54 protein-coding genes, 2 tRNA genes and 3 pseudogenes (2 of these 59 running past the window's edge) are annotated in these 56,137 nt (G+C 63.5%); 27 read left to right on the top strand and 32 right to left on the bottom strand.

The genetic code is table 11. The features are described from left to right. A protein-coding gene (locus KY465_RS15930; RefSeq protein ID WP_219203087.1) for a sodium-translocating pyrophosphatase crosses the window boundary here: on the top strand, nt 1–269 show its 3' portion. It extends 1,876 nt beyond the left edge of the window; the window shows 269 of its 2,145 coding nt (coding positions 1,877–2,145); the start codon falls outside the window, past its left edge; its stop codon occupies nt 267–269. Nucleotides 270–380: 111 nt separating this feature from the next. Here the strand turns inward: KY465_RS15930 and KY465_RS15935 are convergent, their stop codons facing one another. Beyond that, nucleotides 381–881, bottom strand: coding sequence for an outer membrane protein assembly factor BamE (locus KY465_RS15935; protein WP_219203088.1), 501 nt, complete (start codon nt 879–881; stop codon nt 381–383). 117 nt (nt 882–998) lie between these two features. Between KY465_RS15935 and KY465_RS15940 the strand changes: the two genes are divergently transcribed. The 7 genes and pseudogenes from KY465_RS15940 to KY465_RS18865 form a co-directional block, all read left to right on the top strand. Then, on the top strand, nt 999–1,556 hold the full coding sequence (locus KY465_RS15940) for a ubiquinol-cytochrome C chaperone family protein (RefSeq protein ID WP_219203089.1): 558 nt from the start codon (nt 999–1,001) through the stop codon (nt 1,554–1,556). After that, nucleotides 1,556–2,146, top strand: coding sequence for a YceD family protein (locus KY465_RS15945; RefSeq protein WP_219203090.1), 591 nt, complete (start codon nt 1,556–1,558; stop codon nt 2,144–2,146). Before KY465_RS15940 ends, KY465_RS15945 begins: the two co-directional genes overlap by 1 nt. 360 nt (nt 2,147–2,506) lie before the next feature. Further along, on the top strand, nt 2,507–3,574 hold the full coding sequence (plsX, locus tag KY465_RS15950; RefSeq protein ID WP_219203091.1) for a phosphate acyltransferase PlsX: 1,068 nt from the start codon (nt 2,507–2,509) through the stop codon (nt 3,572–3,574). Between the two features lies 1 nt (nt 3,575). Continuing rightward, on the top strand, nt 3,576–4,547 hold the full coding sequence (locus KY465_RS15955) for a beta-ketoacyl-ACP synthase III (protein WP_219203092.1): 972 nt from the start codon (nt 3,576–3,578) through the stop codon (nt 4,545–4,547). A gap of 288 nt (nt 4,548–4,835) precedes the next feature. After that, nucleotides 4,836–5,153: pseudogene (locus tag KY465_RS15960) on the top strand (integration host factor subunit alpha); the annotation flags it as partial. 304 nt (nt 5,154–5,457) lie between these two features. Next, nucleotides 5,458–5,872, top strand: a pseudogene (locus tag KY465_RS15965) (MerR family transcriptional regulator); the annotation flags it as partial. A 68-nt stretch (nt 5,873–5,940) separates the two neighbouring features. Then, nucleotides 5,941–6,021 (top strand): annotated as a pseudogene (locus KY465_RS18865) (MerR family transcriptional regulator); the annotation flags it as partial. Between the two features lie 66 nt (nt 6,022–6,087). On the opposite strand, the gene KY465_RS15970 reads toward KY465_RS18865, so the two are convergent. Next, nucleotides 6,088–6,291 carry a hypothetical protein gene (locus tag KY465_RS15970; protein ID WP_219203094.1) on the bottom strand — a complete coding sequence of 68 codons (204 nt, stop codon included), beginning with the start codon at nt 6,289–6,291 and terminating at the stop codon, nt 6,088–6,090. Beyond that, nucleotides 6,291–7,286 carry a LysR family transcriptional regulator gene (locus KY465_RS15975; protein ID WP_219203095.1) on the bottom strand — a complete coding sequence of 332 codons (996 nt, stop codon included), beginning with the start codon at nt 7,284–7,286 and terminating at the stop codon, nt 6,291–6,293. The genes KY465_RS15970 and KY465_RS15975 overlap by 1 nt, the downstream gene beginning before the upstream one ends. Nucleotides 7,287–7,373: 87 nt before the next feature. Between KY465_RS15975 and KY465_RS15980 the strand changes: the two genes are divergently transcribed. The 4 genes from KY465_RS15980 to KY465_RS15995 all read left to right on the top strand — a co-directional run bounded on the left by KY465_RS15980 (nt 7,374) and on the right by KY465_RS15995 (nt 9,862). Further along, the gene (locus KY465_RS15980) at nt 7,374–8,636 is read left to right on the top strand and encodes a GNAT family N-acetyltransferase (protein WP_219203096.1); all 1,263 of its coding nucleotides are present in this window, start codon (nt 7,374–7,376) and stop codon (nt 8,634–8,636) included. 27 nt (nt 8,637–8,663) lie between these two features. Then, nucleotides 8,664–8,933, top strand: a complete 270-nt coding sequence (locus KY465_RS15985; RefSeq protein ID WP_219203097.1) for a hypothetical protein — start codon at nt 8,664–8,666, stop codon at nt 8,931–8,933. A 401-nt stretch (nt 8,934–9,334) separates the two neighbouring features. Further along, a complete protein-coding gene (locus KY465_RS15990; protein ID WP_219203098.1) occupies nt 9,335–9,619 on the top strand; it encodes a hypothetical protein in 285 nt (94 codons plus the stop codon). A gap of 166 nt (nt 9,620–9,785) precedes the next feature. Continuing rightward, nucleotides 9,786–9,862 (top strand) — tRNA-Pro (locus tag KY465_RS15995). A 91-nt stretch (nt 9,863–9,953) separates the two neighbouring features. On the opposite strand, the gene KY465_RS16000 is transcribed toward KY465_RS15995, so the two are convergent. From KY465_RS16000 to KY465_RS16015, 4 genes are all read right to left on the bottom strand, one after another. After that, nucleotides 9,954–11,165: an O-antigen ligase family protein gene (locus KY465_RS16000; protein WP_219203317.1), complete on the bottom strand. Its 1,212-nt coding sequence runs from the start codon at nt 11,163–11,165 to the stop codon at nt 9,954–9,956. Nucleotides 11,166–11,296: 131 nt separating this feature from the next. Then, nucleotides 11,297–12,853: an undecaprenyl-phosphate glucose phosphotransferase gene (locus KY465_RS16005; RefSeq protein WP_219203099.1), complete on the bottom strand. Its 1,557-nt coding sequence runs from the start codon at nt 12,851–12,853 to the stop codon at nt 11,297–11,299. A gap of 43 nt (nt 12,854–12,896) precedes the next feature. Then, nucleotides 12,897–14,078: a glycosyltransferase gene (locus KY465_RS16010; RefSeq protein ID WP_219203100.1), complete on the bottom strand. Its 1,182-nt coding sequence runs from the start codon at nt 14,076–14,078 to the stop codon at nt 12,897–12,899. A 3-nt stretch (nt 14,079–14,081) separates the two neighbouring features. Continuing rightward, a complete protein-coding gene (locus KY465_RS16015; RefSeq protein WP_255561780.1) occupies nt 14,082–14,612 on the bottom strand; it encodes a polysaccharide biosynthesis/export family protein in 531 nt (176 codons plus the stop codon). A gap of 275 nt (nt 14,613–14,887) precedes the next feature. Here KY465_RS16015 and KY465_RS16020 point away from each other — a divergent pair, with 275 nt between their 5' ends. Beyond that, nucleotides 14,888–17,191 carry a GumC family protein gene (locus tag KY465_RS16020; RefSeq protein ID WP_219203102.1) on the top strand — a complete coding sequence of 768 codons (2,304 nt, stop codon included), beginning with the start codon at nt 14,888–14,890 and terminating at the stop codon, nt 17,189–17,191. A 7-nt stretch (nt 17,192–17,198) separates the two neighbouring features. Here KY465_RS16020 and KY465_RS16025 read toward each other — a convergent pair whose 3' ends face one another. Both KY465_RS16025 and KY465_RS16030 read right to left on the bottom strand, forming a co-directional pair. After that, nucleotides 17,199–18,440 (bottom strand): GNAT family N-acetyltransferase, encoded by a 1,242-nt coding sequence (locus tag KY465_RS16025; RefSeq protein WP_219203103.1) that lies wholly within the window; start codon nt 18,438–18,440, stop codon nt 17,199–17,201. Nucleotides 18,441–18,612: 172 nt separating this feature from the next. Beyond that, the gene (locus KY465_RS16030; protein ID WP_219203104.1) at nt 18,613–18,834 is read right to left on the bottom strand and encodes a DUF2842 domain-containing protein; all 222 of its coding nucleotides are present in this window, start codon (nt 18,832–18,834) and stop codon (nt 18,613–18,615) included. Between the two features lie 168 nt (nt 18,835–19,002). On the opposite strand from KY465_RS16030, the gene KY465_RS16035 reads away from it, so the two are divergent. Both KY465_RS16035 and KY465_RS16040 read left to right on the top strand, forming a co-directional pair. After that, a complete protein-coding gene (locus KY465_RS16035) occupies nt 19,003–20,169 on the top strand; it encodes a COX15/CtaA family protein (RefSeq protein WP_219203105.1) in 1,167 nt (388 codons plus the stop codon). A 154-nt stretch (nt 20,170–20,323) separates the two neighbouring features. After that, nucleotides 20,324–20,614, top strand: coding sequence for a YrhK family protein (locus tag KY465_RS16040; protein WP_219203106.1), 291 nt, complete (start codon nt 20,324–20,326; stop codon nt 20,612–20,614). A 23-nt stretch (nt 20,615–20,637) separates the two neighbouring features. Here KY465_RS16040 and argC read toward each other — a convergent pair whose 3' ends face one another. Further along, nucleotides 20,638–21,570, bottom strand: a complete 933-nt coding sequence (gene argC / locus KY465_RS16045) for an N-acetyl-gamma-glutamyl-phosphate reductase (protein WP_219203107.1) — start codon at nt 21,568–21,570, stop codon at nt 20,638–20,640. Nucleotides 21,571–21,674: 104 nt separating this feature from the next. Then, nucleotides 21,675–22,628 carry an agmatinase gene (speB, locus tag KY465_RS16050; protein WP_219203108.1) on the bottom strand — a complete coding sequence of 318 codons (954 nt, stop codon included), beginning with the start codon at nt 22,626–22,628 and terminating at the stop codon, nt 21,675–21,677. Between the two features lie 238 nt (nt 22,629–22,866). On the opposite strand from speB, the gene KY465_RS16055 reads away from it, so the two are divergent. Further along, nucleotides 22,867–23,964: an acyltransferase family protein gene (locus tag KY465_RS16055; RefSeq protein WP_219203109.1), complete on the top strand. Its 1,098-nt coding sequence runs from the start codon at nt 22,867–22,869 to the stop codon at nt 23,962–23,964. Between the two features lie 11 nt (nt 23,965–23,975). Here KY465_RS16055 and KY465_RS16060 read toward each other — a convergent pair whose 3' ends face one another. The 4 genes from KY465_RS16060 to KY465_RS16075 all read right to left on the bottom strand — a co-directional run bounded on the left by KY465_RS16060 (nt 23,976) and on the right by KY465_RS16075 (nt 26,333). Further along, nucleotides 23,976–24,599 carry an FMN-binding negative transcriptional regulator gene (locus tag KY465_RS16060; RefSeq protein ID WP_219203110.1) on the bottom strand — a complete coding sequence of 208 codons (624 nt, stop codon included), beginning with the start codon at nt 24,597–24,599 and terminating at the stop codon, nt 23,976–23,978. 105 nt (nt 24,600–24,704) lie between these two features. Further along, a complete protein-coding gene (rpsI, locus tag KY465_RS16065; protein WP_219203111.1) occupies nt 24,705–25,190 on the bottom strand; it encodes a 30S ribosomal protein S9 in 486 nt (161 codons plus the stop codon). A 2-nt stretch (nt 25,191–25,192) separates the two neighbouring features. Continuing rightward, nucleotides 25,193–25,657: a 50S ribosomal protein L13 gene (gene rplM, locus KY465_RS16070; protein WP_219203112.1), complete on the bottom strand. Its 465-nt coding sequence runs from the start codon at nt 25,655–25,657 to the stop codon at nt 25,193–25,195. 244 nt (nt 25,658–25,901) lie between these two features. Continuing rightward, complete coding sequence (locus KY465_RS16075; RefSeq protein WP_219203113.1) at nt 25,902–26,333, bottom strand: PaaI family thioesterase; 432 nt, start codon at nt 26,331–26,333, stop codon at nt 25,902–25,904. 119 nt (nt 26,334–26,452) lie between these two features. On the opposite strand from KY465_RS16075, the gene KY465_RS16080 reads away from it, so the two are divergent. Further along, nucleotides 26,453–27,274: an enoyl-CoA hydratase gene (locus tag KY465_RS16080; RefSeq protein ID WP_219203114.1), complete on the top strand. Its 822-nt coding sequence runs from the start codon at nt 26,453–26,455 to the stop codon at nt 27,272–27,274. A 31-nt stretch (nt 27,275–27,305) separates the two neighbouring features. Then, a complete protein-coding gene (locus KY465_RS16085) occupies nt 27,306–27,740 on the top strand; it encodes a VOC family protein (protein WP_219203115.1) in 435 nt (144 codons plus the stop codon). A gap of 15 nt (nt 27,741–27,755) precedes the next feature. Here the strand turns inward: KY465_RS16085 and KY465_RS16090 are convergent, their stop codons facing one another. Then, entirely contained in the window at nt 27,756–28,121 is a 366-nt protein-coding gene (locus KY465_RS16090; protein WP_255561751.1) for a hypothetical protein, read from the bottom strand. A 114-nt stretch (nt 28,122–28,235) separates the two neighbouring features. Between KY465_RS16090 and KY465_RS16095 the strand changes: the two genes are divergently transcribed. Together KY465_RS16095 and KY465_RS16100 are read left to right on the top strand one after the other, a co-directional pair. After that, complete coding sequence (locus KY465_RS16095) at nt 28,236–28,772, top strand: CoA-binding protein (RefSeq protein WP_219203116.1); 537 nt, start codon at nt 28,236–28,238, stop codon at nt 28,770–28,772. A gap of 169 nt (nt 28,773–28,941) precedes the next feature. Next, nucleotides 28,942–30,225, top strand: a complete 1,284-nt coding sequence (locus KY465_RS16100; protein WP_219203117.1) for an O-acetylhomoserine aminocarboxypropyltransferase — start codon at nt 28,942–28,944, stop codon at nt 30,223–30,225. A gap of 186 nt (nt 30,226–30,411) precedes the next feature. On the opposite strand, the gene KY465_RS16105 is transcribed toward KY465_RS16100, so the two are convergent. From KY465_RS16105 to KY465_RS16170, 14 genes are all read right to left on the bottom strand, one after another. After that, on the bottom strand, nt 30,412–31,977 hold the full coding sequence (locus tag KY465_RS16105; protein ID WP_219203118.1) for a sensor histidine kinase: 1,566 nt from the start codon (nt 31,975–31,977) through the stop codon (nt 30,412–30,414). A gap of 49 nt (nt 31,978–32,026) precedes the next feature. After that, nucleotides 32,027–32,170, bottom strand: a complete 144-nt coding sequence (locus KY465_RS16110; RefSeq protein WP_219203119.1) for a hypothetical protein — start codon at nt 32,168–32,170, stop codon at nt 32,027–32,029. Nucleotides 32,171–32,234: 64 nt separating this feature from the next. Continuing rightward, nucleotides 32,235–32,927 (bottom strand): RES family NAD+ phosphorylase, encoded by a 693-nt coding sequence (locus KY465_RS16115; RefSeq protein WP_219203120.1) that lies wholly within the window; start codon nt 32,925–32,927, stop codon nt 32,235–32,237. Beyond that, nucleotides 32,924–33,313 carry an antitoxin Xre-like helix-turn-helix domain-containing protein gene (locus KY465_RS16120; protein WP_219203121.1) on the bottom strand — a complete coding sequence of 130 codons (390 nt, stop codon included), beginning with the start codon at nt 33,311–33,313 and terminating at the stop codon, nt 32,924–32,926. The genes KY465_RS16115 and KY465_RS16120 overlap by 4 nt, the downstream gene beginning before the upstream one ends. Before the next feature lie 304 nt (nt 33,314–33,617). Next, nucleotides 33,618–34,094, bottom strand: a complete 477-nt coding sequence (locus KY465_RS16125; protein ID WP_219203122.1) for a hypothetical protein — start codon at nt 34,092–34,094, stop codon at nt 33,618–33,620. A 926-nt stretch (nt 34,095–35,020) separates the two neighbouring features. Beyond that, entirely contained in the window at nt 35,021–35,551 is a 531-nt protein-coding gene (locus KY465_RS16130) for a Mov34/MPN/PAD-1 family protein (RefSeq protein ID WP_346432655.1), read from the bottom strand. Further along, nucleotides 35,506–37,305 carry a ThiF family adenylyltransferase gene (locus KY465_RS16135; protein WP_219203124.1) on the bottom strand — a complete coding sequence of 600 codons (1,800 nt, stop codon included), beginning with the start codon at nt 37,303–37,305 and terminating at the stop codon, nt 35,506–35,508. Before KY465_RS16135 ends, KY465_RS16130 begins: the two co-directional genes overlap by 46 nt. After that, on the bottom strand, nt 37,298–38,356 hold the full coding sequence (locus KY465_RS16140; protein WP_219203125.1) for a cyclic GMP-AMP synthase DncV-like nucleotidyltransferase: 1,059 nt from the start codon (nt 38,354–38,356) through the stop codon (nt 37,298–37,300). Before KY465_RS16140 ends, KY465_RS16135 begins: the two co-directional genes overlap by 8 nt. 21 nt (nt 38,357–38,377) lie before the next feature. Next, complete coding sequence (locus KY465_RS16145; RefSeq protein WP_219203126.1) at nt 38,378–39,511, bottom strand: CBASS cGAMP-activated phospholipase; 1,134 nt, start codon at nt 39,509–39,511, stop codon at nt 38,378–38,380. A gap of 126 nt (nt 39,512–39,637) precedes the next feature. Next, a complete protein-coding gene (locus tag KY465_RS16150) occupies nt 39,638–43,450 on the bottom strand; it encodes a vitamin B12-dependent ribonucleotide reductase (protein WP_219203127.1) in 3,813 nt (1,270 codons plus the stop codon). Between the two features lie 633 nt (nt 43,451–44,083). Then, nucleotides 44,084–44,599, bottom strand: coding sequence for an NUDIX hydrolase (locus KY465_RS16155; RefSeq protein WP_219203128.1), 516 nt, complete (start codon nt 44,597–44,599; stop codon nt 44,084–44,086). A gap of 116 nt (nt 44,600–44,715) precedes the next feature. Further along, nucleotides 44,716–45,213: a xanthine phosphoribosyltransferase gene (gpt, locus tag KY465_RS16160; protein WP_219203129.1), complete on the bottom strand. Its 498-nt coding sequence runs from the start codon at nt 45,211–45,213 to the stop codon at nt 44,716–44,718. A gap of 133 nt (nt 45,214–45,346) precedes the next feature. After that, complete coding sequence (locus tag KY465_RS16165; protein WP_219203130.1) at nt 45,347–46,189, bottom strand: universal stress protein; 843 nt, start codon at nt 46,187–46,189, stop codon at nt 45,347–45,349. Between the two features lie 66 nt (nt 46,190–46,255). Continuing rightward, on the bottom strand, nt 46,256–47,053 hold the full coding sequence (locus tag KY465_RS16170; protein ID WP_219203131.1) for a competence/damage-inducible protein A: 798 nt from the start codon (nt 47,051–47,053) through the stop codon (nt 46,256–46,258). Between the two features lie 381 nt (nt 47,054–47,434). On the opposite strand from KY465_RS16170, the gene KY465_RS16175 reads away from it, so the two are divergent. The 6 genes from KY465_RS16175 (at nt 47,435) to KY465_RS16200 (ending at nt 52,741) form a co-directional block, all read left to right on the top strand. Next, nucleotides 47,435–47,520: transfer RNA gene (locus KY465_RS16175), tRNA-Leu, on the top strand. A gap of 652 nt (nt 47,521–48,172) precedes the next feature. Then, a complete protein-coding gene (locus tag KY465_RS16180; RefSeq protein WP_219203132.1) occupies nt 48,173–49,333 on the top strand; it encodes an ABC transporter substrate-binding protein in 1,161 nt (386 codons plus the stop codon). A gap of 87 nt (nt 49,334–49,420) precedes the next feature. Then, complete coding sequence (locus tag KY465_RS16185) at nt 49,421–50,290, top strand: branched-chain amino acid ABC transporter permease (protein ID WP_219203133.1); 870 nt, start codon at nt 49,421–49,423, stop codon at nt 50,288–50,290. Between the two features lies 1 nt (nt 50,291). Then, the gene (locus tag KY465_RS16190) at nt 50,292–51,266 is read left to right on the top strand and encodes a branched-chain amino acid ABC transporter permease (protein WP_255561752.1); all 975 of its coding nucleotides are present in this window, start codon (nt 50,292–50,294) and stop codon (nt 51,264–51,266) included. Beyond that, nucleotides 51,256–51,999 carry an ABC transporter ATP-binding protein gene (locus KY465_RS16195; RefSeq protein ID WP_255561753.1) on the top strand — a complete coding sequence of 248 codons (744 nt, stop codon included), beginning with the start codon at nt 51,256–51,258 and terminating at the stop codon, nt 51,997–51,999. Before KY465_RS16190 ends, KY465_RS16195 begins: the two co-directional genes overlap by 11 nt. Continuing rightward, nucleotides 51,992–52,741, top strand: a complete 750-nt coding sequence (locus KY465_RS16200) for an ABC transporter ATP-binding protein (RefSeq protein ID WP_255561754.1) — start codon at nt 51,992–51,994, stop codon at nt 52,739–52,741. Before KY465_RS16195 ends, KY465_RS16200 begins: the two co-directional genes overlap by 8 nt. A 21-nt stretch (nt 52,742–52,762) precedes the next feature. Here the strand turns inward: KY465_RS16200 and KY465_RS16205 are convergent, their stop codons facing one another. Continuing rightward, nucleotides 52,763–54,217, bottom strand: a complete 1,455-nt coding sequence (locus KY465_RS16205) for a TrkH family potassium uptake protein (RefSeq protein ID WP_346432656.1) — start codon at nt 54,215–54,217, stop codon at nt 52,763–52,765. Between the two features lie 73 nt (nt 54,218–54,290). On the opposite strand from KY465_RS16205, the gene ilvA reads away from it, so the two are divergent. Then, a complete protein-coding gene (gene ilvA / locus KY465_RS16210; protein ID WP_219203135.1) occupies nt 54,291–55,568 on the top strand; it encodes a threonine ammonia-lyase IlvA in 1,278 nt (425 codons plus the stop codon). Here the strand turns inward: ilvA and KY465_RS16215 are convergent. Continuing rightward, on the bottom strand, nt 55,565–56,137 hold the 3' end of the coding sequence (locus KY465_RS16215) for a multidrug effflux MFS transporter (protein ID WP_219203136.1). The gene runs 729 nt beyond the window's last position; only the last 573 of its 1,302 coding nucleotides appear in the window; the start codon falls outside the window, past its right edge; its stop codon occupies nt 55,565–55,567. The two genes, ilvA and KY465_RS16215, sit on opposite strands and share 4 nt — an antisense overlap.

Here is a 56,137-nt window from a genome sequence, read left to right on the forward strand (position 1 = left end):
GCGTCATCGTCAACGGCCTGTTCGTCGCCATCTCGATGACCTCCGGCGGCGGGGCCTGGGACAACGCCAAGAAGTCCTTCGAGGACGGCTTTGTCGACAAGGACGGCGTCAAGCACGTCAAGGGCTCGGATGCGCACATGGCCTCGGTGACCGGCGACACGGTCGGCGATCCCTACAAGGACACCGCCGGTCCGGCAGTCAACCCGGCCATCAAGATCACCAACATCGTCGCGCTTTTGCTGCTGGCGGTTCTCGCCCACTCGGCCTGAGCGTGATCAATCCGCCGCCGGCGCGACAGCGCCGGCGGCCTTAACAGCAAGAAACCCCCGCGAGGTCTCTCGCGGGGGTTTTCATATGAAGCCGACTGAGGGGCTCTGACGCTAGGTTCCCAGCAGCGATTTCGCCACCGAGCTGCCGACATTCGAGCTGGCGCCGGTCAGCAATTGCAGCAGGAAGGTCTCGTCCTGGCCGCCGGTTGGCGTCGTGCGCGAAATCGTGTCGAAGGCACGCCCGTCCTTCAACGTGTAATGGGCGATGTTGGTCACCGTCCCCTCATCGTCGAAATAGACCGCCAGCACATCCTGGGACACCAGCTTCGGCTTCAGGAACATCGCTGCCCGCTCGCGCTTCTGCGAGATGTAATAGAAGACCTCATTGTCGAAAGTGGCGGTGGTTGAGGGCGTCCCCAGCGACAACAGCACCTGGTCACGGCTCGATCCGACGGGGGTGAGCTCCAGCGCCTGCTGGTCGATCACATAACCCTGGTTGAGCACTTCTTTCGTCATGCAGCCCGATGCGCCAAGCACCGACAAGGCCAGCACGGCGGTGGTCAGCCGGAAAGTTCTCCCGGTTGCCTTGAAAACACTTCTCGTCAACGACATCTCCCTCGGACGCGCAGGCTGCGGTTGCCTTTTGCGCTTCATTCGGTAAACCAGCTTCCGTCCCGATGCAACCGCGATCGGATCCCTGCCTTACCGAACCGCATTGAAGGCAATTTGATGATTTTTTCGCTTTTCGAACGAAAAAAGGCCAATTCGGCTCTGGTCACCCGCCAATATGAGGCGATCACCGAGAGTGCGCGTCAGCCGGTGTTCTATCGTGACATGAATGTGCCCGATACGGTGATGGGCCGGTTTGAAATGATCACCCTGCACATGGTGCTCTATTTCCGCCACAGCCGCGACGCCGGTCCGACAGCGCGCCTGGTCGCCCAGGAGATCATCGAGGCCTTCTTCGAGGACATCGACCATTCGATGCGCGAGCTCGGCATCGGCGATGCCGGTGTGCCCAAGCGCATGAAGAAGATCGGCCGCATGTTCTACGGCCGCGCCGACAGCTACGAGGCGGCTCTGGCCGCTGATGACCGCGAGGCGCTGGCCGCTGCCCTGGCGCGCAATATTCATCCCGCAACACCACCGCCGACCGCGCCCTCGATGCAGGCGCTGGCCGAGCATGCCTTCCGCGTGGATCGCGCTCTCGCGAATGTCGCGCAAGCCGAGTATGAAGGCGGCACGGTGCACTTTCCGCCGGCTCCGGTTTTAACGGAGGAAAGATGATGACGCGCACCGACAATGATGGCACCGCCGATCCGGCCTTCTCTTTCACGGTCAATGTCGGCCGCATTGCCGCCAACCCCGTACAGCTGACCTTTGCGGCAGAGGGCAGTGAGCTGCGCCGACTGGCCACCGTCTGGGGTGTCGATGAGGTCGAAGCCTTCTCCGGTACCGCAGCTGTCAGCCGCTGGAAGCGCGACGGTGTGCGCGTCAAGGGCCGGGTCGAGGCTACCGTTGTGCAGCCCTGCGTCGTCAGCCTCGAACCGGTGCGCCAGGACATCAGCGAGGCGTTCGAGACGCTGTTCGTGCCGGAAAATTCGCGTCTGGCGCGCATCGAACTGGAGAGCGGCGAGATGGTCATCGATGCCGAGGGCCCCGACTTGCCGGAAACCTTTGGCGGCGACCGGATCGACATCGGCGCCGTGGCCGCGGAGTACGCCGCCCTTGCCATCGATCCGTATCCGCGCCGCGATGACGCCGCCTTTCAGGGCCATATCGAATCCGATCCCGATCGGGACGAGAAAATTTCCCCCTTCGCGGTGCTGAAATCGGCGACCAGGGAAGACCCGACCGGGGAGAACGGGTCGGATTGACCTGGCGCGGACGGGGCCCGTCCCTTCGCGATTGCAGGTGCGGCCCGCCAGGCAGCGCGATCGGCAACCGCAATGCCGCGAATGCGATCGACCCGGCGCCTGTTGCCACATGCTCGCCACAGCCGGCCCCCACAAAGCGGTTGTGCGCTGGCGGAAAAGCGGTATTTTCACCCCCGATTTGCGGCGGACCGCGGTTCGGCCCGTGGCGCGGTGCAGATGCGAGCTCCGGCGGCGCTGAAAGGCGGCGTTGCGCGGCGACCAGCAGCGATCACCGGTGCCGATCAATCAGCCCGTGCTGGTAGCGACAAGAGTGTCAGCGGGGGGCAAGAGCGTGAGTGCGGCAGAGAAAAAGGACAGCGCGTGGTAAGCATATCGGTGGATCTGATGGGGGGCGATCATGGCCCTGAAGTCACCATTCCCGGCGTCGCGCTGTCGTTGGAGCGTCATCCCGATACCCGTTTCGTCCTGCACGGCATCGCGGCCGAGTGCGAGCCTATACTCGCCCGCCACCCGGCGCTGCAAAAGGCCTCCACTTTCATCCCGGCCGAGATCGCGGTGCAGATGGATGCCAAGCCGAGCCAGGCGCTGCGCCAGGGACGTTACCGCTCTTCGATGTGGTGCGCCATCGAATCGGTCAAGACCGGCAATGCCGATGTCTGCGTGTCGGCCGGCAACACCGGGGCGCTGATGGCCATGGCGATGTTCTGCCTGCGCACCATGGCCAATATCGAACGCCCGGCCATTGCCGCGATATGGCCGACCATGCGCGGCGAGAGCATCGTCCTTGACGTCGGAGCGACCGTTGGCGCCGATGCCCAGCAATTGATCGATTTCTCGATGATGGGCGCTGCCATGTCGCGCGCCCTGTTCCAGATCCAGAGGCCAACCGTCGGCCTTCTGAATATCGGCGTCGAGGAGGTCAAGGGCAATGAAGAGGTCAAGGAGGCCGGTCGTCTGTTGCGCGACGCCAATCTTCCGGGCCTGAAATACCATGGCAATGTCGAGGGCAATGATCTCGGACGCGGCACGGTCGATGTCGTGGTCACCGAGGGCTTTGTCGGCAACATCGCCCTGAAGACCGCCGAGGGCACAGCGCGCCAGATCGCGCAATATCTGCGCGCCGCCATGTCGCGCACGCTGCTGGCCAAGATCGGTTACTTCTTCGCCAAGGGCGCCTTTGATCTGCTGCGCGAGAAAATGGATCCCGGCAAGGTCAATGGCGGCGTTTTTCTCGGCCTCAACGGCATCGTGATCAAGAGCCATGGCGGCGCCGATGCCGATGGTTTTGCCAATGCCATCGATGTCGGTTACGACATGGCGCGCAACGGGCTCAAGGCGCGTATCGAACAGGACCTTAATTTGTATCATTCCCGTCGTCCGTCCGACCTTTCAGGGCCGAAGGCCGGCGTCGACGAGCAGGGCCAATAGCATGATCAGATCAGTAGTTTGCGGTTTCGGAGCCGCGTTGCCCAAGCGGGCGATGGCAAATGCCGAAATCGAGGGGATTGTCGAAACCAGCGATGAATGGATCGTGCAGCGCACCGGCATCCGCCAGCGCCACATTGCCGACGAGACCGAGACGACGGCCTCGCTCGGCGAGGCGGCCGCGCGCCAGGCGCTTGACAATGCCGGCCTGACAGTCGCCGACATCGACATGATCATCCTGGCCACATCGACCCCGGACAACACCTTTCCGGCGACCGCGGTCAACATTCAGAGCCGCCTCGGCATGCATCACGGTTTCGCCTTCGATCTGCAGGCGGTCTGCTCCGGCTTCGTCTTCGCGGTGACCACAGCCGACAACTACATCAAGACCGGGCTCGCCAGGCGCGTGCTGGTGATCGGCGCCGAGACCTTTTCACGCATTCTCGACTGGACTGACCGCACCACCTGCGTCTTGTTCGGCGACGGCGCCGGCGCCATTATCCTCGAAGCGCAGCAGGGCGAGGGCACCACCGCCGATCGCGGCATTCTCACCGCCCATCTGCGCTCCGACGGCAGTCACATGGAAAAGCTCTATGTCGATGGCGGCCCGTCCTCGACCGGCACGGTCGGCCAATTGCGCATGCAGGGACGCGAGGTCTTCAAACACGCTGTCGGCATGATCACCGATGTCATCGAGGCCGCCTATGAGGCCACGGGTCTGACCTCACAGGACATCGACTGGTTCGTGCCGCATCAGGCCAACCGGCGCATCATTGAAGCCTCGGCGAAAAAGCTCGGCATCGCTCCGGAAAAAGTGATCCTGACGGTCGATCGGCATGGCAACACTTCGGCGGCTTCCATTCCGCTGGCGCTGCATCATGCCGCGTCCGAGGGACGCATCCAGAAAGGCGACATGGTCCTGCTTGAAGCCATGGGCGGCGGCTTCACCTGGGGGTCTGTTCTCCTGCGCTGGTAGGCGATTGCCCTCCAAGCCGCCCCTTGGTCACCGACCGGGCCATCGAGCCGGTCATTGACCCGGCCATCAACCGGCCATCAACCGGTTGCGAAAAGCAATCTTCCGGCCCGCCGCAGGTAAACTGTATCGCTTTTGGCCAGGCCGCGGTTTCTATTAGGAAATCTGAAACCTTGTCGCTGCCCGTTTGTCCGCAATACTTCAAGGGCTTGCTTGACCTTGGGGGACATGGCCCATACAGTTGCGCCACCGGCCTGACGAATGGGGAAGTGGGCCGCGTGGCAGGGACAAATGAGCGGCAAAACTGTAACACGTGCAGATCTGGCGGAGGCTGTCTTTCGGAAAGTCGGCCTGTCGCGAACCGAATCGGCGGATCTGGTCGAGATGGTCATCGACGAGATCTGCGGCGCCATTGTTCGCGGCGATTCCGTCAAGTTGTCCTCCTTTGCCACATTTCAGGTGCGCGACAAGAAGGAACGCATTGGCCGCAACCCGAAAACCGGTGAGGAAGTGCCGATTTCGCCGCGCCGGGTGATGACCTTCAAGGCTTCGAACGTTCTGAAAAACCGGGTCTTGGCCGGCCATCGCAAGGCCATCGGCAAGACCTCGGCCAACGCGGCCCGCAATTCCGAATCTTCGGCCGACACGGGCAGCGAAGGCGCGGCGGCTGTGGCGGGCATGAACAGGCCGGGCGGCAAGGCCGGTACCGGCGCCTGACATTTCCTGAAAGAATTGCCGCGCCCCGCCCAAGACAACAGACCAAGACAGCGGTGCATGGCGCTTGCCGGACCCGCGCCAAAGCTTGATCTTTCCTGTCGAGATGCTTGAATAAGCCGCTATTGCGTAGCGGCGTCTTGATTCGCTGCAGCATGCGCGAAACCGTTGACGGAAAGCCGTCCCAGCAGAAGGCAGGATGACGATGGACAAGAGCGCTGACGCCTTTCGCACCATCTCCGAAGTTGCCGACGACCTCGACCTGCCGCAACATGTGCTGCGTTTCTGGGAAACCCGTTTCAATCAGATCAAGCCGATGAAGCGCGGCGGCGGGCGGCGCTATTACCGCCCCGACGATGTCGATCTGCTGAAAGGCATCCGCCACCTGCTCTACGATCAGGGCTATACGATCAAGGGCGTGCAGAAGCTTCTCAAGCAAAACGGCAACAAGTTCGTCATCGCCATCGGATCCGGCGATGTCCAGGCCTTCGAGGCTCTTGCCAAGGGCCTGCCGGATGATGTCGCCGGCGCTGCCGGTCCCGGTTCGGGCGATGAGGACACGCTCGTCGGACAGGCGCGCCCGCCGGCCAGCCGCCGGTTTTTCGGTCGCAGCGGCGGGGAATCCGGCGCGTCGTCCGGCAGCGCAGCGCAAGCGAGCAACGCCCCCGCTTCGTCAACCGCCTCGGCGGAAGACCGCGCCTTGTTGCAGGAAGCGCTCTATGACCTTCTCGAGTGCAAGCGGCTGCTCGATCAGGTGCGCTGACGCGTCAGCTTCTTTGCGGTTTGCAATTGAAAGCAGCCATCCGAAGCAGCGCCGCCGTCCGGCGCGCTATTGCAGGACACGGGCGCGCGCCCGGCGCGCCTCGCTGAGCGCTTCTTCCAGATAGCCTTCGACCTCCGCCAGACCCTTTTCCCGCGCCAGCGCCAGGGCCATGTCGAGCTGCATCATCACCATTGCGAGCCTTTGCTCATCGGTCTGCGATGTATGGCAGATCACCTCGATTGCTTGCGTTCGGTGCGGGTTGCGGGTCATCAGGCGGCCGTGAACCCTTCGAAATAATTGCGCAAATCCTCACGCGAGAACTCTTCGTCGATCTGCGCCGGCGTCATCAGCTGCTCGCCGAACCATGGATACTGCGCCGGCGAGAACGCCTCTGTCAGGAAATCGATGAACTGCCGGTGCCGGGCAGAGCGCAACAGTTCCGGATGCGTGGCGAGCCATATTTCGGTGCGGAAATGGATGCCGAAATCGATGTACTCGACATCGCCGCCGATCGCCCGCGCATAATTCGGCATCATGCCGATTCCGGCGCCCTTCGACACCGCCCAGTAATGCGCCGAGGAGAAGTTCGTTTTCAGCCGCACCATCCGGTTGGCAAGCTCGGCATTGAAGATCTTGTCGAGCCCGTAATCGTTCAACTGGTCGGTTTCCTGCTCGACCACCCGGTGATTGGGCAGATCGCTCAGGGTTTTCGGCGCCCCGTAGCGGGCGATGTATCCGGGACTGGCGAACGGCACGAGATGCAGATAGCCAAGCCGCTTCGTCACGAGATCCGGCTTGTGCGGCTTGACCAACTGGATCGAAATGTCGGCCTCGAGCCGCATCACGTCGACCGATCGCATCGCGCATTGCAGTTCGATGCGGTTCTTCCATTGGCTCTCATCGAGATAATCGGTGATCTTTGGGGTCAGCCAGAAGGTTCCCAGACCCTCGGTGACCGCCAGCCGCACCGGCCCGTTGGCATCCTGCTGCGCGGTTTGCGCCACTTTCAGCATGTCGGTCATTGACCGCTCGACATCGCCGGCAGCCATCACCACGCGCCGACCTTCCGGCGTGAGCCGGACACCTTCCGCCTTGCGATAAAACAGCTTGTAGCCCAGCAGATCCTCGAGCCGGGTGATGATGCGGCGCACCGTGTTGATGGCCTGGCCGCTCTCCTCTGCCGCCTTGCGGAAACTCGAGGTGCGCGCCACCACCAGCAATGTGCGCACGCTGTTCCATTCGACGTTCTTAAACAGGTGTTCCATCAGTGGAACGCTCCGATGTCATTTTGGCTAAAGCCAGTCTTCATAGCTGCCTGCTAAATACCACTCACAATTTAGAGAGGTGCAGAAATGCAAGCTGTTCAAGAAAATAGCCTATCACACTCAATTGCAAGTCGGCAAAGCGCAACCCGCGATCGCAATGAGACTTCTCCCCCGGTTCCTGCCGCTGCCGCACCCGGCGAGGAAACGGCCGGTTCGGAGCGCTCGCGGCTGCACCGCGCCGCCTCGATGGTCTCCGTCACCAACCGCGTGCGCGCCGAGGACATTCCGCGCCTGCTCGAGGCTGCCGGCAATGTCATCGGCCAGCTCGCCAGCACCGAAACCGTGCTGCGCATCGCCGACATCAATCCCGATTCGATCCATGTCTTCTCCCGCCGCGGTCGGGCCCGCGCCGAGGGCTTCGTCTCGACGCTGCTTTTGAACCGCAAGGGCCGCACGGCGCTGCTCGACGGCACGCTCAACCTGCTCGATCCGCAGAGCGAATATCTCGTCCGTCAGCATGAGAGCCCCGACGTCATCTATGTCTGGGCCAGCTACACGCCGGGCCTGCTTGCCGCCGGCATTGAGCGGGTGTTTGACCGCTATGACAGCCCGCACTACGCCCGCGCCGACATCATTTCCACCTCATTCACCCTGCGCGGCCATCGCGCCATGGTCAATCGCGGCTTCGAGAAGGGCATCGAGCATGACGGCCGCATTCTCGATCAGTTCTACATTCTGCCGCGTTCGCCGCAGACCGTGAAGACGCGCAGCCCGCGCTATGCCACCTATCATCCTGAACTGCAGCCGACCGGTATCCGCGTCGTCAACGGCTTTGATGACATGATGCGCATGGCGGCGGTGCGCTCGGCGGTGTTCATCGGCGAACAGGCCTGCCCCTATGATGAGGAGTTCGACGGCAACGATCTGGCCGCCACGCATCTGTTGGCATTTGTCGACAACGAGCCGGCAGGCTGCATGCGCATCCGTTTCTTCGGCGACTTCGCCAAGATGGAGCGCCTTGCGGTGCGCAAGCAGTTCCGCCACACCCGCACCGCCTTCGATCTGGTTCGTGCCAGCGTCGATATCTGCCGGGACAAGGGCTATCGCCGCCTTTATGGGCACGCCCGCGAGGACTACCTGCATTTCTGGCAGCACTTCGGATTTCACGTCAAGGAGAACGGCGCGCCGTTCAGCTTCTCGGACCATGCCTTCGTCGAGATGCTCGAGGACATCGAGCCCTCCCGCAACGCCGTCAAGCTGGCCGATGGTCCCTACCGGATCATCCGCCCCGAGGGCGCCTGGCATGTGCCGGGACCATTGGAGCGCTCTGCCGAACGTGGCGCGGCCTGAGAGGGCGGACTGGGGGTAGGGATGAGAATGGACGACACGGCCTGCGCCGATTCCTTTGCGTGGATGATCCGAACCTTGGCGACCTGCCGCAGCGAAGCGGACAAGTTGCATCTCGAGGATCTCAGCCGCCTGCTGAACATGGCGATCTACCAGACCGCCCTGGAGTGGGAGGACGCCGAACCCAATGACCGCAATGACCATCTCGAACAGCTTTTGCGGTTGAAATTGAAACTCGCCTATTCGGAGCCCGACAGCAACGTCGTCGTTCTGAATTCGAAAACCGCTGGGGAAGTCTGAAAACCCGCGGTTCGCCGGGCGGGCGCATGGGTTGACGCCACCGTCCTGCGGCGCGCCCGTCCGGCACTCTTTTCCCGGCAGCATTCTCCCGGCGGCAGTTTTAGGTGGCACTCCTTCCGATGCCGCCGACCCGGCGGCCTGAGCGGGACGAGGGGCCCCGGACCACCAGATTGCCGGTGGCTGTCCCGCAAATCCTGCCCTGCATTCCACCTATTTTCAAGGCTCCGCCAAACCCAATAGAATGCCATAGTTATACATAAATACACATAGTAATTACTTCATGTGATTGTCGGTTTATACTTTATAGTTTGATTCTTGTCGTGAAATTCATATTATAGCCGCAAGAGGCGCGCGTGATTTCCTTGCGAGAAAAGCGACATAACTTTGAGAGGAACGACCCGATGGCTGCAGCTGCTGAAACAGAAGCCTATTCCGAGCTGATCAAGTCGCTGGCCAGTTGTCGCCATGCGGCCGACCGCATGAACCTGACGGACCTCAGCCGCCTGATCGAGCTGGCGATCTACCAGACGGCGATGGACTGGGAGGGAGCAGAGCCCGGGCCGCAGGATATGGATTTTTCTGCTTTGCTGCGCCTCAAGCTGCGCTGTGCCTATGCCAATGTCGACGACAACGTGGCGGTCATGGCCGAGCGGTCACACCGCACTCCCAACAGCAAGGTGTCGTAGAAGCGGGGAGGGAATGCTGGTTGCCCGCACGGATCCGCCCATGAACAACCGTGGGACTTTCCGTAGGACTTTTAGCCCCGGCGGCGGCCATTAGTCGTTTTGTCCGCTTGCGGTTCTCATTTGGATCAGGTAGGGAAACCGGCGAAATCGTTAGATTTCAAAGGGTCGGAGCGTAGCGCAGCCCGGTAGCGCACTTCACTGGGGGTGAAGGGGTCGTCGGTTCGAATCCGGCCGCTCCGACCAAATTCCAGCCATCTGTCCGGGAGAGCAGCGCCGCACGGCGTTGAGCCGGCTTTTGTCCTCCCAGACCGGCCGTGTCATTGCCCCGGCCGCGTCACTGCGCGGGTCGAGTGTTTGCCCCGGCCGCGTCATTGCGCCGGCCGAGTGTTTGCCCCGGCCGAGCGTTTTCAATGAGAGCCGGCTGCTGCATGCGGCCCTTGCGCTGCCAGCGTTGTTCCAGCCCGATGCAGCCCCACACCACGCCCATCAGCAGATAGAAATGCCGCCAGTGATCCGTATCGATCACCGTGCCGACCAGTACATGCCCGACCAGGACGATCGTCGCGATCATCAGGAACGGCTGCCACGGACGATCACGCAACAGGTAGCGAAAGGCCAGCGCCAGCGTCCAGACCATCAGCGTCAGATAGCTGACAAAGCCGATCCAGCCATAGTCCATCAGCGCCTTCAGCCAGATATTGTGCGTGTCCTCGCCGAAGGTGAGGCCGAATTCGAGCGGCCCGATCCCCAGGGGATGATCGAGCGCCATCGAAAAGCCGATCAGATGCCGGGCAAAGCGGCCGAGCCTGGCCCCATCATAGGATTGCACCAGCTTGGCACGTTCGGAAAACAGGTTGGCGACCTGGTCGAATTGCAGGGCGATGGTGACCGCCGCGGCGAGGACCGCAAGGCCGACCACCGCCATCACCAGCATTTTCAGACGGAAGGGACCGCTGCGCCGCTGCACCATCATCAGCAGCACCAGCGCCGGCATGGCGAACGCCCACAACCCCCAGGCGGCCCGGGAAAACGACAGGAACACGCCAAGCGTCAGGATCAGCAGGCCGAGAACGCGCCACGGCGCGGCGCGCAGCTGGCCGGCAAGCAAACCATGCAGAAGATACAGCGCCGGCAGCGTCAGGAACGGGCCGAAGACATTGGGGTCCTGGAAAGCGCCCATCGCCCGGTTGAACCGGGTGAAGGCCTCACCGCCGGGGATCACGCCGAAATAGCCGAAAATCCCGAGCAGGGCGGTGATCACCGCCGCCGCCACATAGGCGCGCAGGATCAGCCGCAACCGCCGCCAGTCCTCTTCGATGACCGCCGCGAAGAAAATCGCCGTCAGCGCCAGAAACAGGGAGACCGCGATGTACAGCGGCGTGTCCTTGACCTCGGCCATCGTCAGCATCGAGATCATGCCGCCGATATTGAACAGGATGAAAAGGACGATCAGCGGAGCGATATGCCGCGACAGCCGCAAGCCGAGCGTGCCCCACAGGCCGATCAGGGCGACCATGTACAATTCGTAGGGCGCCGGTTCGCGCATCACGAAGCCGGACAGGAAAACGCCGAATGCGATCAGGAAGGATGCCAGAATGCCGACCGCCGCCCGCTGCGGACAGGCAATGCCGCCGCCCGGGGGCGCGCTCGGCGCCAGAGTGGGGGAGGCCGCCGCGCTCAATATGCGTTTTCCGTGTCAAACAGCCGGAACGGTGTCAGGAACAGAATGCGCAAATCGAACAGCAGGGACCAGTTCTCGATATAATAGAGATCATAGGCGGTGCGCTGGCGGATCTTGTCATCGCAATCGATCTCGCCGCGCCAGCCATTGATCTGCGCCCAGCCGGTGACGCCCGGCTTGACCCGGTGGCGCGCGAAATAGCCGTCGACGACCTCGGTGAACTGCCGATCATGCGTGCCGGCTGCCACCGCATGCGGACGCGGTCCGACCAGCGAAAGGCTGCCGAGCAACACGTTGAAAAATTGCGGCAATTCATCAATCGATGTCTTGCGGATAAAGCGTCCGACCGGTGTCACGCGCGGATCGTCCTTGGTCACCTGCTGCAGCGCCGTCGGATCGGACTGCTCGGTGTACATCGAGCGGAATTTGTAGACCTCGACTTCCTCATTGTTGAAGCCGTGCCGCTTCTGCTTGAACAGCACCGGTCCCTTCGAGGTGGCCTTGATGGCAATCGCCGTGGCCAGCATCACCGGCCACAACAGCGCGATGGCGAGCAGCGAGAAGAAAACATCGAAGATGCGCTTGGCCACCGAATCCCAGTCCGTGATCGGCCGGTCGAAAATGTCCAGAAGCGGCGCCGCCCCGGCATAGGAATAAGAGCGCGGCCGGAAGCGCAGCTTGTCGGCGTGCGCCGCAAGGCGGATGTCGAGCGGCAGCACCCATAGCGTTTTCAGCAGTTCAAGAACCCGCGCCTCGGCCTTCAGGGGCAATGCGATGATCAGCATGTCCATGCGCGCCAGCCGGGCAAAGGCCACCAGTTCGTCGACGGTTCCCAGTTTCGGATAGCCGGCCACCACCTCCGGCGATCGCCGCGAGCTGCGATCGTCGAAAATGCCGCAGATGCGGATGTCGTTCGACGGGTCATGTTCGATCGAGCGGATCAGCGATTCGGCAAGCGTGCCGCCGCCGACGATCACCGCGCGCCGTTCCATCACCCCGTTGCGCGCCCAGCGGCGAATGGCGAAGGCGACGAACAGCCGCCAGAAGAACAGCGCCGCGATGCCGCCAACGAGCCAGGAACCGGCCCAGAAGCGCGAGAAATAGACGCTGTATTGCAGGAAGAACCCCGACACCGTCAGCACGGCGAACGCCGCCGTGACCGCAACGATGACTCTGGGGAAGAATTTGATGCCGGCCCTGAGGGCGGGCACCTGGTATCCATCGGCAATCTGCAGGCCGAGCACCGACAGCGCGGCGCCGAGAACGATGGCCGGCGCGTAATAGGCCGATGTCGGACCGGACAGGCCCACATAGAAAGCGTAGATGCCGGCCCCGACCAGCGCCATCAGCAGGAATTCGGCGAGCCGCAGCAGCCCCGTGATGATCGACGGCGAATAGCTTTCCTGCGCCAGTCGCCGGGCGGTCTGACGCGCCACGCGGTTCAGGCTCTCGGCGCCGGCAGGCTTGCCCGAGCCGCCGTCCGCCGAGGGCGTTCGCACGGCCTCGCGCAGTGTCGTCCTGTCAAATTCGGCGGGCGAGTTGATCTCGTTCAAGGGGCGGCTCCCGGAGTTTCCCTCCCGGAGTAGCAGATCGACCCTAAGAAAGACTTGACGCCAGCCCGATCCCGTCCGGCGCCGGCTGGTCCTGCCGCCGCCGCCGGTAGAGCGCCAGCATGCGCGATGCCATCGTCTCCCTCGAGAACTGACAGCGGAAGTCATCGAGCTTTGGCAACGCGTCCTGCAACCAGTGCGGCTCTTCGGCGGCACGCGCCATGGCCTGCGCCAGGGCTTCGATGTCGCCAGGAGCGACCAGCGCGGCGCTGTCCTGTCCGAGGATTTCCGGAATGCCGCCCACCCGTGAGGCGAGGATCGTTTTGCCGGCGGCCACCGCCTCGAGCACGATATAGGGCATGGATTCGGCGCGTGAGGGAACCACCACATGCCGGGCCATCGCAAAAGCGGCGCGGGCCGGCATGGCGGCATGCATCTCGACACGTCCGCCCAGACCAAGCATCTCGATGCGTTTGCGATACCGCGGCTTGTCATCGCCATCGCCGACCATCACGGCCCGCAAGGGACGCCTGACGATCTGTTCGGCCCGGCGCAGCGCCGCGATGAAGATGTCCGGACCCTTCAGATCGCGCATCATGCCGATATACAGAAATTCCGGCGCATCATCGGCGGTCGTCACCGGTTCGAACTCGTCCGCGCGCAGTCCGTTATAGATCAGCTCCGAGGGCACTTTCGGGGGGCCGACTTTCTCGCTGTAGACCTGCCGTTCATAATCGGAGACGAACAACAGCGTGTCCGTCCAGCGTTCGAAAAGGCGTTCGATGGCGAAGAAGGCTTGGCCGCGCAGGGTATGCGCGTCGTAGTGCAGGCTGCCGCCATGCGGCGAGTAGAAGCGCGTGGCGGCAGGTTGCCGGCCCGCCAGCCGCGCTCCGGCCAGCCGCACCAGCGCGCCGCCCTTGGCGCCATGCCCGTGCAGGATGTCCGGCTGGCAGGATTTCAGCAGCGACAGGGTCTGCGAGGTGGCGCGAAAATCGGCCGGGCCGATCGAGCGCTGGATGGGAATGCGCGTGATGCCAAGCGCCAGATGCGGCGCGATCTCGGCAAACAGCGCATCCTCGTGCGGCCCGCCGGTGGTGCTGTCGCACAGGATGCCGACCGCATGTCCGGCCCGCGCATGGTGCCAGGCAAGATCGCGGACATGTCGGAAAATTCCACCCACCGGCGAGCGGAAGCAATGCAGGATACGCAACGGCGCGCCGGCAGTCATGGATCAGAAGAACCGTTCGCGGACATAGATCGTGTCGCCGGCCATGATCGGGTCGGAGATCAGCACGCGGCCGGTCATCACCTCGCCATTGATCTTGCGCGTGATGTCGGCATTGCGCTGATTGGCGCGGCTCGTGAAGCCGCCGGCGATGGCGATGGCGTTCTGCACGGTCATGCCGGCCACGTAATTGTACTGGCCGGCTTGTCCGACCTCGCCCATGATGAAGAACGAGCGATAGCGGTCAACCTCGACCGACACGTCCGGATCGCGCAGAAAGCCCTTGCGCAGCTCGGCGGCGATCGTTGCTTCGAGCTGCTGCACGGTGCGCCCGCGCGCTGCGACAGCGCCCACCAGAGGGAAGGCGATGTAGCCGGCCTGATCCACCGAATAGATGCCGGTCAGCCCGTCCTGCTCGAATACCGTGATGCGCAGCCGATCACCCGCATCAAGCTGGTAGGGCTGGATCACCGCTTCATGAAATGCTTTCGGGGCGGGGTGATAACCGGAGCAGCCGGTCAGCACCAGCGCCGTCATCGCTGCGGCCAGAAGTTTCGGAAATGTGTAGGAACCGGACACCGTTGTCGCCCCGCAAATTAGCATTCAACCTGCGCCTGTTATCGGCGCGTTAGGGTTAACGGGCGGTAAAGCAAGCAATGTTTTCGCTCTTTGCAGTATCGCGTCCGGCTCCAATGCCGACGATCTGCCGCTCCCGCGAGGGCAAAGGTAAATCGAAGATGAACAGCCGCTTAACCCTTGAGTTACCATGTTCGTTTACCGTCGCCCTTCGTTGCGAACACGGAGAGCCACGCATGCCAGTTGCAGCCGATCAAGCCGACGTCGATATCGACCTGGCTCGCCTTTCGCGGGCCATATGGCAGCGCAAGGGGATGATTGCTCTCATCACGCTGGCCGCCGCCTTCGCGGCGTTCCTGCTCACGCAGCTGATCGACCCGCTCTACAAGGCCGAAACGCGCATTCTCATCGCCGGGCGGGAGCCGGTCTACGCCAGCGATACGGCGCGGCCGGCCGTCGACACCAGCTTCGACGAGCGCAGTGTCACCAGCCAGGTCGAAATTCTCAAATCGACCGACCTGATCCGGACGGTCGCCGAGCGCCTCGACCTTGCCAGCCGCGATGAATTCGACGCGGCCACGGACCCCTCGTTTTTCAAAGGTGTTCTGGTCGCATTCGGGCTCTCCAACAGTCCGCTTGAGGTTTCGGCGCAGGAGAGGGTGGTCAAGACCTTCCTCGAAAAGCTCGATGTCTACGCCGTTTCCTCCTCGCGCATCATCGCGATCGAGTTCTCCTCGCAGGATCCGCAGCTCGCCGCTGATATCGCCAATGCGCTCGCTGATGCCTATCTGGCCTTCAATGCCGGTCTGAAGATCGAGAACAACACCACCGCCAGCGCCTGGCTGGCGCCGGAGATCGAGACGCTGCGCACCAAGGTGCGCGAGGCCGAGGAAGCGGTCGCCCGCTATCGCGCCGAAAAGGGGCTGCTGCTCGTCAATGAGCGCGACACCATCGCCGCCAAGCAACTTTCCGACATTTCCACGGAACTGAGCCGGGTGCGCGGCGAACGCGCCGATGCCGAGGCTCGCGCCCGCCAGGTGCGCTCCGCGCTCGACAACGGCCAATCGCTTGACTCGCTGGCCGACGTCCTTGGCGCCACCAATGTGCAGCGCCTGCGCCAGCGCGAAAGCGCCATCCAGGCCCAGCTGGCCGATCTGTCCGCCACGCTGCTCGAGGGTCATCCGCGCATGCGCGCTTTGCGCGCCCAACTGGCCGATATCGAAACGCAGATCAGCCGCGAAACGCAAAAGGTGCTCGCAGGACTGGAAGACAATGCCCGTCTGGCGCGCATCCGCGAGGAGGAGCTGGTCAGCCAGATCAATGCGCTGAAGACCGGATCGGCCCGCGAGGGCGAAGAGGCCGTGCAATTGCGCGAACTCGAGCGCGAGGCGGCCGCCCAGCGTGATCTGCTCGAAACCTATCTGGCACGCTACCGCGAATCCGCTTCCCGCTCGGAACCGGCCTCGGCGCCGGCCGATGCGCGCGTCATCTCGCAGGCCGTGCCGGCGAGTGAACCCTATTTCCCGAAAACCCTGCCGATCATCGTGGTTGCGGCCCTGGCCGCGCTGCTGATCAGCACCATCTGGATCATGCTGGCGGAACTGTTGTCAGGGCGCGCCCTGATGCCCGCCGCCGGCAGCGCCGCTCGGCGCGACACCGATCCGTCCGCGCCCGCCATTGTCGCCTTCACGCCGGCTGCAGCCGCCCCCGAAATGCCAAAGGACCAGGCAGGCGAGCCGGCGCCGGGCGCGCCGGTTTCTTCGCTCACCGGGCCCGACGGCGCCGGTGCGGATGCTGCCGATGCCCCGCCCGCCATGCCTCTTGCCGCCGCTGCGGCGCTGGCGGCTGCAACGCCGCAGGCCCAGCCGGCAGAGCCGGCGTCCGAACTGCAGGCGTCCGCGGCCACGAGCGCTGCGACGCTGTCGCCGCTGCTTGCCGATCCCTCCTCGGACTTTTCAATCGAAGCGGTGGCCAATCAGCTTCTCGCCCGCCCCGGAGCGCTGGCCGTCTCGGTCTCGCCCGAGGGGGACCGCGCCTCGCTCGGGGCCGTCATCCTGGCCCGTACCGCTGCCGCCGAAGGCGCCAAGGTGCTGCTTGTCGACATGACCGGTTCGGGCTGCCCGACCGCCATGATGGCCGAGAGCGACCGTCTTCCCGGCCTGACGGATCTGCTGTGCAACGATGTCTCGATTGCCGACGCCATCCATGGCGACCGCCTGTCCGCCGCGCAGATCGTGCCGCGGGGCAACGCCGATGGACACCGCGCCATGCGCGCCGTCGATCGTCTGCCGATCCTTCTCGACGCCCTGGTGGTGGCCTATGATCTCGTGATTGTCGAATGCGGCAGCACCGATGCCGCCGGCGTGGAGCGGATCGCGGCGCGCGGCGATGCCGAAGTCGTCCTGTCGATCGTCCATCCCGACGAGACCCAGCTTGAATCGACCCTGACCGATTTCTTTGCGCACGGCTTTGATGATGTGCTGTTGATGACCGCCACCGAGGATCCCGACGGTCCCGATCGCAGCGATGCCGTTGCCTGAGCGCCGCCTAGGCGTTCGGATCAGCGCCGTTCGGTTTCAAACGCAGAGTGGCGCTCCGCAGCTTGGCGGCGATCCAGTGCAGCGCCGGTGTCGTCTTGATCAGCCGCTTGCCGCGCACCTTGGCGCCAAACAGGGCTGACGCCAGCCGTCCACGCGCATTCAGCGCGATGAAAACATCGGCCTGGCCGGTCGTTTGCGGACACCAGGACCGCTTGTAGCGCTGATCCCCGATGCCGAAATCGAAGACGCGGTGTCCGGCTTCGGCGGCCTGTTCGATCATGCGGTAGAACAAAAGCTCACCGGCGCTGACATCCGGGCTCGTCATATCGTCGACCGATCCGAACTGGCAGATCACATGCCCGTCCTTCTCGGTCAGGCCGGCCACCGCCAGGATCGGACCGCCACCGCTCTCGCCGAGCGCGATGGCATGCAATTGCAGCGGCGGCTGGTGGCCATTCTGCACAGCCGTCAGGCGCCGGAGTGCGGTCTGCACGCCGGCATCGGCAAACACGTCACGCAGGCCGCGCCGGGACAGCCGCACGGCTTTCTGTTCGAAGAAGGTGTCGAGAAGCCGCGTCGCCGTCGCCGCATCATCGGCAATCAAATGGCGATAGCCGCCAATCTCGGCAAGGCGCCGTTCCGACACCCGCATCTTCTTGCGCCGCCGCTTGGCATTGATCTGCTGCAGGGTAGCAGCCATCGATCCCTTCAGCGGCAACTGGAACGTATCGTTCTGGTTGGCCACATGCGGCAGCGTCAGCAGCGGTTGCGCCCGCTCGCCGGCGCCGGCCCGCAGCTTGTCGAGAACCAGGATATCGGCCGGCAGCGGCAGCGCCTGCAGGGTGTCGGAAAGCCCGGCCATGATCTCCGCGTCGGCCTGGTCGCGAAAAGCCTGCGAGTAAATGGGAGAATTGCAGTTCGAATGCGCCGTTCCGATGAACTGCGCGACGCGAAACCCGGCGCGCCGCACCACCTCGATCGGCAGCAGGACCGCCGGAAGGCCATCAAGCGACACGACGATGACGAAGCTTGCAATTCCGGGCCGGCCGGCCCAGGCACGGCACCAGTCGAAGGTCTGGTGCACCGGAACCAGCGGGTCCTGTTCAAGCTGCCGCCAGATCGTTTCGGCGCGCTTGGGATCGTCGTAGAGGCGGGCTGACAGGCGCATGTGCCCGACCGACTGTGCGCCGTGCGGGCTGTTGCGCGCCGAGATGATCGGTCGGCCATGAATGTCATCGACGTGCACCATGCGCGTTCGCTCCCGGCAACCTGCCGCCCGGCTGAAGGTCGGACGCACGAGGCCCATCGCCAAGTTTATGGCGAAAGTGCAAACAATTCGTGCATGCGGAGGGGAAGCGCGGCGCCAAAAGGCGCCCCGCGCAGCTGCGCCGACGGCGTTACCCGGCAGGGATTGGCGCCGGCTATCTTTCGGACTTGCGCCGCGGCGGCCGCTCCATCCACCGGATCAGGAACATCGCCGGAACCACCCACACCACGCCCGAGACGAGGAAATAGATCAGGTGCACATACCAGGCGGAATCGGCCAGCCGATAGGTGGCAACCGTCGTGGCAACGAGGGCGTAGAGAATGACCAGCACAACGATCAGCGCCGTTCCGATAAGCTTTTTCAATCTGACAGGCATGCGAACTCCTTTGCCATGGGATAACCGACAGCGCCGGGGCGGGGAAGGGGCATTCGCTCCACCAGCCGGAGAACAGCCGCGACGCGATGCCGCAAATCGCGCCGGCTTGTATTCGTCCCGCCACTGGTGCACATCCTGTTGACAACGCGCCAGTGACGAAGTGAGCCCATGACAAACGCCAGTTCCCCCTCCGGTGTTGACCCCGCATCGCAATCGGTCCTTTCGCCGGAGACCATCTACCGCCGCCAGGAGGCGGCAAAACGCAACCGGCGTGTGCTGCGCATGTGGCTGGGTGTGGTGCTGATTGCCATTTTCGCTCTCGTGCTGGTCGGAGGCGCCACAAGGCTCACCGATTCCGGCCTGTCGATCACCGAATGGAAGCCGATCCACGGGGTCATTCCGCCGCTGACCGCAGAGGAATGGCAGGAGGAATTCGAGCTGTACAAGCGCATTCCCGAATACCAGCAGATCAATGCCGGCATGGATCTCGCCGGCTTCAAACGCATCTTCTGGTGGGAGTGGGCGCACCGCATTCTCGCCCGTGGCGTCGGCGTTCTGTTTGCCGTGCCGTTTCTCGTTTTCCTTGTCACCGGGCGCATCGAGCGGCGCCTGCGCTGGCCGCTTTTCGGCCTGTTTGTGCTGGGCGGACTGCAGGGCGCCATCGGCTGGTGGATGGTCGCGTCCGGTCTGAGCGAGCGCGTCGATGTCAGCCAGTACCGGCTCGCCACGCATCTGACACTGGCCTGCATCATCTTCGCGGCGATCGTCTGGGTCTCGCGCGGACTGGCGCCGCATTCGGCCGACGAGGCGCCATCCGGTCTCAGGCGTTTTGCCGGGCTTCTTGCGGCGATGATCCTGGTGCAGATCTATCTTGGCGGACTGGTCGCCGGCCTCGATGCCGGTCTGGCCTACAACACCTGGCCCCTGATGGACGGCGCCTTCATTCCGACCGACGTGCTGGCGATCGAACCGTGGTGGCGCAACATCTTCGAGAATCCGAAACTGGTTCAGCTTGACCATCGCCTGTTCGGCTATTTGGTCTGGTGCGCGACCCTGCTGCACATGGGGCACGCCTTTGCCGTAGCGCCGGGCACCACCCATGCGCGCCGCAGTGCCATTCTCTTCGCGCTCGCCACCGTGCAGGCGTGGATCGGTATCGCGACGCTTCTCACCCAGGTGCCGTTTGACCTGGCGCTCGCCCACCAGGGCGCGGCCTTGATCTTGCTCGGCTTTGCCACCGCGCATCTGCGCGGATTTTACGGCGCCTATCCGCCGCCGGTGATGGTCCGCGTCGGCACCCAGACGCCCGAGGAAAAATTACCCTCGGCGGCGTGAGGAAAGCTGCAACGAAACTGGCGCCCGTGTGTTGTCCGCAAGGGCGGTCCGACGAGACCGCGCCAGAGACACCGAGCGCCCATGACGCGGCGCTCGTCCGCCGCCCGCGCCGGTGCGGCTTTCACACGCACAGACACGTCACACGGGACTGCCCATGCCATCGATCAAAGCCTATGCTCAGCGTCTGCACATGAGCGAAGAGAAAGCCACCGCCCTGTATCAGATCGCCTATACCGGCATTGATTTTCTGGCCGCCTTTTCATTCATCATCGGATCGATCCTGTTTTTCTGGGAGGCGCACCAGTTCAGCGCCACGATGCTGTTCCTCGTCGGATCGATCCTGTTTGCGCTCAAGCCGACCCTGCGCACGATCCGCGAGGTCTTCTTCCTCGCCGAGGGCGACTACGACTACTTCCTGCGCAGGGACGGTGAGGACCGCGATTAGGCCGCCCGCGGCTGCCGGGGCCGTCAGCCGCTGCGCCCGATCATCAGATCGAGATTCTGCACCGCGGCGCCCGAAGCGCCCTTGCCGAGATTGTCATACACCGCAAGCAGCAGAGCCTGGCCGCGCGCATCATTGGCGCACACATGCAGCGTCATGCGGTTGGTGTCATTGTGACGCTGCGGGTTGAGATCGCTGCTGCGCTCCTTGCCGTCAAACGGCGCCACATCGATGGCCGAATGCGTCAGGCTGCCATAGTGCTCAGCGAGCGCCGCATGCAATTCCGATCCTGACGGCACCTTGTCAAGATGCGCCAGGTGCAATGGCACCATGGTCAGCATGCCCTGCGCGAAATTGCCCACGGCCGGTTGCATGATCGGCGCCTGCGAAAGCCCGCAATAGGTGCGGATTTCCGGCACATGCTTGTGCTGCAAGCCCAGCGCATAGGGCATGAAAGCCGGTGCGTCATCGCCCATCGCCTGATAGTCGGCGATCATCTGCTTGCCGCCCCCCGAATAGCCCGAGATGCCACTGATGGAGATCGACAGGTCAGCGGGAAGCAGCCCGGAGGCGATCAGCGGTTTGAGGCCGGCGATCGGACCCTGCGGCCAGCAGCCCGGATTGGCGACGAACTGCGCCTCGGCAATTTTCCCGGCCTGATCCGCGGCCATTTCGGCAAAGCCGTACACCCAGCCTTCCGCGGTCCGGTGCGCCGTCGATGCATCGATGAAACGCGTGCCGGCATCACGCCCAAGCGCCACAGCCTCGCGTGCCGCATCATCGGGCAGGCACAGGATCGCGATGTCGGCGGCGCGCAGGAAATCGGCGCGCGTGTCGGGATCCTTGCGCTTGTCAGCCGGGATCGACAGCAACTCGATATCCTTGCGATCCGCCAGGCGGTTAAGAATCTGCAGGCCGGTGGTTCCGTGTTCGCCGTCGATGTAGATTTTCTGTGCCATGGCAGTCTTGAAATTCCGTTGTTTTGCAGCGGCCTGTCGCAATTTATAGACTCTTTGTGCAAGCCGCCTGAATCAGAGTGTGATGGTGTCGGACCGGCCCCCGGTCAGCGGCGCGCCGCCTGTCGTTCCGCAAGCAGGCCCAGCATGTACATGGCAATGCTCGCGCCGGCAATTGCCGTCACATCGGCATGATCATAAGCGGGCGCCACCTCGACGACATCGGAGCCGCGCAGGTCGAGCGGTCCGAGCTTGCGCAGGATCGACAGGATCTTGGCGCTGGACGGCCCGCCCGCCACCGGCGTGCCCGTACCGGGCGCAAAGGCCGGGTCGAGACAATCGATATCGAAGGTCAGATAGGCGGCGCGGTCACCGACATGATCGATGATCGTCTCGGCGATCTCGCTGGCCGTCATGTCCTCCACCTCGTGACCGTAGAGCATGCGGATGTCGAAATCCTCCGGCGCATGCGTGCGGATGCCGATCTGGATCGAGCGTTCCGTATCGATGATCCCCTCGCGCGCCGCCCGCGCCACGAACGAGCCGTGGTCGATGCGCCGGCCGTCGTCAAACCAGGTGTCCTGGTGGGCGTCGAACTGCACCAGCGCCAGTGGCCCGTGCACCGCCGCATGCGCCTTGAGCAGCGGCCATGTGACGAAATGATCGCCGCCAAGCGACAACAGATAGGCGCCCGAGCGCAGAATCTTGCTCGCCTCGCGTTCGATCGTCGCCGGGGTCTTTTGATGATTGCCGTAATCAAGCAGGCAGTCGCCATAGTCGATCACCGCCATCGCGTCGAACAGGTCGCGGTCGAACGGATATTGCGGATCGTTGTCGAATATGGCGGAAGCACGCCGGATGCCCTGCGGGCCGAAGCGGGCGCCGGGTCGGTTGGAGACCGCCGCATCAAATGGAATGCCCCACACCACCGCGTCGGCGCCTTTCAGCGACTTGGTGAACTTGCGCCGCATGAAGGACAGCGCTCCGGCATGCGTCGGGTCGGAAGCCGCCCCGGTCAGGCCGCGCGCCGTGAAGGCATGGTCGATCGATTTCGAAGGCATGGTTCATTCCCGTGTGTAAAGGCGCCACTGGCGAGCTTCCAGGGCCAGCCCCTGGTGTCAGGACCCTAGATAGATCATCGGCGGCAGGGCGAAAAGGGCAGGGGCCAGAACATAGCTCTTCGAACCGGTTGGTCGGTGCGTTGTCTCGGCACGCCGGCCAGCCGCGTTAAGGTTGACAAGCGATTGGGAACGTTCGCGCTTCTGAATATGCTAAATACCACATATTCCGGGAGGTCTGATGAGCCCCACCAAGATCAATCCTGTCGAAAAACGCATCGATGCGATCCAGTATCTGCGCGGTTTTGCGGCGCTCGCGGTCTTTCTGTTCCATGTCTCGACCTTGACGGTTGCCGCATGGGGGGAGAGCGCTGCCGGTATCGACCATGTCGGCGCCGCCGGGGTCGATCTGTTCTTCGTCATCTCCGGCTATGTCATGGCCATGATCGTCGCGCGCCCGGTGCCCCAGGCGCCGGCGGAATTCGCAGTCCGCCGCGTGGCGCGTGTTGTGCCCGGCTATTGGGTTGCCACGCTTGGCGTCTTTGCCGTTGCACTGTTCCTGCCGCATTTCCTCGATAACACCACGGCAGACATCGCCACCCTGCTGCATTCGCTGCTGTTCATTCCCTGGCCGGATCATCAGGGATCTCTGACGCCGATCCTGCTGATCGGCTGGACATTGAACTACGAAATCTTCTTTTACATCCTCGTTGCACTGACTGTCTGGGGCGGCGGAGACAGACGCTTGCTGACGACGACCGGCGTGCTTGTCGCGCTTGTTCTAAGCGGCTGGCTGATGCAACCCCAGCATCCGACCCTGGCCTTCTATACGGATCCGATCCTGCTCGAATTCGCTTTCGGCATTCTGGTCTACCGCTGCAGCGCCCTGTTGCAGGACGGCAATGGCCGCATGATCGCCACCGCCATCGGCCTCGGCGCGATCACCTTTCTGCTGCTTCTGCATGAAAGGGACGCCGGCGACTATCGCACTTTCCTGTGGGGCGTGCCCTGCGCGCTGATCCTCTTTGCGGCTCTGCGTGCTGTCCGGTTTTACAGTCCCTCATTGGTGCTGCTCGGCGACTGGTCCTATTCCCTGTATCTGACCCACCTGTTTGTGATCGCCTTTTACATCCGCTTCGTCATGCCGAACACGCCGGCCATCAGCCTGATCTGGGTCTACCACTATGCAGCGATCGCAACTTGCAGCCTGTGTGCGGCCGGGATCTTCCATCGCTACGTCGAGGTGCCGGCAAACCGCTGGCTGCTTAAAAGTTTCGGCTATGGTGCCCGCCGCCCTGGGCCATCGCCAAGCGAAGACGGCGGCACCGTCGCCGCCTGACGCGCGCTGCCTCAGCCGCGCGGCGTGCGGCGCATGGCCGCTGCGAGATCGGCCTTGCCGCACGCTTCCAGCTGCCGTGCCACATTGTCATAGTCTTCCGGCGCCCGGTTCTGGCTGATCTTTGACTTGCCGGCCACCGAGGTGATGGCGATCTCCAGTCCGACGATGTTGTCCAGCATGCCGTCCATGTAGTCCGCCGGCGCATCAGCCATGCGCCACGCATCCTCGCCGTTCAGCGCTTTCTCGAATTGCCGCGTCAGCCGTCCGACGACCATCCGCTTGAATTTCACGTCATGCATGAACCGGATGCGGCCCTCGACATGCACGGCCTGGTAATTCCAGGTCGGGACGAATCGCGGATCGGTCGCCTTGCTGAGATACCAGTTCGGGCTGACATAGCTGTCCTCGCCGCGAAAGACGGCCAGCACCGGCGTGTCTTCGGCAATCGTTCGATGCATGTCGTTGGCAAGCGCAATATGTCCGATCAGGCGATCGGACCCGGCGGCCAGCAGCGGCAGGTGCATCGCAGTCGGCATTCCAGAGACGACGGCGACCAGCGTGGCGAGCGGGTAGGCGGCGATCAGGCGGGCAATTTCCTCGGGCCGGTCTTCGGCAAACATGGACGGCACATACATCGCGAAAATTCCTTCGGCGCAAAAAGCCCAATCTGTCGGCTCGCCCGACGCCGCGCAATAAAAAAGGCCCGCCGGAGCGGGCCTTTTGCAGAAATCGAAGTCGACTTAACGCTTCGAGAACTGGAACGACCGGCGCGCCTTGGCCTTGCCGTACTTCTTGCGCTCGACGACGCGGCTGTCGCGCGTCAGGAAGCCGCCCTTTTTCAAGACGGAACGCAGTTCCGGCTCGTAATAGGTCAGCGCCTTCGAGATGCCGTGCCGCACGGCACCGGCCTGGCCCGAAAGACCGCCGCCGGCCACCGTGGCGATGACGTCGAACTGGCCTTCGCGCGAGGCGGCGACAACCGGCTGCTGCACGACCATGCGCAGAACCGGACGGGCGAAATAGGTCTCGAACTCGCGACCATTGACGGTGACCTTGCCGGAGCCCGGCTTGATCCAGACGCGTGCAACGGCGTCCTTGCGCTTGCCGGTGGCATAGGCGCGGCCCTGTTCATCGACCTTGCGGACATGAACCGGAGCAGCGTTCTCTACTGGCGCCTCGGTACCGGTTGCGGCACCCAGCTCTTCGAGCGAATTCAGCTCAGCCATGATTATGCAGTCCTCTTGTTCTTAACATTCAGCGAGGCGAGATCGATGCTGGTCGGCTGCTGCGCTTCATGGGGATGATCGGTACCGGCATAAACGCGCAGATTCTTCATCTGCCGGCGTCCCAGCGGGCCGCGCGGAACCATGCGCTCGACAGCTTTCTCGACGACGCGCTCGGGGAAGCGGCCTTCCATGATCTGCCGCGCCGTGCGTTCCTTGATGCCGCCCGGATAACCGGTGTGCCAGTAATATTTCTTGTCGGTGTACTTCTTGCCGGTGAACACGGCCTTGCCGGCATTGATGACGATGACATTGTCGCCATCATCGACGTGCGGTGTATAGGTCGGCTTGTGCTTGCCACGCAGGCGATTGGCGACGAAGGTGGCCAGGCGACCGACGACGATGTTCTCGGCGTCGATGATGATCCACTTCTTCTCCACCTCGGCGGGCTTCTGCGAGAAGGTTTTCATGGTGAGCTCTCTTGCGTTCTGATCCAGCCTGAAGCCGGACGTTTCTTGTTGCTTGGGTTGTTCGCGCCCAATTGCCGGGGCCAGAACAACATGCGGCGACCCGCAAGGCCGCCTGCAGCGACCTTATAGGCAAGGCGATCGCGCAGGTCAATCCGGATAATTCTGAGGATGGATTAAAAGAATAAGCAAAATCAACAGTTTAACAAAAAGGTATTTATATACCACAACAAGATCGTGCCATCCGTCAGCGCGGCGGGATCGAGTATGTCGCCGTCGCCTGCGCCACGAGCTCCGAGCCGGCGGCGGGGTGCATCGTCGTATCGACCACCGCAAGCCGCTTGCCGAGCTTGAGCAGCCGGGCCGTTCCGACAATCGGGGCGACCTGCGGCTTGCGCAGAAAGTTGATGTTCAGATTGGTTGTCACCGCCAGAGCCACCGGGCCGACATGCGCGAGGATGACGGCGTAGCTGGCAAGATCGGCGAGCGAAAACAGTGTCGGGCCGGAGATCGTGCCACCGGGCCGGATATGCGACTGGTCGGGATCAAGCCGCAATTCCGCTTCCCCCGGTGTCACCGAGATCACGGAATAATAGCGGCCACCCGCATTGATCTGCGGAAACTCCGCATCGAGGAAGGCGTTGAGTTCGTCGGCGGTCATCACGGGCGCCAGGGTCATGCAGGTGCTCTCCATCGGAAAACTGAGAGAAGGGGCTGGTCTTGCACGGACAAGTCATGCAGTTTTGAAGAGACCATCCACATGCGACGAGCACAAGATGCAAACGGACGGAGGCCGCCATGTCCGAAGCAAAAAACACCACCGAAAACGAAGACACGCAACTGCTGGAGCGCGAATTTGATGCCGGCGTGCTGCGCCTGACCCTCGCCAATCCCCCGGCCAATGCATTGTCCATCGCCCTGATGGGCACGCTGAAAGAAGCGCTTGTCGCTGCCGGCGACGACCCGGCGGTTCGCGTTGTCGTCATCGCCGCTGCCGGCAAGCTGTTCTCCGCCGGCCATGATCTCAAGGAACTGACCCTGCACCGTGCCGATGCCGACCGCGGCCGCGCCTTTTTCGAGCGCACCATGCGCCTGTGCGCCGATCTCATGCAGACCATCGTGCATCTGCCCAAGCCGGTGATCGCGGAGATCGATGGCCTTGCCACCGCCGCCGGCTGCCAGCTGGTCGCGTCCTGCGATCTGGCCATCTGCACCGACACGTCGACCTTCTGCACGCCGGGCGTCAATATCGGCCTGTTCTGCTCGACGCCGATGGTCGCCTTGTCGCGCAATGTGCATCGCAAACAGGCGATGGAAATGCTGTTGACCGGCGAGACGATCGGCGCCGCCGATGCCCGCGATTACGGCCTCGTCAACCGCATCGTGCCGAAGGAATATTTGAATCAGGCTGTCAGCGCCTATGCGCAAAGCATTGTTTCCAAATCACCTTTGACCGTGAAGATCGGCAAGGAGGCCTTCTACCGACAGGCCGAGATGTCGCTGGCCGAAGCCTATGACTACACCGTTCAGGTGATGGTCGAGAACATGCTGGCGCGCGATGCCGAGGAGGGCATTTCCGCCTTTATCGGCAAGCGCAAACCCGAATGGACCGGCGAGTGACCCGGCATCCGGCACCAGGGAGTGCGCCACGATGACTTTCGCCTCGCGCATCACCCTCGTCACGCTCGGCGTCGAAGATGTGGCACGCGCCACCGCCTTCTACGCGCGTCTTGGCCTGAAGAAGTCCTCCGCATCCACGGACAGCGTCAGTTTCTTTCACATGAACGGCACGCTGCTTGGCCTGTTCGGGCGCGAGGCGCTCGCCGAAGATGCACAGGTCGAGGCCGGTGCAAAACCGGCATTTACAGGCGTCTCGCTGGCGCAGAACCATGCATCGGAGGCTGAAGTCGATGCCGCCTGGCAATTTGCCCTTCAGTGCGGCGCGACACCGCTTAAAAAGCCCGAAAAGGTCTTCTGGGGCGGCTATTCCGGCTATTTCGCCGATCCGGACGGCCATCTTTGGGAACTTGCCTACAATCCGCTGATGCCGCTTGGCCCCGACGGCGAGATGCAATTGCCGGACTGAGCCCGCGTCCCGGCCCTAGCGCTGGCGCAGGGGCCGCCGATCCTCGCGCGGCTCCGCCCAGACGCAGCGCTTCACCGGGCAGGCCCGCCGGTCGGCCGTCGGCACGCTGGCGCGCCTGGTCACCTGGCCGAGCAGACAGGCGGTACGGTTGGCGACATAGCGGTCGTAGAGGATCTGGCTCGACCGCGCTGACGGATAGCGCAGGATGGCCGCCCCTTCGGCTTGCAACGCCGCCTGCACCGCCGCGCAACTGGTCTGGCGCGTCTCGATGCGTTCAATGGCCTGCGCCGGCACGGCGAGAACGCCAACCACACCGGCGACCAGCGCCAGCGCTGCAGTGCGGGGCCGAAACGCACCCCCGTGCTCGAAACTGACATTCATGATGCGGCTCCTTGTCTTTCATCGCTGCCCATCGCAAGTAATGCATGCAAGCTGCGATGGATAATGCATGAAAGCGGCAAAGTCGGGGTCACCGGCCGGCAGGGATGAGCAGAGATGCAGCACGACACCTATGACGACGATTATATTGCCGACATTTTGCGTTCGGTCCGCACGGTCGCCATCCTCGGCGCCTCCGCCAAGGAGATCCGGCCGAGTTATTTCGTCGCGAAATACATGCTCGACAAGGGCTATGAGGTCATCCCGGTCAATCCCGGTCAGGCCGGCAAGACCATTCTCGGCCAGCCGGTTTTTGCAAGTCTGGCCGACATCGCCGTGCCCATCGACATGGTCGATATCTTCCGCCCCTCCAGCGCAGTCCCCGCCATTGCCGGGGAAATCCTGGCGCTGGCGCCGCTGCCAAGGGTGGTCTGGATGCAACTGACGGTGCGCGATGACGCTTCGGCGGCGCGCCTTGAGGCAGCCGGGGTCAAGGTGGTGATGAACCGCTGCCCGAAGATTGAATATGCCAGGCTGTCCGGCGAAATCGGCTGGAACGGCGTCAACAGCCGCGTGATCTCGTCGCGCAAACCGATCCTGCGCCAGGGGTTCCAGAGCTTCGGCCTGCGCCAGGGGACAGCGCGCAAAGACTGAATCCCGGCATGCGTGCCTGCCATCTGCAGCGGCGGCAGCGTGCGCAGCCAAGGTTTCATTTTGCGCGCCGGGCGGCCTCGCCGGAAAAATCCTCTTTGACGACTGTCAAACCTTGGGGGATAACCCTCGCGAGATTTGACCCGCAGAGCGGAAAGACAGGGAGACAGTAATGCCAGCCAAGGAACCTCGTTTCGATACATTGGCCATTCACGCCGGCGCCCAGCCGGATCCGGCCACCGGGGCGCGCGCAACGCCCATCTACCAGACCACCAGCTATGTCTTCGATGACGCCGATCATGCCGCCTCGCTGTTCGGCCTGCAGGCCTTTGGCAACATCTACACCCGCATCATGAACCCGACCCAGGCGGTGCTCGAAGAGCGCATTGCCGCGCTCGAAGGCGGCACGGCCGCCCTGGCAGTGGCCTCCGGCCACGCCGCGCAGCTCATCGTCTTCCACACCCTGATGACGCCGGGCGACAATTTTCTCGCGGCCCGCCAGCTCTATGGCGGCTCGATCAACCAGTTCGGTCATGCTTTTAAGAATTTCGACTGGAATGTCCGCTGGGTCGACCCGGCCGATCCGGCCAGCTTTGAAAGCCAGATCGACGAGCGCACCAAGGCGATCTTCGTGGAAAGTTTCGCCAATCCCAGCGGCAAGGTCGTCGATCTCGCCGCCATTTCGGAAGTCGCCCGCAAGCACGGTCTGCCGCTGATCGTCGACAACACCATGGCCACGCCCTATCTCCTGCGGCCGATCGAGCATGGCGCCGACATCGTTGTCCATTCCCTGACCAAGTTCATCGGCGGACACGGCAACTCGGTCGGCGGCGTGATTGTCGACGGCGGCACGTTCGACTGGACAAAATCCGGGAAATATCCGGCCCTGTCGGAGCCGCGCCCCGATTACAACGGCATGGTGCTGCATGAAACCTTCGGCAATTTCGCCTTCGCCATTGCCGCCCGCGTTCTCGGTCTGCGCGATTTCGGCCCGGCCATCTCGCCGTTCAATGCCTTCCTGATCCTGACCGGTGTCGAGACCCTGGCCCTGCGCATGCAACGCCACTGCGAGAATGCGCTGGCGGTTGCCAAGTGGCTGAAGGATCACGACAAGGTCTCGTGGGTCTCCTATGCGGGGCTGGATGACGATCCCAACCATGCGCTGCAGCAGAAGCTGTCGCCGAAGGGGGCAGGGGCTGTCTTCACCTTTGGCCTGAAGGACGGCTATGAGGCCGGCGTCAAGTTCGTCGAAGGCCTGGAAATGGTCTCGCACCTCGCCAATATCGGCGACACGAAGTCGCTGGTCATCCACCCGGCTTCAACCACCCACCGCCAGCTCTCCGACGAGCAGAAGGCGGCTGCCGGCGCCGGCCCGGATGTCGTGCGCCTGTCGATCGGCATCGAGGATGTTGCCGATATCATCGCCGATCTCGAACAGGCCCTCGACAAGGCCTGAGGCCCGGGGCCTAACATCCGGGGGCCTGGGATCCGGGGGCCCAGCATCCGGGGCCGAGCATCCGGCCCCTGAGGGGCCTCACAGCTTCAAACAGAACGGGCGGAAGATGCCATCTTCCGCCCGTTTTGATTGCCCGGCCTGGATGTTCGGCGCAATTGCGCAATGGCGCCGCCAGTTCCGCGATCCTCAGGCGCTCTGCGGTTCCCGCTCCGCCACCGCTTCCAGTTCACGCTCCAGCGGAAAACGCACGATCGTCGTCGCGCCGCCATTGCTCTCGATCGACATCTCGCCGCCCAATTGCTGCGTGAAGGCATCGATCAGCCGGCTGCCCATGTTCTTTTCCTGATCGTCTTCCAGACCCCGGCCATTGTCGCTGACGGTCAGTTCGACCATCTCGTCGGCAAGCGCGCTCAGGCGGATGCGAATACGCGCCGTATCGCCCTCGTCCCAGGCATGCTTGAAGGCATTGGAGAGGATTTCGTTGTACAAAAGCCCCAGTTGCATCGCCCGGTCCCCCGAAAGGCGCACCGTATCGGCGGCGAAATCCACCTCGACCTGGCGGCCTTGCGATTCGGCGATCTCATCGACCAGCCGGCGCAGATAGGACGACACGTCGACGGATTCGAAGCGATCCGTCTTGTACATGTCCTCGTGCACCGCCACCATGGAGGCGATCCGACCGAGCAGCGTCTGCTTGTCCGCCTGGTCCATCTTCTGCAGCCGCACCAGCGACATCACCGTCTGCAGATTGTTCTTCACCCGGTGATGCACCTCGCGCAGCAGAAACGCGTTGCGATCATGCGCCTCGCGCAGGTCCCGCTGCCGCTCCTCGTTCTGCGCGATCGCCTTGAACAGCCGGTAGACGACGTAAAACAGCGTCAACAGCATCGGCAGCACCAGCATCAGCAGGAACCCGATGATGCGGTTGAATTCCACCATCACCACCGAGCGGTCGAGCGAGGCGACCGCCACCACCGGCCAGCCGGTCAGCTTGCGGTAGCCGACCACCCGGTGAATGCCGTCGGCCGCTGAAATCACGTCATAGGTGCCGTTCGGGCGCAGTTGCATCTCGTCGAAAATCTTCGGATCGACCGGCGTCGGACTGTCGGCGGCCGGTGACCAGGCGATCATGTTGCCATCCATCCGCACGATGCTGATCTGCGATCTGTCGGTGAAACCCAGGGACCGCGACAGGTCCTCGAGAATGTCGGCCGGAATGGCGATTGTCGCGACACCGCCAAAACCCTCCTCGACATCGAGCCGGCGTGCGATGATGTAGATCCGCTCGCCGCTCTGCCGCGACAGCAAGGACGAGGACACCGCCAGTTCCTTGCCCTCCTGCAGCGCCATGAAATAGGTGCGATCGGCAATATTCACCGAAGGGGCATTCGGAATGCTCGAATGGGTCAGGTCGCCCTCGGAATCATAGATCGAATACTGGTAATTCTCCGGCAGGTTCTCGACCGCCTCGGTGATCGAGCGGATCGCATCGCGATCGCTTCTGATGCCCTTTTCCCGCGCCGCCCGCTCAATGCGCCCAAGCGCCTGTGCACTCGCCTCGAACACCCAGTCGAACTGCGTCGCTACCACATGCGCCGCCGTCTCGACACGCACCTGGGCGTTCATCTTCTCGGCGCGGTACTCCATCACCACCATGATCGCGGCCATGATGACAAAAAGCAGCAAAACGAAAAGCCCGAGCCGGCGGATCGTGCGGGTGGCCGGCGCGGCTGTGACTTCAGGATCTTGCAACTCAGGGGTCCGCCGATTGTGGATGATTCACCAATCGATAGCCCGGCCTTCACGGAATGACAATCGCCGCCGCCGCCACTGCCGCTGCCACCGGGCCGCCGCCGCCCTCTTTTTTGGTCTTGCCGCGGTTTTGCGCCGAACTGATGCCGCCACACCACACATTTTGCGCCCGCCCGCGCTCAAAAGGGTCCATGCCGACCCATCTCTCTGCAAAAGCGCAGCGCTGCCTGCACCGCCGGATTGCACCGCCGCCCGCCTCAACAGGCGGCCACCGTGTAATCCGGCGTGCCGGTCCAGCTCAGCATCCAGCTGCCGCCCGGCCGCACATTCTGCACAATGCCCGGATCGAAGGCGACGAAACAGCGCCCGCTTGTGTGCCGCACCGAGGGATAGAGGAGGCCGCGGTGGCCGGCGCGGCGCAGTTCATCCGCCAGCTTTTGCCCGGCCGGATAGCCGCGCGCCGGATCCTCGTCGAGCGCCGGATGGTCGGGCGCCGCGCCAAGATCGGGGAAATCGCCGATGAAATCGGCAAGCAGCGCCACGTAGCGCGCCTCATCGTCGTACACGTTGATATAGCCAAGCTCGCGGCTGCGGTGAAAGCCGACCTCGGCCAGCGAGGTGAGAACGTCATAGCTGCAATACCAGGCGCCGCGCGCGCCGTCATTGAAGCGGTTGCCGCCGGCGCGCGTATAGGCGAAGGCCGCATTGATATGCGTCTGGCCATAGACGCTGAGATCGCTGGCGCGCCGCGCAAAGGCCAGTTCGCGCCGGTCAAGCGCCGCACTGCCGACCTTTTCCGCCATCAGCCGGGCGCTGGTCTCGCCCTCGAGTTCCGCCAGGATCTCGGCTTCCCGGTCGGTGTCGACAAGCCCGCGCAGCACCGGCGGCTTGTGCCGCGTTTCGGGAATAAGCCGCACCAAAGCCCGGTCGTTGACCGCGGTGATCCTCACATGCCGCCCCGCAGCGCATCGACATAGGTGCGCACGCGCTGGATTTTCGGCAGGCCGCCGGCGATCATCGCATCGAGCGGGCGGGCGCCGTCAAATTCCGGCCCGCCATTGCCGAGCTTGACCCATCGCCGGGCGATCGGCGCGTTGAAAAAGAGCTCCAGCGACTTGTAAAGCCCGACCAGCGCGCCGAGCCGCAGCATCTGATCGCGCGTCAGTTCTCCGGAGAAGCCCGGCTTCTTGGCCCGTTTCCAGGTCGATTCCGACATGTCCGCCAGCGCCGCCGCTTCCCGCAGGGTCAGCGCCCAGGCCGCGGCAATGCGGCCATAGGCCTTCAGCGCCACGGCCTGAACGTCATCCTCCGCCTGATCTTGCAGTGCATGCGGCATGGGCTTCACCTCTCTCCTACACAAATAAGTCCATATGATCTAAAAAACAAGATCACATGGACTTTGCAGGAGAAGGGTTGTGACGCGCGGCCTGGAAGCGCAGCTTCAGCCCGGCGCTGAGGCCCGCATACGAGACATCCTCAAGCACCCCATGACATTCTCAAAACCCTGTATTTCCCGATTCACAGGCCCCCGCATCGCCGCACCGTGACTTCTGTCACAGTGAACGCCGGCTGCCGAAACCGGGGCGGGCACCGCGCCCATGACCCGAACATGGCACGCTCATGACCCGCACATGACTCGCTCAGGGCGCATCGGGCGGCGGCCTGCGCCCCAGCAAGACAGTCACGCGGCCTGCCGGCGAGTTGCCAGGAGGCGCGCTGCGAGGGGGCGGGGGCGGCCCCTGGTCGAGTGGCGTGGCCCATCCGGTGCGGCGTGCAAAGGCGTTCTCCACTGAGGCGGGCAGGGCAGGGCGTGGCCGCACGAGGTGCCCATCGTCGAGAGGCATATCATCGCCGGGCCGCTTATCGTCCGGGTGCAGAAGGGAGCGCTGATGCGCCCGCCGCGCTGTCTCATTGGCGTGATCAAGATGCATCTGCGCCAGCGCCTCCTCATGCAGGGCGGCGTCGCGCTTCAGCTGGCGCCGATGCGCCAGCACCGTGCGCAGCAGCAGAAGGCAGAAGACCGGCGGCAACACCACAAGCGCGATCTTCACCCGATCGGCCTGCTGCGCATAAAGATCGAGCGCCGTGCTCCAGAAACTCGCAGAAAAGATGTCCATGCCGTCGCTCCCGCTTGCGGCACACCCGCCACCCGAATACCGCCAGAGCGACCGTTTCCGCCGCTTTGAACGCAGTTCGGCCCGGCAAGGGCGCCTCCCGTTTTCGCGCTTCGCCTTGTCTGAAAACCGGGTCCGGCTTTTCAGGGCTCAGCGTTTTCGCGCTTCGCCTTGTCTGAAAACCGGGTCCCACTTTTCAGGGCTCAGCGTTGGCTCCGCTTCGCCTGATCTGAAAACCAAGACCGTGTTTTCAGGGCTCAGCGGAATGAAAACGGCCGCCGGGTCCTTCACGCCGCGACCTGAAGACAAGAACAGGCGAAACGCTGCGGGAAACCGGCAGCCGGGGAGTTAGCGAACCGCCCGCAGACGGCTGCATCAGCCTTTAGGTCACTTCCGGGAGGAAGCGGACCCTGGACATACGCTGACGCCTCCCCGACCAAGCTTGTTGGTAAAGGAGAGTGCCGTCCCGGTCGACACCAAAACCGCTGCGAGTGGGGTCGCTAAACCCCAGGCCCGGCGCATGCCGAACCCGTTGCAACCCTAGCATGCAAAGACGGGCGGAAAAAGTTGCGGATCGCAAGCACGAGCTGCGGAAGGGAAGGGAACCGTTTTCCCGCTTTGCCTGATCGAAAAAAGTTTCCGCTTTTTAGGGCTGGAAGAGTCCGCGCATCGCCGCGTCGTAACATTCTTACCACATTGGGCGAGGCGGACGGGCTGGCGATTGCGCCTTCGCCGCACGGCGCCACCGTGCCGTTCCGCCTGCCGGGCGCGTCGACGGGGTGCTCAACGTGCAGTTCCGGAGGGCGCGGGGAATCCTGCAGGAGCAGCGCGGGGAACTGGAGCGACTCGCGGCGGACTTGTACGAGAAGCTGGAGATGTCCTCTTACGAGGTCAGGGCCATGGTCGAGGCGCAGCCTAGCGTCCCGGCTCTATCCGGTGGAAACTGACTGTCTATCGGGGTGCAGATCTGCGATGCTACTCGTCGAAGCGATCCCGACGAACAGCCCTTGGGGGAATGTTCCTGTACCTCTGATCGCCAACACGAACCCGCCTAGGTTGTGTGTGGACCTTGATACGCATTCGGTGACGTTCGCGAGGTCGATCGAGGATGGTCGAGGCCATTCCTCAGGGTGGGTGTGCCAGTCGCCGATGAATTGCAGGCCGAGCCGGAAGCGTTGATCGATCTCGGCTTGTTCCGCCTTGCGGTCAGGAACGTAGGAGCATCTTCTGCGCCTGTCGGTCGGCCGCGGACCCGTCGCTTCCACGATGCTGATCCTGGGGCCGTCAATTCTCGCGAACAACTGACCACCTGCTTCGGGGGCACGCCAGGATGTCTGGCGGTGGGCATCCATGTGTTCGAGGACGTTCCGCGCGAAAATGAGAGTCTGGCCGGAGTCACCCACTGGGTAAGAGATCATGCGACGGCCCGCACGCTGCAGTTGGCGCACTGATCGGGCCATGGTTCTTCGCAAACGAATTCGCCCTCTGGTCGCCCTGCCAGAAGGTGCAGACCATGTGGCGTGATCTCGCCGCCGAGCCCCCTGATCCGAGCCGGCCGCCCAACCCAGGTTCTCGCCATGGACGTACGGGCGCTTCCGACAAGGAACTCGATACCGAGTTCGGCTACTCTCGATGCTATGTTCGACATTGCTACGGGACCGTAGGGCTGAAACACGGCGCCGCATCCCGGTTCCTGAACCTCAGTCGGATTCGCCCACCCGGTGATTTCGAACTGGTATCGGCCCTTCGCGTCGAAACCGCAACGCAAGCACCCGCCCTTGCCTGCAATGGCGAGGGCATGCCCGGCACAGGCATGTGGCTCGGCCCAGCCGTAGATTACAGGCATCGAGCGGCCGATTGCTGAGTGCCAGTCATTCAGCAAGCTCTCCGGTCCCCAATCTCCTGTCGTGGAGATAATCAGGTCGGCCTCGGAGAGGTGCTCGGATCGGTCCCGCAGGACTTGCTCGAGGCGAAAGGGAAGTGCTTCAACGTCGATGTGTGGCAGATCAGTGCGGAGGCGATGCGCCAAAGCGACGGCTTTCCTTTCGCCCACGTCGCTCGCGCCCAAGATGTGCCTTCCGACGTTCGCCCATCTGAGAGTTTCGGGATCGATCAGGATGAGCTTGCCGACCCCAGCACGAGCAAGAAACTCGACTACGGGCGCGCCGAGAGACCCGCAGCCAACGCAGACTACGATCCGTTCGCGCAAGCTGCCTGCATCGGGGTCTTGGTCGCGCCCGTGTACCCACGACGGATCGGCCCTTTCGACGGGACGCTTGGCTGTCTGTCCGCCCAGAAATCGATTCAGCCTGAGCTCGGGCGGCACGTTTCCCGGTCTGAATCCTTTCGAGATCGGGTCGCCGCCTCTGCCGCCCGGCCATCGCGGGGCTTCGGGTCTGTCCACCGACACGCATGCGAAGGCGGGTCCGTTGACCGTTCGCGCGCAGAAGGCCGCAATAAACCGTTGCGGCAATCCTTGGAGAAGCTGGCGCAAAGCGTCGGCAGCGTCGGGGTCGGCCTGTTCGATAAATCCGGCGAGTTCCGCGCCGCTTCGGGGGTACTGGGACGGCCGCGGCGGATGATCGAGAGCGACGAGGAGAGCCGGCTCGATCGAGAAACTCGCGTCGCGCTTGGTCGACAGGCGGTTGCGGAGCCACTTTTCGAGTTCTTCCCGGGTGTCGGCGAGAAGGGTAAACCGCGCACCTCGCCAGCAGTAGATGACCCTCGATTCTCCGTCGGTTGCACAGAGGCTGTAGACGGGCACCAGGGCATCGTCCGAAGATCGGCCCCAGTATGAGATGAACTCGCTCTCAAAATCCTCACCCATTTCGCCCGCAGCGAGCTTCTGCACCATCTCACAGGCTTCGCCGAGCAGCGCTCGCGCGGTGTCTGCCGGACGCGAACTGTCGACGGATGCTCCGGATGGAAGAAAACAGAGGATGCCGTCTTCCTCGACGTGCGGCCATGTCAGGAACGGGGGGCGATCCACCAGCGCAATCTTCGGCGGGGTCCATGGAAACCCGTTTTCCGCGAGCAGGTCCATACGGCGGAGCTGATCAGGGAAGTTGACGGGAATGCGCCATCCGGCGGCCGTCGCCCGGGCCGGGTAAGTCCGACGCAGAGTCCCGCCATCTACACGTTCACCGTAAGATGCCAAGGCGGCGTCAACAGCGGCAAGCGCGAGTTTCCGCTGGAGGGAAAGGCCTTCAGCCATATCGACCGCCGCCCTCCTTGCGGACCGCCTCCGCGGCCTGCTTTCCTTCGTCGATAGCCAGACCCGCGGATAGGAACCCTCTCGCCCCCGGGGAAGCGTCCTGGGTCTTCTTTGATTCCCGCAGGCTGAAGAAGTCGGTCTTGAAGACCTTGTCCCAACACTTCAACGCCTTCGCGCGCGTGCAGTCGCTTTCGAAGAGCGGAGCGAGGTCGACCAGCGCCTCGCTCAGGCGCTCGCGCAGGAAGCGTGCCGTGGCGTCGTCGTTCCCCTTCGTAATTGTCTCCCCGGGCGTGACGGGGTGGCCGACGACGAGGCTGCCGTTGAGGCGGTTCCGCATCGCCTGCATCGTGTCGTGTAGGGCACGGTCTTCACGCGCAGCGTCCGGCTTGTAGCATTCGGTAACAAGCTTGGTGATGCCGAAGCCGCTCAGAATCTGACCGCTCCAGCTGGGTCGGCTCCTGGCGAACTTCTTGATCTGGCGCACGACCCGGCGCAACTGGCGGCCGTTGGTCGTGTCAGGACTCTGGTCGCGGTTCTCGTCCGAGAACCATTTCGTCACGTCGCGCGCATCCGATCGCTTCCACTCGCTGCTGGCAAGCTCGTAGTGGTGGTTCTTGATGAAGCCTTCGGTGGTGATTCTGCGGTAGACGGGAACATCTACATGGTATCCCGCATTGTAGTACACCCGGACGCAGTTCCTGCGGCATTCCGGCGCGTTGTTAAACGGGCCGTCGTTGAGCGCGTCGCGCACCATCTTGCGGGCATCGAGCGCGGAAAGATAGGCACCGCGGTCTCCGACGAGATCCTCCTTGTCGAAGTACACGCCGTCGTCGATGTCATAATCCTTCTGGGAATGCTGGACCATCGTCTTCATGGCGTAGCTGCCCTGGCTCCGGTGTTCGAGAGGAGCGGGCTTGTCCTGCTTGTCGAGGCCTTTCTTGAGGCGCTTGCGGTTGGCGTCCCGGCGTTCCCTCATTTCGTCCTGTTCCTTCGTGGGGAGCGTCACTTTTTCATCGTGGTGGGCCAGAACGTCGTTGCTGCAGTTGTACATCGTGAATCCTTTCCTGGTCGCTCAGGCGGGGCTCATGTCCCGCCTCGATACGAGCGGGTCGGTGAGTTCAGGTGCGCTCTCGAATAGATCGCAAATGAGCGCGGCTTCTTCGTCGGGCTTCGAACATCGGCTGTTCGTCATGTCGGCATCGTGGTGGGCCTGGTTTACTAGCGCGTCGGCGGCTTCCTCACGGGTGTCATCGAGACCCAAATAGGGAACGAGGGCGGCCGGAACCTTCTCGCTGGGGAAGCGGACGATCCGGCATTCCCGGTCGAGGTGGGGCAGGAGCATCCTCGCCATATTGTCGAAGGCGAATTCCTGCGCGTCGATCGACAGCGAAGCCGCGTCGGCCCCGAACTTCCAATTCGGCAGCCCCCGGTTCGACTGTCCGCGACCCACATGTTCGCCAGCCGGCCGGGGACAGGATCCCATGGAAAACACGTGGATTTCATCCTCCGCACTAGTCACTTTCAGGGCCTCTATCAGGCCCACGAGGACAGGGTTGTTCGCCCAGAGACCGCCGTCGACGAAGACGTTATAGCCGTCCGACCCGCGGCCCTTCGGGTGGTCGACTTCCGCCATCGAGCGGAAGACCGGGGCGGCGCTGGTCGCGAGGCATACGTCCACGAGCGAGTAGTTGTCGTCGCGGCCGCTGCTGTCCGGAAAATGGGCGGTCCGGAAAAGCCAGCTCCGGTGCTGGCTCATCTCGACCGCTGAGATCGCGAGGGCGATGCCTCGGTTCTCGAAAATACCGCCAACGGTGGTGTCGCCGAGCCGATCCTGAAGTGCTGCGCGCAGCGCGGCTTCGCCCTTTTCAAGTGCGGCAGGACGGCGGATGATGTCGCCGGGCAATTGTCTCCGCTTCGCGGGCATGGGTCGCGAGAAGATTTCCTTGCCGTGCCTCCGGTAAAGGGTCACGACTTCTTGGAGCGGGATGCCCTTCGCAAGGGCGCAAGCTATTATGCCGCCGGTGCTTGTCCCGACGATGAGATCGAAGGCAGCACCGATGTCGATGGATTCCACCCCACGTCGCTTGGCGAACGTTCGCGCTACATCGGCAAGGTACGTGGCCGTGTAGGTGCCCCGCATGCCCCCGCCGTCGAGGCAAAGCACGCGGTACTTCCGTTTCGGCTGTTCTGCCTTCTTCGCGTTCATCGAATGTTCCCTTTCCTATTTCCGGGCGCCGAAGCGCCCGGAATTCGTTAGTTGTGGCTGGAGACACGCCTTAACCCGCGTCAGAGACAGGAAATCCGCACTTGAGACAGATTAATGCCGCCCCCCTCAGCTACAGCCGCTCGTCGACCCACACGTATCGCACTTCTCACAAGTGCCGTTGCGCACCATGGTGAAGTTCTGGCACTCGGCGCACATGTTGCCCGTATAGCCCTGCATGATCGAGCGCGCCCGCCGGTCGGCTTCGAGCTTCTTCGCCGCCGCCGCCTTTTCCGCTTCCGCATCGGAAAACAGCTCTTCGCTCAGCCCTTCCTCGCGCACCACTTCCTCGAGCACTTCTGCGGCGCGGTCTTCATAGTCGCGCTTGAAGGCCACCGGCGCATCGTCGGTTTCCGCTTCCGGCGCGCTGACCGCTTTCACCGCCAGTGCCGCGCCGCCACCTGATTTCGGTGCAAAGGCGGTGACCACCGACTTGCCCTTCGGCTTGTCGCCGCCCTGCGGAGAGGCGGGTTGGCCCCCCATCTGGCCTTTCGGCTCGCCCGAGGGCGGGTTGACCACCTTCAACGAGGCGCCGCGCATCAGCCCCTTGGAGAACGGTGTCGCCTTGCCTTCATTGATGCCGCGCCCAAGCGCCGTGTTGGTGAAGTCGGAGGTGTCGACATGCGCCAGGTCCGAGCGCCCGAGATAGGACACGGCGAGCTCCCGGAAGACATAATCGAGGATCGACGTGGCGTTTTTGATGGCGTCATTGCCCTGCACCATGCCGGCCGGCTCGAACTTGGTGAAGGTGAAGGCCTCGACATATTCCTCGAGCGGCACGCCATATTGCAGGCCGAGCGAGATGGCGATGGCGAAATTGTTCATCATCGCCCGGAAGGCGGCGCCTTCCTTGTGCATGTCGATGAAGATCTCGCCGATGCGGCCATCGTCGAATTCGCCGGTGCGCAGATACACCTTGTGCCCGCCGACCACGGCCTTCTGGGTGTAGCCCTTGCGCCGGTTCGGCAGCTTCTCGCGCTCGCGCACCACCTTCTCGACAACGCGCTCGACGATCCGCTCGGTCAGTTCCGCCGCGCGCGCCGCCATCGGCTGCTCGATCAGCGCCTCGACCGCATCGTCCTCGTCATCATCCTCGGAGATCAGCGAGGCGTTCAGCGGCTGCGACAGTTTCGAGCCGTCGCGGTAGAGCGCATTGGCCTTCAGCGCCAGCTTCCACGACATCATGTAGGCGTTCTTGCAATCCTCGACCGTCGCCTCGTTCGGCATGTTGATGGTCTTGGAGATGGCGCCCGAGATGAACGGCTGCGCCGCCGCCATCATGCGGATGTGGCTCGACACCGACAGATAGCGCTTGCCGATCTTGCCGCACGGATTGGCGCAGTCGAACACCGCATAGTCGCTTTCCTTGAGGAACGGCGCGCCTTCCAGCGTCATCGCCCCGCAGATGTGGATGTTGGCGGCCTCGATGTCCTTTTTCGAGAAGCCCAGCGCCGGCAGCATCTCGAAGCTGATGTCCTCGAGCTGCGCATCGGGGAAGTTGAATACGTCGCGGCAGAACGCCTCGCCAAGCGTCCACTTGTTGAAGACGAACTTGATGTCGAAGGCGCTTTTCAGGGCCGCGTTCAGCGCCGCGATCTTCTCGTCGGTAAAGCCCTTGGCCTTCAGCGTGCCGGGATTGATCGCCGGCGCCTGGTTGAGATTGCCGTGACCGACCGCATAGGCCTCGATCTCGGCGATCTGGCTTTCCGAATAGCCGAGCGTGCGCAGCGCTTCCGGCACCGCCTGGTTGATGATCTTGAAATAGCCGCCGCCGGCCAGCTTCTTGAACTTCACCAGCGCGAAATCCGGCTCGATGCCCGTCGTGTCGCAATCCATCACCAGGCCGATCGTGCCGGTCGGCGCGATCACGGTGGCCTGCGCATTGCGGTAGCCGTGCTTTTCGCCAAGTTCCAGCGCGCGGTCCCAGGCCGCCTTGGCATGGCTGATCAGATCCGGGTCCGGGCAGTCGCCATGGCTTAAGGGCACCGGATTGACCGACAGCCCCTCATAGCCCTCGCTCTCGCCATAGGCGGCGCGGCGGTGATTGCGGATCACCCGCAGCATGTTCTTGCGATTGTCCTTGAAGCCGGCAAACGGGCCGATCTCGCCGGCCATCTCGGCGCTGGTCGCATAGGCGACACCGGTCATGATCGCCGTCAGCGCGCCGCCGATGGCCCGGCCCTCATCCGAATCATAGGGAATGCCGGTGGTCATCAACAGCCCGCCGATATTGGCATAGCCGAGGCCGAGCGTGCGGTACTTGTAGGACAGTTCGGCGATCTGCCGCGACGGGAACTGCGCCATCATCACCGAGACTTCCAGGACGATGGTCCACAGCCGCACGGCGTGCTCGTACTGGCGGATATCGATGCGCTTGGTGTCGGCATCCTTGAAGCGCAGCAGGTTGAGCGAGGCCAGGTTGCAGGCCGTGTCGTCGAGGAACATGTATTCCGAGCACGGGTTGGAGGCGCGGATCGGGCCGGCCGCCGGGCAGGTGTGCCAGTCGTTCATCGTCGTGTTGAAATGCAGGCCCGGATCGGCCGAGGCCCATGCGGCATAGGAGATCGATTCCCACAGATCGCGCGCCTTGATGGTTTTCATCACCCGGCCGTCCTTGCGCGCCGTCAGGTCCCACGTTCCGTCGGCCTCGACGGCCTGCAGGAAGTCGTCGCGGATCGACACGGAATTGTTCGAGTTCTGGCCCGAGACCGTCAGATAGGCTTCCGAATCCCAGTCGGTGTCATAGGTCTTGAACTCGATGTCGGTGTAGCCCTGCTGCGCGAACTGGATCACCCGCTTGACGTAGTTTTCCGGCACCTGCGCCTTTTTCGCGGCGCGCACTTCGCGCTTGAGCGCCGGGTTCTGCTTCGGGTCGAAACAGGCATCATTGTCAGCCTCGCAATTGATGCAGGCCTTCATGATCAGCTTCAGATGCTGTGCGACGACCTTCGAGCCGGTGACCAGGGCGGCGACCTTCTGCTCTTCGCGCACCTTCCAGGAGATGTATTCCTCGACATCCGGATGGTCGATGTCGACCACCACCATCTTCGCCGCCCGGCGCGTCGTGCCGCCCGACTTGATGGCGCCGGCGGCGCGGTCGCCGATCTTCAGAAAGCTCATCAGCCCCGACGACTTGCCGCCGCCCGACAGCTTTTCGCCGGCGGCGCGCAGATGCGAGAAGTTCGAGCCGGTGCCCGAGCCGTATTTGAATAGCCGCGCCTCGCGCACCCACAGATCCATGATGCCGCCATCATTGACCAGATCGTCGCCGACCGACTGGATGAAGCAGGCATGCGGCTGCGGATGCTCATAGGCCGAGGCCGACTGCTTCAGCTTGCCGGTGAACGGATCGACATAGAAATGCCCCTGGCCGGGACCGTCGATGCCATAGGCCCAGTGCAGGCCGGTGTTGAACCATTGCGGGCTGTTGGGCGCCACGCGCTGGGTCGCCAGCATGTAGCAGAGTTCGTCCATGAAGGCCGCCGCATCCGCCTCATCGTTGAAATAGCCGCCCTTCCAGCCCCAGTAGGTCCAGGTGCCCGCCAGCCGCGTGAACACCTGGCGCGCATCGGTTTCCGGCCCGTAACGCTCGTCTTCCGGCAGCTTCGCCAGGGCCTTCTCGTCGGCCACGGAGCGCCACAGGAAGGACGGCACGTCATTTTCCTCGACCCTCTTCAGCCGTGCCGGCACACCGGCCTTGCGGAAATATTTCTGCGCCAGGATATCAGCCGCCACCTGGCTGAACTGGGTCGGCACATCAATGTTTTCCAGCTTGAAAACCACCGACCCGTCCGGGTTGCGGATTTCGCTGGTGGCCTTGCGAAACGGAATGGTCTCGTAGGCGGATTGTCCCTCGGTGGTGAACAGGCGTTCGATGTGCATTTGGTCCTCTGTATGGCCGGCGGCCGCCAGCGCGCATGGCTGGTGGCGAATATTGTCCCCAGGACCCGAAAAATCATTTTCGCGCCCAAATTCATGCTGGTTCAGTCGTGATCCCCGATCCCCCGGAAATCCCTTATCTAGTGGTCGGCGCTGATGACACTACTAAATATAGTATTAACAACTTATTACCGCCAGTCCCCGACAGCGATGTTTTCACGAAATATCAGACACGGGGAACCGGCACCGGATGAGGTCGGATGACATCAGGATCCGGTTCGCAAACGCATTGAATGTGTGAAACTGAGCCGTCTCAAACTTACCGGCTCCGCCACCGCTGTGACGTTGATCTCAATAAGCCGCGACTCGCCCCCGACCGTCAAGGGTTAGATTGTGACAGATTTTACCCTACTAGATGTTGTGCTTGCCGGGTGTGGAAAACGGGGACATGCACGAATTGGCCTTTAAGCCCCTGAAAGCCGGGCCGGGGAGGGCCTTTGCAACCGCGCCGCGGCGCTTCGTCCCGCGCCGTCGCGCACGACCGGGGAAAAGAAATTAATTCTTGCTGTTATCTCTTGACAGGAATCGGCACACCAGGCGCCTCCGCGAGGAACGGCAAGCGGCCGCCGGAAGCTCTCATTCCGCGCGCAGCAAATCCGCCAGGCGCGTGTCATTGTCGCGCAACAATGCGACCAGCGCCGGTTCATCGATCTGGGAAAGCGCCTCGTCCAGCCGCGCCCAGCGTGTCTCGCGCATGTGCATTTCCGGCCAGCTCTCCTTTTCCTCGCGCAGCACCAGCAGATAGACATCGACCATGCACCGCACGTCGCGGCGTCCCGGCCGCACCTTGTGATAGGGGAAGCTGCCGATCAGCGGTCCGCTTTCGCTGGCAATGACCCCGGCCTCTTCCCGGGCCTCGCGCGCCGCCGCCATGGCGCCGTCCTCACCGTCTTCGACCCAGCCTTTCGGCAGGATCCAGCGTCCGGCGTTGCGGCTGGTGATCAGCAGGATCTCCGCACCATTGCCGTTTCGGCGCCACACCAGGGCTGCGGCTTGCCGGCCGGCGGCTCGGCGCGCGTGTTTGCGCCGCCGCGGACCCGCAGGCGGGCGGAACGGCTGCAACAGATTGCGCAATTGATTGACAACACTCATGGACGACTCACTGACGACTCACTGCCTGTTTCGGTCGCCGAATCTGGCATTGCCGCGCGCGGAATCAAGCCTTTATCGGAAAACGGGACAAACAGCCGCGCAGCCCATCGCTGCGCTCAGCCGCCGTGCCCCTTGGTGATCGGCTCCTGATAGGCAAAACCCAGATCCCAGGGAAAATAGATCCAGGTGTCCTGGCTGACCTCGGTGACGAAGGTATCGACCAGCGGCCGGCCCTTCGGCTTGGCATAGACCGTGCCGAAATGCCCTTTCGGCAGCATGGCGCGGACAATGGCCGCCGTCTTGCCGGTATCGGTCAGATCATCGACGATCAGCACGCCGTTGCCTTCCGTCTCCATGATGTCGGGCGAGATCTCCTTGAGAATCTGCATGTCCCCTTGCGAGGTGTAGTCGTGATAGGAGGCGACGCTCACCGTATCGATGCGCCTGATATTGAGTTCGCGGGCCACGATCGCCGCCGGCACGAGGCCGCCACGGGTGATGCAGACGATGGTGTCCCAGCTCTGGCCGGTGCCACTCAGCCGCCAGGACAGCGCCCGCGCATCGCGGTGAAACTGGTCCCAGGAGACGGGAAAGGCTTTTTCGGGCAGCGACATGGCAGGCACTCCGTTGCAGCGGAACGTGCCGCCGGTCAGATCATGTCTCCGATTATCGGCTGCACGGCGGCAAGTGCAAGCCGTGTGCGCCCTTGTTCTGGGGATATTTTGCCGGCTGTGCGGCGCTTCTGCCTCAGCGCGACAACAGCGTTGCCACTGGAACCGCATCCATCACCGAATGCGTGACGCCGCCGAACAGCCAGTCGCGCAGCCGCGGATGCGCATAGGCGCCCATCACCAGAAGATCGACGCCATGCGCCTTCACCCGGTCGCTGATCACCTGCGACACGCCGCGCTCGCCCCGGCCGACCGTCTCGATCTGCACATTGACGCCGTGCCGCGCCAGGCTCGCGGCCAGATCGGCGCCCGGTGTCGGCCGGTCGATATCGGCCAGCCGCTCGGCATCGACGATCAGCACGATCACCTCCTCGGCTGCGGTGAGAAACGGCAGCGCATCCTTGACCGCCCGCGCCGCCTCGCGCGAGCCGTCCCAGGCGATCAGCACCCGCCGCAAGGGGGCCGCGAAACGGCCATCCTCGCCAAGCACCAGCACCGGCGCGCCGCCCTCGAACAGCAGCGTGTGAAAATTGATGTCCGGGCGGTCTCCGCTCTCATCGCGCGCCTGCCGCGCCACCACCAGATCGGCGATGCGCGCCGAGCCAAGCGCCGAGGTGGCGCTGTCGCCGCCCGCCGTGCGCACCGCACGCCATTCATGCGAGATGCCGCCGCGTTCGCAGACCGCGCGGAATTCGGCCTCGACAGCCGCCATCCGGTCATCGGATTGCTGATACAGGGCCGACAGCGTCGCCACATCCGGCACATCGACCGGCGCCGACAGAATGACGAATTGCGACGGCTCACCATGGCTGCCGATCAGGTGCATCGCTGCGCCGGCCGGTGTTTGCGCGGCAGCCGCCACCACCGGCTCGACATCGGCCGGGCAGGCGAAGACGGCGAGGATGGTCTTGAAGCTCATGGCATGTCCTCCTTGTGGCCGGCGGACCGACGAGACCGCAATGGCAGATATCGGTCCGGCTGCCCCTCAGTCTGCGCCTGGAGCACCCCGCTTGTCACCCCTGACAGCCGCTGCCGCGTCATCCTGCCTCCTCAGGCGCTCAATGAGCGCCGCGACGGCCGTGCCTGCCGCCTCGACGGCTGCCGCTTCGCGGCCGCGCACGATGATCTCGTTTGCATAACCGGTGTCGGTCAGGCGCGGATAGGAGCCGATCGACACCGCCGCATGCGCCTTGCTGAGGTCCGCCAGCGCCGCGCCAATATCACCTTCGGCAAGCGGGCAGGGATAGGTCCGCGAGATCAGCGGGCGGCCGCCTTCAAGCTCCGGCAGGACATTGTCCAGCATGGCCGAAAACACCTGCGGCACGCCGGCCATGACGAACACATTGCCAATGACAAAGCCCGGCGCCACCGAAACCGGGTTGTCGATCAGCCGCGCCCCGAGCGGCATGCGCGCCATGCGCTGGCGCGCCGATGTGAATTCGACCCCGCGCCGCGCATAATGCTCGCCGAGCCTTTGCATCGCCTCCGCATCGTGCTGGCAGGGCACACCGAAGGCTGCGGCGACGGCATCGGCGGTGATGTCATCATGGGTCGGACCGATGCCGCCCGAGGTGAAGACGTAATCATGGCTGGCGCGCAGCGCGTTCAGAGCCGCAACGATGGCGGACTGCGTATCGGCGACAATCCGCGCCTCGCACAGATCGATGCCGCGCAGGGTCAGCAGTTCGGCGAGATGACCGATATTCCTGTCCTTGGTGCGCCCCGACAAAAGCTCATCGCCAATCGCAAGCGCTGCGGCGGTAACGCGGTCCGGCTCGGGCATCTGGCAACCTCTCTCCGATCATGGCCATCCGCAAGGCGCCGGGCAGAGGGCCGCGATGCGGGCGCAATGCTGACATGAAGCAAGAAACCGGCCGAACTCAAGAGGCAGAGCATCATTTTCCACGGTGCACCGGCAAGGCCGCCTTCCATGCCCCGGCGCGACCCTGTGCCAGCCTGCCGCAATTGAATAAAATGAATGCACATTCTTGCGGAACTGATGGCGCCGCCGCGGACTTTCCCAAAGGCGCCGGTGGTCTGCGACACTCCTTGTCGCCGGCGTGTCACGGAGAGCGGCTCGTGTTTCGGCACGGGCCGCTTTTCTGTGATCCGGACCGGCCTCGGCCTTGATCGCGCGCCCGGCCTCGGCTACCGCTTTAGTCTCGCGGACGTGGTGGAACTGGTAGACACAAGGGACTTAAAATCCCTCGGCCTCTGGCTATACGGGTTCGAGTCCCGTCGTCCGCACCAGCCTGCCGCCGCGCGGGTGACGGCCTGCCGGACCGAGCCAGCCCCAAAGATTCTTTATCCGTCCGGAGACACAAGACCCCGGGACGTCCGGATCGGCCGCAAAGACAAAACGACGCTGAAGCCGAGAAAACCATCGTTCGCCCCCGGGCTCGTCCCGCCGGCGAACCGGCGGGACTGGCTGCCGGGGGACGGATCAGCCACACGGGAGCTGACCCCTTCAGCAAATTCAACCGCGATGGCGCTAGCTGAACGCGTCTGACTTGCTGAAGTCGGCAGTTCGGACTGCCGGCAGACCTCATTCGAAGCATCTGTCGGACAGCAAACGTCAAATCGATCGTGGAAAGAGCTTTCTTTTCATGTCGAATCGCAAGGTTAGACAATGAAGTGTCACGAAATTTTCGGTACTTTGCTTATTGCAATCAGCCAAGTCAAATATAAAAATCATCGTAGTTATGTCCCGTTCTGCTGATTTCCCTATATTTATTATATCCTAAACTATTCATATTGGGGCAGGTGCCGCTGCATTTCCGTGGGTACCGCACATTCGCATTTGCAATTGGCATTCAGTTCCGGTGTGTTGCAGCAGCGCGGGAACGCGATTATCACCATCAGGGCGGGGGCCGCATGTGCGGCCGTTATCGGGAGAGACACAGTGAAGACGACAGTAAGGACGGTCACGGCGGCTCTTTTCGCGGCCGCGCTCATCAGCCAGGCGGCCTTCGCCGAGACGAAGGCCGGCCTGCTTCTCCCGAAATCCGGCAATTATGCCGCCCTGGGCGAGGAGATCGACGCCGGTGTCGTTCTTGCGCTGGAAGAGGCCGGGATGGCCGATGACATCCGGCTGGTGCGCGAGGACAGCGAAGCCAAACCACCGGTCGGTCTCGCCAAGACCCGCAAACTGGTCCTGCAGGACAACGTCGATGTGCTGATCGGCATCGTCTCCTCCGCGGTTCTGGGCGCCGTGCGCAACTTCGTCGACGGCGCCGGCGTTCCCCTGATCGTCGCCAATGCCGGCAATGTCGATGCCACGGGCAAGGATTGTTCGGCCTCCATTTTCCGCGTGTCCTTCTCGAACGCGCAGCTCAACCGCCCGATGGGAACGTGGATGGCCGGGCAGGGGATCGGCAAGGTCTACACGCTGGCACCGGATTATGCTGCCGGCCACCAGATGATCGAGGCGTTCATAAGCGCGTTCGAAGCCGCCGGCGGCGAGGTCATCGGATCCGAGTTCACGCCGTTCGGCAAGACCCAGGATTTCGGCCCGTGGCTGTCGAAGGTGGGCGCTTCCGAAGCCGATGCGCTGTATGTGTTTTACGCTGGCGGCGAAGCCAACTCCTTCCTCAGCCAATACCGCGCCTTTGGCATGGGCGAGACTGTTCCTCTTTATGGTCCGGGCTTCATCACCTCGCCGCTGCAGACCGCGGCTCAGGGCGAGGCGGCGGTCGGCATACGCTCGGCGCTGCATTACATTCCCAGCCTCGACACCCCCGAGAACAACAGCTTTATCGCGGCCTTTACCGCCCGCTTCAAACGCCAGCCATCGGAATATGCGGTACAGGGCTATGACGCCGCACGCGTTCTCATCGAGGCGATCAGGGTCGGTGCCAGCGGGCGGGCCGAAATTGCCGCTGCGCTTCCCGGCGTGCGCTATACCGGACCGCGCGGGCCGCTGCAGATTGACCCGGCAACCCACAACATCATTCAGAACATCTATATTTATGAAACGGTGATGAGTGATGAGGGGATCACGCAGAAGCTGCTCGACACGGTCGAAAACGTCAGGGATGCTGCCAACGGCTGCGATTTGCGCTAGGACCGTGCCAGCCGGCGCGGCGTGAGTGCGCGCCTTCGGCGGCCATAGGGCACCAGGGCCGGCCGCAACACAATCCCGGGGAGTGGCATGTCTGGCGCTGAATTCTGGATCGTGCAGGCGCTGAACGGGCTGCAACTGTCGATGTTGCTGTTTCTGCTGTCGGTCGGGCTGACGGTGATTTTCGGCCTGATGCATTTCGTCAATCTCGCGCACGGCGCCCTGTATATGCTCGGCGCCTATTTCGGCGTGGCGATGGTTTCAGCCACCGGTCAGTTCTGGCTGGCGCTGATCGTCGCGCCGATCGGGGTCATGGCGGTCGGCATGGGGCTGTATCAGGCGCTGATCCGTCACATGCGCCGGCAGGGGCCGATGAACCAGGTGCTGGTGACGTTCGGCCTGATCTTCGTTCTCGTCGATCTGGTGCGCATCCTCTGGGGCAATGTCGGGCTCGGCATCAGCGTGCCGGAGCTGCTGCACGGACCGGTGCAGCTTTTTGGCATCAGCTACCCGGCCTACCGCCTGTTCATCATTCTGCTCGGCCTGGCCGTCATGCTGGCGCTCGGTCTCGTGCTCACGCGCACTGCCATCGGCGCCATGCTGCGCGCCAGTGTCGAGAATGCCGCCATGGCCGCGACGATGGGCATCAATGTCGAGCGCCTGCTGCTTTGGGTGTTCGCGCTCGGCTGTGCTCTGGCGGGGCTTGCCGGGGTAATTGCCGCGCCGGTCTTTTCAGCCACGCCGTCAATGGCCACCGATATTCTCATCCCGACGCTGATCGTCGTCGTTGTCGGCGGCCTCGGCAGCCTCCGCGGCGCCGTGCTCGGCTCGCTCACTGTCGGCTTTGTGCAGACATTCGGCGCCGTTCTGGTGCCGGGTCTCGCCTCGCTGCTCATTTACGCGCTCCTTGCCGCCATCCTGATTTTGCGGCCGCAAGGCCTGCTGCCGGCAAGGCAATAGGATGATGTTTTATCAAACCCGCGCGAAGAACCTGACCGTCCTGCTGGTCCTTGGCGGACTGGCCCTCTACGCCGTTTACGGCGGCTATTTCGCCCGCGAGATCGTCGTCGAGATCGCCCTTCTGGCCATGCTCGCCATCGCTCTTGACCTCGTCGCCGGCTATGGCGGCATGATCTCGCTGTGCCACGGCGCCCTGTTTGGTATCGGCGCCTATCTGTTTGGCGGATTGACGGCGCTGGTCGGCACGCCCGTGTGGTTGGCAACGCTTGCCGCACTTGCCGGCACGGCGCTGTTCGGCTGGGCGGTCGGCGCGGTGACCGCCGGCATCGGCGGCATTTTCTTCATCATGGCGACGCTCGCCTTTGGCCAGATGGCCTATGTCATCGTTTTCGAATGGCGGGCGCTGGGCGGCGATGACGGACTGGCCGGCATCCCCCGCACTGACCTTGCCGGCATCGGTCTTGACACCGGAGACTCGCTCACCTTCGCGCTGCTCTCGCTCGCCGCGCTGGCATTGAGTTACACGATCGCCGCAATCGCGCTGCGCTCGTCCTTCGGGCGCACGCTGACCGGCATCCATGCCAATGAGGAGCGCATGCGGGCCCTAGGTCTCAATGTCCGGCGTCACAAGGCGGCCGCCTTTGCCTTGTCAGCCGCCATTGCCGGGGCCGCCGGCTTGCTCGCAGCGCAGCATACTCAATACATATCTCCGGAATATCTCGTCTGGACGGTCTCCGGCGAAGCGCTGATCGTCGTCATCCTCGGCGGCATCGGCACCCTCGCCGGACCGCTGGTCGGGGCTGTTGTTTTCGTCGCTCTCGAGCATGTCGTGGCGCGCTTTACCGATTACTGGCATCTGGTTATCGGCATTTTGCTGATCGCCGCGGTGATGGCCGGAGGGCGCGGCCTGTACGGCGAGATCGAGCGGCTTCTGGCGCCGGGGCCGGGGACAGGCAAGGGAGGCGATGGTGCTTGAGGTCCGCGATCTGTCGAAAAAATTCGGCGGGCTGGAGGTCAGCCGGGGCGTCTCGCTCGATGTCGCGCCTGGCGAGCGGCGGGTCCTGCTCGGCCCGAACGGCGCTGGCAAGACGACACTGTTCAATCTCATCGCCGGCACGCTGAAACCTGATTGCGGCACCATCCGCCTTGACGGCAGCGACATCACCGGCATGACCGTCAATCAGCGCGCCCGCCGTGGCCTGGCCCGCAGCTTTCAGAAGAACAATCTGTTCGAGGGCCTGTCCGTGCGGGACAATCTGGCGCTCGCCGTGGCCACGGGCGAGGGACGTACCGGGTCGCTTCTTGCCTGCGCCCATGACAGCGCCGCGACCCTGACACAGCTTGCGGAAATTGCCGCACAGGTGGGCCTGAGCGCGCATCTCGACTGGCCGGTCGCCCACTGTTCCTATGGGGTCCGACGCCAGCTCGAGATCGGACTGGCCCTGGCGACGCGGCCACGCCTTCTCCTCCTCGATGAGCCGACCTCCGGTATCGGTCCCGAGGGTGTCGCGGCTTTCAACGCCCTGATCGCCAGCCTGCCGCGCCATCTGGCGATGATCATCATCGAGCATGATCTCGATCTGGCCTTTAGCATCGCTGATAGGATCTCGGTCCTCAGCGAGGGCGTCGTGGTGTTTGAGGGTACGCCTGAAACGACCCGCCACAGCCGCCAGGTGCGGGAACTCTATCTCGGGGCGTTCGATGACTGAGCGCGGCTCGAAACCCGAGACCCCCGACCTGCTCGAGATCAAGGGACTCGAAGCCGGATATGGTGAAACCAGGGTCCTGCATGGCGTTGATCTGAGCATCGCCAGAGGCACCTTTCACGCGGTGCTCGGGCGCAATGGCGCCGGCAAGTCGACCCTGCTGAAGACCATTGTCGGCCTGCTGCCGCCCTCCGCCGGCGAGATCCGTTTTGCCGGCCAGTCGATTGCCGGCCAGTCGATTGCCGCCATTGAAGCCTTCCGCATTGCCCGCCGCGGCATCGCCTATGTGCCGGAAACGCGCGATGTTTTCGGCGCCCTCAGCGTGCGCGAAAACCTCGCTCTGGCCGCCCGCCTGGCCTATGCGCGCGGACCGTGGAACACCGAGCGCGTGTTCAGGCTCTTCCCGCAGCTTGCGCGGCGCGCCGACAATGGCGGCAGCCAGCTCTCGGGCGGTGAACAGCAGATCCTGGCGATCGCGCGCGCCCTGGTGATGAACCCGCGCCTGCTGATCCTCGACGAGCCGACCGAGGGCCTGGCGCCCATCCTCGTTGGCGAAATCTTCGAGCGCCTCGGCGATTTGCGCGGTGACGGCATGACGATGGTGCTGGTCGAACAGAATCTGCCCTTTGCTGCCCGGCTTGCCGATACCGCCAGCATCCTGGGCCGCGGCCGCTGCGTCTGGAGCGGCCCGGCCGCGCAATTGAGCGCGGATGCAAAGCTGCAGGAAAGATGGCTCGGCATCTGAGCCGGACGTCCTGGCGAGGGGTCAGGCGCGCCAGAACAGCGGTGAGAACAGCACCAGCATGACCAGGATCTCGAGACGGCCCATCAGCATCAAAACGGAGAGGATGATCTTGGCCGGATTGTTCAGGATCGCGAAATTGCCGGCCGGCCCGATCAGATCGCCCAGCCCCGGACCGAGATTGGCCACCGCCGTCAGCGAGCCCGATGTCGCCGTGACGAAATCGAGCCCGGTGGCGGCCAGCGCGATGGAGCCGATCGCCCACAGGGCGAGGAACGACGAGAGGAACAGGAACACGGCGCGCACCATCTCCGCATCCAGCGGCATCGAGCCATAGCGGATGTTCTGCACCCCGTGCGGATAGATCAGGCGGCGGATGCCGGCGCGGATCACCGACTGCACGATCACCACGCGATAGATCTTGATGCCGCCGGAGGTCGAGCCGGAACACCCGCCGAGAAAGGTCAGGAAGAACACCAGCACGAAGATGAACGGCCCCCATTGCGAGTAATCGCCGCTCGCATAGCCGGTCGTCGTCACCACGGACACCATGTTGAAGGCGGCCAGCGTGATCGCCTCGGAAAAGGTCTCGCCATTGGCCAGGCGCAGATAGACGGTGGCCGACAGCACAGCCGAGGCCATGATCACCCCATAGGCGAGGATCTGCGGATCCTTCAGCGCATCGAGACGCCCGCGTGCCGCAAACAGGATGAGCACCGAATAGGGCAGGCCCGACACCGCCATGAAGACGGTAGCCGTCCACAACAGCGGCAGCGAATCGAAGGCGCCGAAGGAGGCGTCGCGCGTCGAGAAACCGGCGGTCGCCACCGTCGTCATCGCATGGTTGATGGCATCGAAGGTGCCCATCCCGAAAGTGCCGTACAACACGGCGCACACCGCCGTCAGCCCGAAATAGATGGCAAAGAACGCCTGCACGAAGACGGTAAAGCGGGCGAACGGCTTTTCCGATGTGTCCGACGATTCCATCTTGAAATAGGAAAAGCCGCCAATGCGCAGGAAGGGCAGCATCAAGAGCCCGAGCGCGACAATGCCGATGCCGCCGATCCATTGCAGCAGCGAGCGCCACATCAGGATGCCCGGCGCGATGTGATCAAGCCCGCTGATCACCGTCGAGCCGGTCGTGGTCACCGCTGACACGCTTTCAAACAGCGAATCCACGATGCCGATATCCACCGAGGACAGGTAGAACGGCACCGCCCCGGCAATCGCCAGCGTCACCCACAGCAGATTGACGACCAGGAAGCCGAGCCGCTTGGAAAACGGCGCCGGGTTGCCGCGCGTCGACAGGGCCGCCGCCATGCTGATGCCGCCGATGAAGAAGGCGGAGAAGGAAAAGGCCTTCCAGTCTTCATTGACATAATAGAGATCGACCATCGCCGGGATCAGCATGGCCGTGGCAAGGTAGAGCCCGAAGATGGCAGCGATGAAGATCGCCGATCGAAATGTCTGGCCGTTCACGCCATACCCCGTGGTCCACCGCGCTGCCGCTCCCGCCATTGGCTTTCCGCGACGCTCATGCAATAGACCGGTCATGCACAAAACTCAATCACCTGCCGAGTTCCGCACAAGGGTCGACGAGGCCCTGACCCCGATGCGTGCCCTGTTCCCGGCAACGCCGCTGCAGCTCAATGACCATCTTTCCTCGCGCTACAACGCCCGCGTCTGGCTCAAGCGCGAGGATCTGACGCCGGTGCGCTCCTACAAGATCCGCGGCGCCTTCAATTTCCTGCGCAAGGTCATCGACAGCGCCGGCGCCGCGGCGCCGCGTTTTGTCTGCGCCTCGGCCGGGAACCATGCCCAGGGATTTGCCTTCGCATGCCGGCATTTCGCCTGCCCGGGCGTGGTCTTCATGCCGGTGACCACGCCGCAGCAGAAGATCGACAAGACGCGGCTGTTCGGCGGCGAGTACATCGAGATCCGCCTGGTCGGCGATATTTTCGACACCTGCTACGCGGCGGCGCGCGACTATGCCGTCGACAGCGCCGCGATGATGGTGCCGCCATTCGACCATGCCGACATCGTCGAAGGTCAGGCCACCGTCGCCGCTGAAATCCTTGACCAGTTGCCCGAGGGTGAAGAGGCCGAGCTGATCGTCCTGCCGGTCGGCGGCGGCGGACTGTCGGCGGGCGTGACGGCCTATCTCGACGGGCTGCAGGCCGAAGACAGCTTCGTGTTCGTCGAACCGCAGGGGGCCCCCAGCCTGGCGGCCAGCCTCGAGGCGGGCGCCCGTACGAAGCTGGCGCAGATCGACAATTTTGTCGACGGGGCCGCCGTGGCCGAGATCGGTGCGCTCAATTTCGAGATGCTGCGCCATTTCGACCGCGCCCAGACCCTGACGGTCGCCGAGAACGCCATCTGCATGACCATCACCGAAATGCTCAACACCGAGGGCATCGTTCTCGAACCGGCCGGCGCCCTGGCTCTTTCGGCGCTGGAGGTGATGGCGCCCGAGCGTCTGGCCGGCAAGTCGATCATCCTGGTGGTCTCGGGGGGCAATTTCGATTTCGACCGCTTGCCCGACGTCAAGGAACGCGCCATGCGCCACGCCGGGCTGAAGAAGTACTTCATCCTGCGCATGGCCCAGCGTCCCGGCGCCTTGCGCGATTTCCTCGAACTGCTGGGTCCGGAAGACGATATTTCGCGTTTCGAGTACTTGAAGAAGTCGGCGCGCAATTTCGGCTCGATCCTTATCGGCATCGAAACCCGCAAGGCCGAGAATTTCATCCGCCTGCGCTCAGCCTTCGATGACGCCGGGCTGAATTACCAGGACATCACCGACAACGACATCCTGTCCAACCTGATCATCTAGACCGCTGTTTCGACATTGAACAGGCGGCCGCCTTCGGTCATCACGACGGTCAGCAGCGACAATGAGCCAAAGCCGAAGAACGCGCTGGCCAGCGGTCCGATCGTGCCGTCGAACATCTGCCCGACAATCGCTCCGAGCACCGCGCCGCCCGTGAAGGTCAGCGTGCCGATGACCGATGAGGCGGTGCCGGCGATATGGCCGAGCGGTTCCATGGCGATCGAATTGAAGTTGCCGGCCACCAGCCCGAAGCTGGCCATGGCAATGGCGAGCAGGATGTAGGCCAGCGGGAAGGGCGGCGTGCCGAACAGGCTGGCAACGAACAGACCGGCCGCCGCCAAGACGAACGTGACCATTGCCCCGTGCGACATTCGCCGCATGCCCACCGTGCGCACCACCCGGCCATTGACGAAGCTTGCCGCCGCCATGCCGACCGCCGAGCCGGCAAAGGCCAGCGCAAACCAGTCGCCGAGCCCGTAAATGAGATCGAAGATCTGCTGCACCGAGACGATCATCGAGAACAGGGCGCCGAACATCAGCGTCGATGCCACCGAATAGCCGGCCGCAACGCG

The sequence above is a fragment of the Neohoeflea coraliihabitans genome, assembly GCF_019334345.1.
GTDB lineage: Bacteria > Pseudomonadota > Alphaproteobacteria > Rhizobiales > Rhizobiaceae > Pseudohoeflea > Pseudohoeflea coraliihabitans.

Coding starts and splice junctions, on each gene's coding strand:
- KY465_RS15935 (WP_219203088.1), bottom strand. CDS start 881: ATGTCGTTGACGAGAAGTGTTTTCAAGGCAACCGGGAGAACTTTCCGG.
- KY465_RS15940 (WP_219203089.1), top strand. CDS start 999: ATGATTTTTTCGCTTTTCGAACGAAAAAAGGCCAATTCGGCTCTGGTC.
- KY465_RS15945 (WP_219203090.1), top strand. CDS start 1,556: ATGACGCGCACCGACAATGATGGCACCGCCGATCCGGCCTTCTCTTTC.
- KY465_RS15955 (WP_219203092.1), top strand. CDS start 3,576: ATGATCAGATCAGTAGTTTGCGGTTTCGGAGCCGCGTTGCCCAAGCGG.
- KY465_RS15970 (WP_219203094.1), bottom strand. CDS start 6,291: ATGACCCGCAACCCGCACCGAACGCAAGCAATCGAGGTGATCTGCCAT.
- KY465_RS15975 (WP_219203095.1), bottom strand. CDS start 7,286: ATGGAACACCTGTTTAAGAACGTCGAATGGAACAGCGTGCGCACATTG.
- KY465_RS15980 (WP_219203096.1), top strand. CDS start 7,374: ATGCAAGCTGTTCAAGAAAATAGCCTATCACACTCAATTGCAAGTCGG.
- KY465_RS15985 (WP_219203097.1), top strand. CDS start 8,664: ATGGACGACACGGCCTGCGCCGATTCCTTTGCGTGGATGATCCGAACC.
- KY465_RS15990 (WP_219203098.1), top strand. CDS start 9,335: ATGGCTGCAGCTGCTGAAACAGAAGCCTATTCCGAGCTGATCAAGTCG.
- KY465_RS16000 (WP_219203317.1), bottom strand. CDS start 11,165: ATGCGCGAACCGGCGCCCTACGAATTGTACATGGTCGCCCTGATCGGC.
- KY465_RS16010 (WP_219203100.1), bottom strand. CDS start 14,078: ATGACTGCCGGCGCGCCGTTGCGTATCCTGCATTGCTTCCGCTCGCCG.
- KY465_RS16015 (WP_255561780.1), bottom strand. CDS start 14,612: ATGACGGCGCTGGTGCTGACCGGCTGCTCCGGTTATCACCCCGCCCCG.
- KY465_RS16020 (WP_219203102.1), top strand. CDS start 14,888: ATGCCAGTTGCAGCCGATCAAGCCGACGTCGATATCGACCTGGCTCGC.
- KY465_RS16025 (WP_219203103.1), bottom strand. CDS start 18,440: ATGGTGCACGTCGATGACATTCATGGCCGACCGATCATCTCGGCGCGC.
- KY465_RS16030 (WP_219203104.1), bottom strand. CDS start 18,834: ATGCCTGTCAGATTGAAAAAGCTTATCGGAACGGCGCTGATCGTTGTG.
- KY465_RS16035 (WP_219203105.1), top strand. CDS start 19,003: ATGACAAACGCCAGTTCCCCCTCCGGTGTTGACCCCGCATCGCAATCG.
- KY465_RS16040 (WP_219203106.1), top strand. CDS start 20,324: ATGCCATCGATCAAAGCCTATGCTCAGCGTCTGCACATGAGCGAAGAG.
- argC (WP_219203107.1), bottom strand. CDS start 21,570: ATGGCACAGAAAATCTACATCGACGGCGAACACGGAACCACCGGCCTG.
- speB (WP_219203108.1), bottom strand. CDS start 22,628: ATGCCTTCGAAATCGATCGACCATGCCTTCACGGCGCGCGGCCTGACC.
- KY465_RS16055 (WP_219203109.1), top strand. CDS start 22,867: ATGAGCCCCACCAAGATCAATCCTGTCGAAAAACGCATCGATGCGATC.
- KY465_RS16060 (WP_219203110.1), bottom strand. CDS start 24,599: ATGTATGTGCCGTCCATGTTTGCCGAAGACCGGCCCGAGGAAATTGCC.
- rpsI (WP_219203111.1), bottom strand. CDS start 25,190: ATGGCTGAGCTGAATTCGCTCGAAGAGCTGGGTGCCGCAACCGGTACC.
- rplM (WP_219203112.1), bottom strand. CDS start 25,657: ATGAAAACCTTCTCGCAGAAGCCCGCCGAGGTGGAGAAGAAGTGGATC.
- KY465_RS16075 (WP_219203113.1), bottom strand. CDS start 26,333: ATGACCCTGGCGCCCGTGATGACCGCCGACGAACTCAACGCCTTCCTC.
- KY465_RS16080 (WP_219203114.1), top strand. CDS start 26,453: ATGTCCGAAGCAAAAAACACCACCGAAAACGAAGACACGCAACTGCTG.
- KY465_RS16085 (WP_219203115.1), top strand. CDS start 27,306: ATGACTTTCGCCTCGCGCATCACCCTCGTCACGCTCGGCGTCGAAGAT.
- KY465_RS16090 (WP_255561751.1), bottom strand. CDS start 28,121: ATGAATGTCAGTTTCGAGCACGGGGGTGCGTTTCGGCCCCGCACTGCA.
- KY465_RS16095 (WP_219203116.1), top strand. CDS start 28,236: ATGCAGCACGACACCTATGACGACGATTATATTGCCGACATTTTGCGT.
- KY465_RS16100 (WP_219203117.1), top strand. CDS start 28,942: ATGCCAGCCAAGGAACCTCGTTTCGATACATTGGCCATTCACGCCGGC.
- KY465_RS16110 (WP_219203119.1), bottom strand. CDS start 32,170: ATGGACCCTTTTGAGCGCGGGCGGGCGCAAAATGTGTGGTGTGGCGGC.
- KY465_RS16120 (WP_219203121.1), bottom strand. CDS start 33,313: ATGCCGCATGCACTGCAAGATCAGGCGGAGGATGACGTTCAGGCCGTG.
- KY465_RS16125 (WP_219203122.1), bottom strand. CDS start 34,094: ATGGACATCTTTTCTGCGAGTTTCTGGAGCACGGCGCTCGATCTTTAT.
- KY465_RS16130 (WP_346432655.1), bottom strand. CDS start 35,551: ATGGCCCGATCAGTGCGCCAACTGCAGCGTGCGGGCCGTCGCATGATC.
- KY465_RS16135 (WP_219203124.1), bottom strand. CDS start 37,305: ATGGCTGAAGGCCTTTCCCTCCAGCGGAAACTCGCGCTTGCCGCTGTT.
- KY465_RS16140 (WP_219203125.1), bottom strand. CDS start 38,356: ATGTACAACTGCAGCAACGACGTTCTGGCCCACCACGATGAAAAAGTG.
- KY465_RS16145 (WP_219203126.1), bottom strand. CDS start 39,511: ATGAACGCGAAGAAGGCAGAACAGCCGAAACGGAAGTACCGCGTGCTT.
- KY465_RS16150 (WP_219203127.1), bottom strand. CDS start 43,450: ATGCACATCGAACGCCTGTTCACCACCGAGGGACAATCCGCCTACGAG.
- KY465_RS16155 (WP_219203128.1), bottom strand. CDS start 44,599: ATGAGTGTTGTCAATCAATTGCGCAATCTGTTGCAGCCGTTCCGCCCG.
- gpt (WP_219203129.1), bottom strand. CDS start 45,213: ATGTCGCTGCCCGAAAAAGCCTTTCCCGTCTCCTGGGACCAGTTTCAC.
- KY465_RS16165 (WP_219203130.1), bottom strand. CDS start 46,189: ATGAGCTTCAAGACCATCCTCGCCGTCTTCGCCTGCCCGGCCGATGTC.
- KY465_RS16170 (WP_219203131.1), bottom strand. CDS start 47,053: ATGCCCGAGCCGGACCGCGTTACCGCCGCAGCGCTTGCGATTGGCGAT.
- KY465_RS16185 (WP_219203133.1), top strand. CDS start 49,421: ATGTCTGGCGCTGAATTCTGGATCGTGCAGGCGCTGAACGGGCTGCAA.
- KY465_RS16190 (WP_255561752.1), top strand. CDS start 50,292: ATGATGTTTTATCAAACCCGCGCGAAGAACCTGACCGTCCTGCTGGTC.
- KY465_RS16195 (WP_255561753.1), top strand. CDS start 51,256: ATGGTGCTTGAGGTCCGCGATCTGTCGAAAAAATTCGGCGGGCTGGAG.
- KY465_RS16200 (WP_255561754.1), top strand. CDS start 51,992: ATGACTGAGCGCGGCTCGAAACCCGAGACCCCCGACCTGCTCGAGATC.
- ilvA (WP_219203135.1), top strand. CDS start 54,291: ATGCACAAAACTCAATCACCTGCCGAGTTCCGCACAAGGGTCGACGAG.